The following is a 55,643-nucleotide window of genomic DNA, read 5'->3' on the forward strand; positions in this document are numbered from 1 at the left end:
TCGCGTTCCGCCCAGGGGATGGTCGGTGCCTTGCGGTCGATGGCGTCCAGGGGCAGCAGGGGAAGCTGCGACAGGAGATTGCAGGACAGTGCGAAAGCGAAGCGTTCCCCCGGCAGGTCGGGCGGCGACGGCGATGGAAGCGGTGAACCGCTGGAGAGGGCGGCGTCCAGCGGCGCCAGCGTTCCGGTGACGTCGAGGGTGAGCAGGCGAACGTTGGGGTGGCGCCGCGCCTGACGGCGAACGGAACGGCTGTGCAGCATGTCGATCAACACCACTTCGCCGAATCGCTCGGCAAGGACCGGCAGCGGAACCTCGATCAACAGGCCGGACCCGGCCACCAGGGCCCGCCCGCCCCGCGGCGCCCGCCCAACGGCGTCCTGGACGAAACGGCGGCAGGAGTCGACGTGCGGCGCCCAGGCCTGCCGCTGGCGCCGGTGGCGCGCCCCGAGGGCCACCATTTCTGCCAGATAGCCGTAGCGGCGGGCCAGCGGCGGGCAGGGCGTCGTCAGATACTCGAAGGCTTCTCTCAGCATGGCCCGTCCCGCTCCGCGCGTCTTTTGCCGGTCCGGAGCTTGACCCGAAGGGAACCCCCTTGACCGGAACGGGTGGCAGGGTACCTATGGCGGCATGGTGGAGATCAAGAGGAAAGCGGCCCTGGTCACCGGGGCGGGAAAGCGGATCGGACGCGCCATTGCGCTCGATCTCGCGGCGCGTGGCTGGCGCGTGGGGGTGCATTTCGGGCATTCCCGCAGCGAGGCCGACGCGGTGGTGACGCACATCGTCGGGCAGGGCGGCGTCGCCGTGGCGCTTCAGGCCGACCTGGAGCGTGAACTGGACGTGCAGGCGCTGGTGCCCGAAGCCGGCGAGCGGCTGGGCGCGCTGTCCCTGCTGGTCAACAACGCCTCCTGCTTTGAGCGGGATGAGGTGGGGGATGTGACCCGCGAGTCCTGGGATCGTCACATGGAGGCGAATCTCCGCGCGCCCTTCGTGCTGAGCCAAGCCTTCGCCGCGCAGGTGCCGGGCGACATGGAGGGGTTGATCGTCAACATGATCGACCAGCGGGTGTGGAACCTCACCCCGCACTTCATCTCCTATACCCTGTCGAAGGCTGGATTGTGGACCCTGACCCAGACGCTTGCCATGGCGCTTGCACCGTGCATCCGGGTCAACGCAATCGGGCCGGGACCGACGTTGAAGAATGTGCGGCAGACCGACGAGGAGTTCGCAGCGCAGCGTGACGCGACCCCGCTGAAGCGCGGCCCCTCGCCGGACGAGATCTGCGCGGCCCTGCGCTTTCTCATCGACGCGCCGTCGGTCACCGGCCAGATGGTCGCGCTGGACGGAGGGGAGCATCTGGGATGGGCGCAGCCGTCCCTGGGTTTCGTTCCGACGGAATAGGCGGTTCGGCGCGGCGACGCCATACCGTTCGGCGGCCGGTGCCCGGATCGGTCGGGCACCCCGGCAAGAGGACCGCGCGTTGTACACATCCGGCCTCATCGGCGCAAGGGGCTGTTTGCACGATCCGGAAAATTAGCGTCGCAGCGCCAAACTGCCGTATTGACTCGAAGCGATGTCAGGAAAAACAATAACTTAGCAGAAATGCTCAATTTTTGTGCATAGCTTTCGAATCCCTTGGGGCGCCTTGGTTCCGTTGGGGTAACTCTTGGGTTATCGACACACTTATCCACAGGAGTCGTGGATATCCCGATGAATGACCGCCGATGGGTGTGTCGTTCGTCTTAACCATTCAGGACAGGGGGTGGTTGATCCATTCCCGGAACCCGACGACATTCGAGACATGGACGACACCGCAGACACCCCAACGGACCTCGTCCTCCCGGAGACGGACGGCGCCGACGCTCCCGGCAGCGATGCTCCCGGCACCGATGCTCCGGGCACCGATGCTCCGGAGGCCACGCCGCGCGCGCGCCGGCGCCCCGCCGACCTCGCACGGGGGGCGGAGGTGATCCGCGAGCATTTGAAGACCCTGCCGCAGACGCCCGGCGTCTACCGCATGCTGGCGGGCGACGGGGCCGTACTTTATGTCGGCAAGGCCAAGAACCTGAAGCGGCGGGTGTTCAATTACACCCAGGTCAACCGTCTGCCCGTGCGGCTGCAGCGCATGGTCTCGGAGACGGAGACCATGGAGTTCGTCACGACCCACACCGAGGTCGAGGCGCTGCTCCTCGAATCGAACCTGATCAAGCGGCTGATGCCGCGCTACAACGTGCTTCTGCGGGACGACAAGACCTTCCCGCACATCATGATCACCAAGGACCACGATTATCCGCAGCTGACCAAGCACCGCGGGGCGCGGTCGCGCGACGCCGACTATTTCGGTCCCTTCGCCTCGGCAGGGGCGGTCAACCGGACGATCACGGCGCTCCAGCGCGCCTTCCTGCTGCGCAACTGCGCCGACACGGTGTTCGCCGCGCGCACGCGGCCCTGCCTGCAGTACCAGATCAAGCGCTGCACCGCGCCCTGCGTGGAGCGGGTCAGCCCGGCGGAGTACCAGGCGCAGGTCGATCAGGCGCGCGCCTTCCTGTCGGGCAAGAGCCGGGACATCCAGACGGAGTTCGTCGCGGAGATGAGCAGGGCGGCGGAGAATCTCGACTACGAGACCGCCGCCCGCTACCGCGATCGCATCCGGGCGCTGACCGCGGTGCAGGCGCACCAGGACATCAATGTCGAGGGGGTGGTCGAGGACGCCGACGTGATCGCCGCCTACGCCGAGGGCGGGATGACCTGCGTGCAGGTGTTCTTCTTCCGCGGCGGGCGCAACTACGGCAACCGCGCCTATTTCCCCAGCCACGACAAGAGCGCCGAGACACCGGAGGTGCTGGCCGCCTTCATCGCCCAGTTCTATGAGAACAAGGCGGCCCCCGGCCTCGTCCTGGTCAGCCATGACCTGCCGGAGCAGGAGTTGCTGACCGAGGCCCTGGCGCTGCGCGCCGGCCATCGGGTGGAGCTGGCCGCGCCCAAGCGGGGCGACAAGCGGCGCATCGTCGAGCACGCCCTGACCAACGCGCGCGAGGCCCACGGGCGGCGGCTGGCCGAAAGCTCGTCGCAGGCGCGGCTGCTCGACGGGGTGGCGACGGTCTTCGGGCTGGACGGCCCGCCGCAGCGGATCGAGGTCTACGACAACTCCCACGTCCAGGGCGCCCACGCCATCGGCGCCATGATCGTCGCCGGGCCGGAGGGCTTCATCAAGAACGCCTACCGGAAGTTCAACATCAAGACCGAGGGCGCCGCCGGAGACGACTTCGCGATGATGCGCGAGGTCATGGCCCGCCGCTTCGGCCGGGCGATCAAGGAGGACCCGGAGCGGACGCAGGGCACTTGGCCCGATCTGGTGCTGATCGACGGCGGCATCGGGCAGCTCAACATGGCGCTGGGCGTGCTGGCCGATATGGGGATCGACGACGTGACGCTGGTCGGCATCGCCAAGGGACCGGACCGTGACGCCGGGCGGGAGCGCTTCTTCATGCCGGACCGCGCGCCGTTCCAGCTGGAAATGCGGGACCCGGTGCTCTATTTCCTGCAACGGCTGCGGGACGAGGCGCACCGCTTCGCCATCGGCACCCATCGTGCGAAGCGCACCAAGGCGTTGGGCAAATCGATGATCGACGAGATTCCCGGAATCGGACCCAGCCGCAAGAAGGCCCTCCTTCACCATTTCGGGAGCGCCGTCGCCGTCTCCCGCGCCGGACTGGCGGATTTGGAGTCGGTCGAAGGGATCAGCAAGACGGTGGCGAAAAAGATATACGATCATTTCCATTCAGACGGTTAGAATGACGCCGCCCGCCGCGCGTTTCCCCCAATTCCAGAGTTGCGACCGATGCTGACCAGCCTGCCGAACCTGCTCACCCTGTCGCGCATCGCGGTGATCCCCGTCGTGGTCGGGTTGTTCTACGTGCCGGAGGCGTGGGCCGCCTACACGGCCTGCGCCCTGTTCGCCGCGGCCTGCATCACCGACTGGTTCGACGGCTATCTGGCCCGCGCCTGGGAGCAGGAAAGCGTCATCGGCAAGTTCCTCGATCCGATCGCGGACAAGCTGCTGGTCGCCGCGACGCTGATCATGCTGGTCGCCTTCGCCCGGCTGTCCGGGCTGTCGGTGCTGGCCGCCGTGGTCATCCTGCTGCGCGAGGTGCTGGTGTCCGGCCTGCGCGAGTATCTGGCCGGGCTGAACGTCGGGGTGCCGGTCACTTGGATGGCCAAGTGGAAGACGACGATCCAGATGGTGGCGATCGGCTTTCTGATCGTCGGCGACTATGGCCCGGTCCACCTTCCGGTCACGCTGATCGGCACGCTGGGCCTGTGGGTGGCGGCGATCCTCACCTTCGTCACCGGCTGGGATTACATGCGCGCCGGGCTGAAGCACATGATGGCCCATCAGCCGGCGAAGCCGCAAAAGGGCGCCCCGGGCAATCCGGCCCGCACGCCGGGCTGAGTCGCTTTACCAGCGGTCCGTTCTTTTCCGGGACCTGTTTTCCGGCATCAGTTTTCCGGCACATGGCAGAGCGGGCGGCCATTCCGGTTTGTCCGTTCGCATGCCCGTGTGTTTCTGCTATGTGACCGTGGAACGCCCGCGCGGCGATGGGCGGCAAGGCGGAGGATAGGGGCTTCCATGAAGATGTTCGGCCTGACGGGGTGGAGCGGCAGCGGCAAGACGACGCTGATCGTTCGCCTGATCCCGGCGCTGATCCGGCACGGCCTGACCGTTTCGACCATGAAGCACGCGCACAAGGGCTTCGACATCGATCATCGCGGCAAGGACAGCCACAACCACCGCGAGGCCGGCGCCACGGAGGTTCTGGTCAGCTCGCCCCGCCGCTGGGCGCTGATGCACGAGATCCGGAACGACGAGCCGGAGCTGTCGCTGGCCGAGCTTCTGCCGAAGATGTCGCCGGTCGATCTGCTGCTGATCGAGGGGTTCAAGCGCGAGCCCCACGAAAAGATCGAGGTGTGGCGCGCCTCGGTGGGCAAGCCGCTGATTGCGCTGGACGATCCGAGCATCGTCGCGATCGCCAGCGACGGGCCGGTGCCGGACGCCAAGGTGCCCGTCTTCGACCTGAGCGACGAGGAGGGCATTGCCGCCTTCATCATTGCGCGTTGCGCGCTGGACCGTTGTGGCGCGACGGGGCAGGCTGTCTGAGGCGGCGGCACGCCGGAGCAAGGCGGCCGGGTTGCGGTGTGCGGGGGTGGAGTGGAGCGATGGCTCAGCTTAGCGACGATTGCTTCGCCTTCGGCGGGGAGATGATGGCGGTGGACCGGGCGCTGGAGCTTCTCTCCGGTCGCCTCCACCCCGTCACGGAGACCCGCCGGATCGGTCTTGCCGACGCGCTGGGCCACGCGCTGGCCGAGGACGTCGTCGCCCCGTTCAACGTGCCGCCGCACGATAATTCGGCGGTGGACGGCTACGCGGTGTTCTTCGACGACCTGACGCCCGACGCGGCCACGCTGCTGCCGGTCACGGCGCGCGTCGCCGCCGGCCACGCGCTGGACCGTCCGGGACGGCGCGGCGAGGCGGTGCGAATCTTCACCGGCGCCCCGATGCCCGAGGGCTTCGACACCGTGCTGATGCAGGAGGATTGCACGGCGGGTGAGGGCACGGTCGCCATTCCCCCCGGCATCCGCCGCGGCGCCAACCGCCGCCGCGCCGGCGAGGACATGGCGCGGGGGAGCACCGTCCTGACCGCCGGACGCCGGCTGCGGGCGGAGGACATCGGCCTGCTCGCCTCGCTGGGACGGCGGGAGGTGACGGTGCGCACCGCCCTGCGCGTCGCCGTCTTCTCCACCGGCGACGAGGTGCGGGAGCCGGGCGTGCCGCTGGAGGCCGGCTGCATCTACGACGCCAACCGCTTCGCCCTCATCGCTTCGCTGTGCCAACTCGGCTGCACCGTGACCGATCTGGGCATCCTGCCCGACCGGCTCGACGCCGTTCGCGGCGCCCTGGCCGACGCGGCGGAGACTCACGACGTCCTCATCACCTCCGGCGGCATGTCCACCGGCGAGGAAGACCACGTCAAGGCGGCGGTTGAGGCTCTGGGCGGGCTTCATTTCTGGCGGCTGGCGATCAAGCCGGGGCGTCCGGTGGCCTTGGGCACGGTCAACGCCACGGCCGGGAGCGCGGTCTTCGTCGGCCTGCCGGGCAACCCGGTGGCGGTGATGGTCACCTTCCTGCGCATCGCCCGCCCGATCCTGCTGCGGCTGATGGGGGCGGCGGACGAGGCGCCCGCCTTGTTCCCGCTGCGCGCCGGCTTCACCTACAAGAAGAAGGCGGGGCGACGCGAGTATGTGCGGGCCACGCTCGCCCGCGCCGCCGACGGGGTTTTGACCGCGGTCAAGCACCCGCGCGACGGGGCGGGCATCCTGTCGTCGATGGTCGAGTCCGACGGACTCGTCGAACTGCCGGAAGAGATCACCCGCGTCGAACCGGGGATGATCGTGGAATTCCTGCCTTTCAGTGAGGTTCGGTGATGAAGATCCTCTATTTCGCCTGGCTGCGCACCAAGATCGGCGTGGCGACCGAGACGGTGGACCTGCCGGCGGAGGTCCGCGACGTCGGCGCCCTGGTGGCGTGGCTGAAGACCCGCAGCCCGAAGCACGCCGACGCGCTCGCCAACAGCACGGTGGTCAAGGTGGCGGTGAACCAGGAGCATGTGCCCTACGACCACCCGGTCGGCCCCGGCGACGAGGTGGCCTTGTTCCCGCCGGTGACCGGCGGCTGAGGAAGGACGTGTTGCCGTGACGGTGAAGGTTCAGAGCGAGGATTTCGACGTCGGCGCGGAGCTGGCCGCGATGACCGGCGGCAAGACCGGCATCGGTGGGGTGACCCTGTTCGTCGGGCTGGTCCGCGACATGGCCGGCGGCGAGTCCGTCAGCGCCATGACGCTGGAGCATTATCCCGGCATGACCGAGCGGCAGCTGGAGGCGATCGAGGCGGAGGCGCGGGGGCGCTGGCCGCTCGACGACGCGCTGATCATCCACCGCTACGGGCGGTTGGAGCCGGGCGACCAGATCGTGCTGGTCGCCACCGCCAGCGCCCACCGCGAGGCGGCCTTCGAAAGCTGCCATTTCCTGATCGACTGGCTGAAGACCAAGGCGCCCTTCTGGAAGATGGAAGCCACCCCGGAGGGCGAGCGCTGGGTGGAGGCCAAGCAGTCCGACGACCAGGCGGCGGCCCGCTGGACGAAACCGGCGTGAGGTGAGACGCAGGGCACAGACGGCGCCCTCCTCACGGTGGTTGGATCCGCTCCCGCGCCAAGCTGTGCGCGCGTGCGGAGCGTCCGATCATGCGAACCCGGCTTCTGCTCACCGGACTGGCCCTGTCGTTGGGCGCATTGTTCTCGTGCCCTGTCCATGGGAAGGAGCGGCACACGGCGGAGCGGATTCTGACCGATCCGGTCGGCGGCTGCCGCATCCGCGATTCCGATCCCAGCCGGGGGAAGTCCGTCCGCTGGACCGGCGCCTGCCGCAACGGTTTCGCCCATGGCGCTGGTGTTCTTGAAATGTTCGGTGGGGCGACGCCGGCGGACCAAGCCGAAGTCGCCTGGGGCGAGGCCGATTGGATCGAGGCGGTCTTCGTCGACGGCCGGGCCGAGGGGCCGGGGCGCCGCGGGAGCGCGGACGGGACACTTTTCCAGGGCCGCTTCCGTCACGGCCTCGCCACCGGCATGGGGACGCTGACCCTGCCGAACGGCCATCGCTATGAGGGGGTCTTCAAATTCGGGCGTCCGACCGGGGAGGGGGTGTTCGTGGCCTCCATGGGGTTGCGCTACCGAGCGCGGGTCGACCGCGACGGGCGGGTGTGGCCGGGCGCGCTTCTCGGCGCGAAGCCTCCGGACCCCATCCAGTCGGCCGAGCGGCCGGAACCGAAGAGCCGGGCGGCGCCGGGCAGCCTGGAGGAGTGGCTGCGCACGCCGCCTTGGGATTACCGCGAACCGGTTCCACGCGATGCGAAGCGGCGTTGACCAGCCTTGCGCAGGCGGCGTTTGCCAGAGGGCGCGCGTCGTGGTGACATCGCGGGCTCTCTTCGGATGACGGCGATGAACTGGCAGACTCTCGGATTCTTCTTCGCGACGGCCTTCGTGCTGTCGATGACCCCCGGCCCCAACATGCTGCTGGCGATGAGCCTCGGCCTGCGCTACGGCGTCCGCCGGGCGGCCTGGGGCGGGCTCGGCATGTGCGTGGCGCTGACGACGATGGCCACCCTGTCGGTGCTCGGCCTCGGTGCCCTTCTGGCGGCGTCGGAGCCGGCCTTCCAGGCGGTGAAATGGGCGGGCGTGGCCTATCTGACCTGGCTCGGCATCGCCGCGTGGCGGGCGCCGGTGCCGGACGGCTCGCCGCGCGTCAGCGGTGCTGCGGCGGTGGAGGAGGCTCCGGCCCATCGTCTGTTCCTGCGCGGGCTGCTGGTCGCCTTCAGCAACCCGAAGGCGCTGGTCTTCATGGCCGCGCTGTTTCCGCAATTCATCGACCCGGCGGCCCCGCTGATGCCGCAGCTCGTCGCCCTGGTGGCGATCATGGTGGTGATCGAGTTCGGCTGGATCATGGCCTACGCCACCGGCGGCAACAGCATTGGCGCCCGTCTGACCAGCGGGTCCGCCGCCCGCACGCTCAACCGCCTGACCGGCGGCTTGATGATCGGCGCCGGCGGCCTGCTGGCGCTCGCCCGCCGGCTCTGATCGCCCGCCTTATGATTGCTCAGTCCATCCGGCGGAGGGTCGTCTCCAGACGGCCCTTGCCGGAGCGGTCCAGCCATGTGGCGGACAGGCGCCCGTCCGTCCGCACGCTGTAGCGCAGCACGTTGCGCCCCTTCTCGTCGAAGACCAACTCGCCGTTCTCGATGCGGCCCTTGCGCTGGGCGCGCTCCATCGGCTGGTCGGCCTCCATGCCCGGCCCCAGCACATAGTCGGCGTAGACGGCGTCGCCATCGACCCGGTCCACCGCCAGCGCGATCTCCCGCCCGTTGATGTAGGCGCCGTACCAGACGCCAAGGAAGGAGCGGGCGCCCGTCCCGGCCGGGGAGGAGGTGCCGCTGCCGGTGCGCGGCTCCGGCGCCGCGGCCCGCATCAGCTCGGCGCTCGGCGTGCGGCCCCAGGATTCGTCGCAGGACGGGTCGTCCCGGCGCGGCGGCGCCTCGGCGAAGCGCAGGATGCAGGAGCCGAAGCGCCGGACGAACATGCCGGTTGTCGCGGCGCCGTGGCCGGTCAGCAGCGCCGGCTGATCGACCACGATGTGGTCCAGTCCGCGCGAGGACAGGATGCCGCGCGCCGACTCCCCGCGCCCGCCGGGGTCGAAATCGTCACCGTGGAAGAAGAACAGCATCACCCGCGCGCTGTGGATCCCGCGCAGGATCGGCCAGAGCTGAGCGGCGTTGTCTCGGAAGCTGTCGTAGGAGTCCGAGAAGTTGCCGAAGGCGGCGGGAGCGGTGCCGACGACGGCGTCCACCCGGTCGCTCTGCCCGGCGGCCATCAGCGAGAGGAAGGCGCCGAAGGACTGGCCGGTCAGCACGACCTTGCGGTAGCCGCGGTCCTTCAACTGGTCGGCGTAGCCCGCCAGCGCGCGGGAGCTGTTCGGCAGCGTGTCGCTGACCCGCATGCGGTCGAGCCGGAACACGTCCCACCCGGCGTCCTTCATGGTCTTCATGTAGAGGGGCGTGGGCGCGTTCGAATCCTCCACGTCCACCGACCGCCCGTGGCTCCACACCACCGCGCCGCGGGCCGCCGTCGGGCCGAGCAGGGTGCCGTCGCCATAGGCCGGATTCAGGTGAATCTGGGCCGCCGCCGGCTGCGCCGCCCCGAGCATCGTCAACGCCACCACCAATCCGAGCAGCGCCTGTCCGACTGTCCGCCTCATCCTTCCACGCTCCTGTCTGCGGCGTGGAGAGGGTCCCGGAATATGGTTAACCCAACCTTTCCATCGAACCGCGCGGGGCGTTGTCACGGAGCGTTGTCACAGCCTCCAGGCGCCGGACCAGCACTGCGTCAGAAAGTCCCAAAGATGCAAATGCGAATGACTCGCAATTCTGACGCGGATCATCTAAGGTCGGTTCCGTCACTTCAGTCGGGAGGGGTCGATATGTGCGATTCGGTGGGCGAGGGGAGGCTGTCCCCCTGGACGGTGTCCGATCTGACGACGGCGGAGCGCGCGCTGCTGACCGGCTTCCGGCAGTGGTTCCGTCATGGCACCGCCGGCGGGATGGCCGCCATGCGGGCCAGCTTTGGCGTGGCCGGCGTGCCCTCGTCGGCTCTTCTGCCGCTGTTCGCGCTGCTGGGCACGTTCGCCGTGACCAACGCCGGTCGGCCGGCCTTCCGCTGCCCCACCTGCTCGCGGGTCGGGATGGACGAGATGGCGGTTCTGGATGCGCTGGCCGCCATGCAGGCCGGGGAAGGCGACGTGACGACCCAGGTGTTCGACCGCTGGCTTCCCTTGGTCGCCCTGACCATGGCCGCGGACTCCGCGCGTGAGCTGGCGGACATCCTGGACGGTGCGCGCATCCGTCTGCCGCGGCGCCGCCCGGCCCGGCTCATAGCGCTGGCGGCGGAATGACCGGCGCGAAGCCGGCTCCGGTCTGCCACGCCGCCTGCCGGAGCAGCGGCTTGCGCATGATCCACTGATCGATGGGAACCTGAACCAGCTCGCCGGCCGGGGTGCGGTAGGAATAACGTCCCCGTTCGGTGCCGCGCAACTCGTACCCCAGCCGCTCGTAGAAGGCGAGTACCCCAGGGTTGTCCCGGTCCACGCCCAGCTCCGCCTCCGAATAGCCGTGGTCGAGCGCGGTGCCCTCGGCGGCGGCCATCAGCCGCGTGGCGATTCCCCGATTGCGGAAGGGCTGGAACACCCGCAACGCCCACAGCGTGGCGCGACGCAGATGCCGCTTGCGCTGGAAATCGATGCAGATCTGGCCGGCGGGAAAGCCGTTGACCTCCGCCACCAGAAGCGCGCCGCTTCCGCGTTCCTGGGCGCGGAACGCCGTGGCGAGGATTTCCCGGTGCGGCGTGTGCAGCCCGAACCATTCGAGATCCGGCAGATCGGTCCGGCAGGCCGGGCGAATTGCGACGGGCAGGCTGATGACATCCTGCGACGCGGTGGCGGCGTCCATTCCTCCTCCGGACTTCAAACCATCTGACGGAGTGAACGGGCCGGCGCAGGCAGCGTTCCCCCCGCCCGATGAAAGTCTTAGCGGGCAAAGCCGGTCCACGACGCCTGGAGCAAAGGAAAAATTGTGAAAAATTGCGCGCAAAAACGATCCTCATCGTTGCTATAAACAACCTTTAGGATATGACGATAAGCCTTGTTGACGGATCGGGACGCCTCTTGATAAGTCTCTAAACGTTATAGGGCGCAAAGATGCCCGTGCGGTGACGGCGCGAGACCCTCATGCCGAGGGACGGCGCCCGGAGACAGGGGAGGGCGTGCGATGATCAAAATTGTCAACCTGGGACGCACCGGCCTTTTCGTGGCGATGCAGAATGGTGCCCTGACCACCATTGGCGGTCGCAGTCACTGGCGGTCGCTCGACGACATCCGCTTGGCCGCCACTGCGGCGAAGCTCAAGATCAGCGATACGGTTCTTCGCACCGTTCTCTGACGCGACGCCTGCCTTTTTAAAACAGCGGATCGGGTGTTCCAAACAGCCGGCGGCACTGTCTCAGGCCGCCGGCCGCACATTGTTCCAGTGATCAGCCGGCCCGGACCCGCGCCAGGAAGCGGTCGACCTCGGCCCGCAGATTGTTCGAATGAACGGACAACTCGTTCGTTGCGGAGAGGACGCTGCGCGCCTCCGACCCCGTGTCCGACGCCGAGGAATTGACTCGGACGATGGTCTCGCTGACCTCGCGCGTGCCGATCGAGGCCTGCTGGACGTTGCGGGCGATCTCGGTGGTGGCGGCGCCCTGCTCCTCCATGGCCGAGGCGATGGAGGTCGAAATGTCGTTGATCCGCGCGATGGTTTCCGAGATCGAGCGGATGGCGAGCACCGCGTCCTGGGTCGCTCCCTGGACCGCGCCGATCTGGGAGTTGATCTCCTCCGTCGCTTTTGCGGTCTGGTTGGCGAGGCTCTTCACCTCCGACGCCACGACGGCGAAACCCTTGCCGGCCTCGCCGGCGCGGGCCGCCTCGATGGTCGCGTTCAAGGCGAGGAGGTTGGTCTGGCTGGCGATGTCGTGAATCAGCTTCACCACCTGACCGATGCGGCTGGCGGCGTCGGCCAGTCCCTGCACCGTGGTGTTGGTGCGCTCCGCCTGCGACATGGCCTCTCCGGCGATGGCGGCCGACTGGGTCACCTGATGGCTGATCTCACCGATGGAGGCGGTCAGTTCCTCCGCCGCCGCGGCGACGGTCTGGATGTTGACGGAGGCCTCCTCCGCGGCGGCCGCGACCTGGGTGGACTGCGCGCTGGTTTCCTCGGCGGTGCGGCTCATGTTCTGGGCGGTGCCCTGGAGCTGGTGCGCGGCGGAGGCCACGGCCTGCACCACGCTCTTCACCTCGCGTTCGAACGAGTTGGCGGTGGTCCCCAACTCGCGCGAGATGATCGCGGCGGTGTTCAGGTCGACATAGACCGAGGTCGCCAGATCCATGTCGAGGAAGACCGCCTTGTTGATCGCCTGCATGAGCTGGGCGAGCTTCTCCGGCTTCTTGCGGTAGACTTGATAGGCGAGGTCGATCAGCTTGTTCAGGGTGAAGCAGTAGGCGCCGGTGTACCAGCGCGGCTCCAGGCCGATGCGCTGGTGGGCCTGCCCGATCTTCAGCACCTGCGCCATGTAGGCGTCGTCAAAGGTGCCGGTGAAGACGTTCTTCAGCCAATGCTGCTTCTGCATGTCGCGCGCCCGGCTGACCACCGTCGGATTGGCGAGCAGCGTCGCGACCTGGGGAACGGCGCGCAGGTATTCGTAGAATTCCTCGAGGATCTGGTCGATGCGCTGGGCGAGATAAGGTTGGAAGTCCCGAAGGATGGCCTTCGTGGGTTCGTCGATTCGCAAAAAGGAGATTCGGTCGAGAATGGATTGCGTCTGGGCAGAATGCGACATGGATCGACTTCCCCGCGAAAATAGGACCGCATCAGATTAGCGCAATTTGTTTTTAATGCAAAGTAACTAACCTGCGGGCGGCACTATGGAGGGTTATGATCGGTGTGGAAACCGGCAGAGTTGTCGCAGGCCGGCAAATCATTAAACGCTGATAAAAATAGAAAACCGGCGGAGCCGTTTGGCATCCGCCGGTATGTAGTGGGCCGCCGTGGACTTCGACTGTTCGTCTACATCAGGCAGCCATGTGGGCCGGGGCGCGGCGCAGAGCCTGGGCGGCGCTGAGGACGGCTTTCTGCAGCTTTTCGAAGGCGCGCACCTCGATCTGGCGCACCCGCTCGCGCGACACGCAGAACTGCTGGCTCAGCGACTCCAGGGTCGACGGATCCTCCTTCAGGCGGCGCTCGAACAGGATGCGGCGCTCGCGGTCGTCCAGCCGCTCCAGGGCTTGGCCGACCAGCCGGCGGCGCAGGGCCAGCTCGTCGGCGTCGGCAATCACGCTCTCCTGCGTCGGGCGGTCGTCGGCCAGGAGTTCCAGCCAGTTGGTCTCACCGTCGCTGGACAGGGCGGCGTCGAGCGAGCTGTCGTTGGACGAGAGCCGGCGGTTCATCTCCACCACCTCCTGCTCCGGCACGTCCAGCTCGGTGGCGATGGCGGTGACGGTCGAGGGGGACAGGTCGCCCTGCTCCAGCTCCTGCATCTGGCTCTTCAGGCGGCGCAGGTTGAAGAACAGCTTTTTCTGGGCAGCGGTCGTGCCCATCTTCACCAGCGACCAGCTGTGCAGGATGTATTCCTGGATGGAGGCGCGGATCCACCAGGTGGCGTAAGTCGCGAAACGGAAGCCGCGCTCCGGATCGAACTTCTGCGCGGCCTGCATCAGGCCGACATTGCCTTCGGCGACGAGGTCGGGCAGCGGCAGGCCGTAGCCGCCGAAGCCGCGGGCGATCTTGATGACCAGCCGCAGGTGGCTGCCCACCAGACGTTCCAGCGCATGGCCGTTCCCGCGGTCACGCCAGGCGACGGCGAGCTCGCGCTCTTCGTCGGGGGCCAGGATGGGGAACCGCTTCGACTCCTCGACATAGCGGGTCAGGCTGGCGTTTTCACCAGTCAGGAGTTTCTTGAGCACACCGGCCTCCTCTCTCCAACGCTCCACCGTCCCTTGCCGTGGAACCCTTTCGATGGCCGTTCGCAGACGCCCACCGTTTCGGCATTTTTTTTGTGGGGGATTTGCCGAAATTATCCGGGAACACGTCAATCAGACATTGATACTGTGCCGCCACCTCCAAGTTGGATCAAGCCTTGAAACGGCGGTGCAGCAATATTTTTTGGCCTATGTCCGGACTATTCGGGCCTTATGAATGCCGAAAAGACCGGAAGAACTTTTGGAAGATTGGCGAAAAGATGACGATTTTCGTTTGGAGTTAAGGCAGATGCGGTTCTCTCCGCTTGGTCATCACTCGGCCATACGGCTTTATCCTCTGCATAAGCTCTGGCCATACAGGCTAATGGCGCGCGCTACAGGGCATATGACGTTCTTCAGGGGTGCGCGGTGAAGCGCGGTCCCGCCCCGGCGAGGCCGGTGTTCTCCCAGGTTGCGGACGTGCTATTCCAGGTCCGAACAAGGCGAGAGGCCCCCTCATGCACATCCGCGACAGCCGGACCGACGATCTGCCGCGCATCCACGCGATCTACACCCACCATGTCCTGACCGGCACGGCCAGCTTCGAGGAGGTGCCTCCCGGTCCGGAGGAGCTTGCCCGCCGGCGGGACGACGTGCTGGCCCGGGGCATGCCCTATGTCGTTGCGGAGATGGACGGGCGGGTCATAGGATACGCCTATGCCGGACCTTACCGGCTGCGCACCGCCTACCGCTACAGCGTTGAGGATTCGATTTATCTCGACCCGGACTGCACAGGCCGCGGTGCCGGGCGGGCCTTGCTCGCGGCGGTGATCGACCGCTGCGCGGCGGCGGGGTGCCGCCAGATGCTCGCGGTGATCGGCGACAGCGGCAACGCGGCGTCCATCGGCCTGCACCGGAGTTTGGGTTTCGAATCAGCGGGCCTGCTGAGGTCGGTTGGATTCAAGTTCGGGCGCTGGGTGGACAGCGTCCTGATGCAGCGTCCACTGGGGCACGGGGACACGGTGCTGCCGGACGATCGTTGACGGAACGCTTTAAACAAAAAGGGCGCATCCTGGGGATGCGCCCGCTGTAAATCACCGGATCGGTCGGCCGCCGGGTGAAGGGCAGGGGGTCAGTCCTGCGCGACCCGCTTGCGGCCCAAGCCGAGCTTGGTGGCCATTTCCGACCGGGCCTTGGCGTAGTTCGGGGCAACCATCGGATATTCCGCCGGCAGGCTCCACTTGGCGCGGTAGTCGTCCGGGGACATGTCGTAGACGGTCTTGAGATGCCGCTTCAGCATCTTCAGCTTCTTTCCGTCCTCAAGACAGATGATGTATTCCGGGGTGACCGACTTCTTGATCGGCACCGCGGGGACCAGTTCGGCCTTGGCCGGCGCGGCCTTTTCCTCGCCCAGGCCGTTGAAGGCCGCCTGAACGTTCAGGATCAGCGCCGGCAGGTCGGAGACCGGCACCGTGTTGTTGCCGACATAGGCCGAGACGACCTTGGCGGTCAGGGCCTGCAATTCCGATGCTTCGATGGTCATGGCCGCGTTCAGCTCCGTTCCCCTGTGAGTCGGCCGTTTTGGAACGGCCTTGGATTGGGCGATGTCGATCAGACGTTCACCACGTCGCGCAATTGCTTGGCCGGCTTGAACCGCGGCGCCTTGGACGCGGCGATCTGCACCGCTTCGCCGGTGCGCGGGTTGCGCCCCTCGCGGGCGGCGCGCTCGGCCACCTCGAAAATGCCGAACCCGGCAAGGCGCACCTCCTCGCCGCGGGCGAGCGCCGAGGAAATGCCTTCGAACACCGACTGCACGACCTTCGCCGCATCGGATTTGCGGATGCCGGCGTTGGTCGCGATGGTCTCGATGAGCTCGGCTTGGTTCATGCGGAACTCCTGGCGCCTTTGCGCGTGTGGATTTTCCCGTGTTCTTGGCAGATCGAATCCATCGGCACAAGAGAGATGGACGGGAAAGCAACCCTAAGTGTATCGCCAGTTATGAATTCTTGCCTTCACTGTGGCCTGGATGCATCAAAAAGACCGTCCATCTCGGTTCAACGGTGCGCCATGATCGCCAAAGGAAGGAAGTTCTGCGGCAAAAGTTGATCGACTCGCGGGACGCGGTTCTTGAACGGACAATCGGCAACACCATTTGCGTGGCGTTCGGGTCCGGGCCCCTCTGACGGCTGAGGCGTCAGCCGTGATGTCGGATCCCGCTTGAATTCACTGCAGACGCAGCGCAATCAAGTGGGTCTTGTTATGGATTCCCTTATCGCACCCGTCTTTCTCGAGTTCATGGGAAAGCCGGCGTGGGTCTGGCTGACCTTCGTCGGCCTCGTCCTGGGCCTGCTGGCCTTCGACCTCGGCATCCTCAACCGCCGTGACCGCGAGATCGGCGTGAAGGAAAGCCTCCGCCTCTCCGCCTTCTACATCGCCGTCGCCCTGCTGTTCGGCGGCTGGATCTGGTGGTCGATGGGCGACACCGCGGCGGCGCAGTACTACACGGGCTTCTTCATCGAAAAGAGCCTGTCGCTCGACAACGTCTTCGTCATATCGCTGATCTTCACCTACTTCGCGGTCCCGCGCGCCTACCAGCACCGTGTGCTGTTTTGGGGCATCCTGGGCGTGATCGTGATGCGCGGCCTGATGATCGCCGCCGGGGCCGCGCTTGTCAGCGAGTTCCACTGGGTGCTCTACGTCTTCGGCGCCTTCCTGCTGCTCACCGGCGTGAAGATGCTGTTTGCCGTGGACAAGGAGCCGGACCTCGCCGGCAACCCGGCGCTGCGCTTCCTGAACCGTCACCTGCGGATCACCGACGGCTTCCGCGGCCAGACATTCTTCGTGCGCGAGGCGGGGCCGGACGGGCGGAGCGCGCTGCACGCCACGCCGCTGTTCCTGGCGCTGATGATGGTCGAGTTCGCCGACCTGATCTTTGCGGTGGACAGCGTGCCGGCGATCTTCGCCATCACCACCGACCCTTACATCATCTACACCAGCAACATCTTCGCCATCCTCGGCCTGCGCGCGCTCTACTTCGCGCTGGCGGCGATGGTCCACCGCTTCCGTTACCTGAAATACGCGCTGGCGCTGGTGCTGGTCTTCATCGGGGGCAAGATCTTCTACACCCAGTTCGTCGGCAAGCCGGACCCGCTGATCTCGCTCGGCGTGACGCTGACCCTGATCGCGGGCGGCGTGGTCGTCTCGCTTCTCAAGACGCGCAGCGAGGGGAAGCGGCTGCCGGCGGAGTGATGCCGGTCAAATGGCTCTCAGCCGGTAAAGCCCAGGCGCTTCAGGGCGGCGATGCTCTCCTTCGCGCTGGTGTGCAGGATGAAGTCGCCGCCCGCCTGGGTCCAGGGATCGCGGGCCTTCTCGCGGTCGTCCACCAGAACCGTTCCCGGCCCGCCGTGGCGGTGCTTGTCGCGCGCCATGCAGGTGATGACCCGCACATGGGGACCGAGCATATGGGCGACCCAGCGCCGCTTCTGCTCCGGCGCCCAGGAACCCAGCGGCAGCCCGGTCAGGATGGTCGGGCCGTGGGGTTCGCAGAATCGCCAGAGGTCCTGCGCGTCGTGCATGAACTCCAGCGTGCCGAAGAAGTCCGGGTGGCGCGACAGCTCCCGCCACATGACCTTCATCGGGATCTCCTCCGGACGTTTGCCGGTGACCGCCTTCACGCCGCGGTCGAAGTCGGCCAGAACGCCGTCGAGGTCGAGGAACAGCTTGGGTTTCTGCATCGTCCGCCGTGTCGTGTCCTTTCTGATCCCGCCCCTTCAACGCCGGACGGAGGCGGCGGAAGAATAGCGGCCGCGCGGAACCTTCGCCAGCCGGTCGGGTTGCAACCGAAGGCATAGGCGCCCTGATCCGGCGCGGCAGGGGGATCGGATGACGGTCATAGGCATTTCAGGATCTTACGGCGGCCTGAACCTGGGTGACGAGGCGATCCTCACCTCGGCCATCGAGCAGCTGCGCGCCACGGCGCCGGGGGTTGAGGTGGTCGTCTTTTCCCGCAACGCCGCCCACACCCGCGAGAACCACGCGGTGGACCGCGTCCTTAATCCGCGGGAAGCCATGAAGGACGAAATCACCCCGGAGGTCGAGCGGCTCGACCTGCTTCTCCTCGGCGGCGGCGGTATCCTCTATGACAGCGAGGCGCAGACCTACCTGCGCGAGGTCACCATCGCGCAGAATCTGGGGGTGCCGACCTACACCTTCGCCATCGGCGTCGGCCCGCTGAAGGACCGGGTGGAGCGCGAGGCGGTGCGCGAGGGGCTGGACCGCATGGCCGGCATCACCGTCCGCGAACCGAGCGCCAAGCGGTTGATCGAGGAGATCGGCGTGCAGATTCCGGTGACGGTCACCGCCGATCCGGCGCTGCTGCTGACTCCGGAGCCCTTCACCGAGGAGATGCTGGCGGAGGCCGGCATCCCGCGCGGCCGGCCGCTGGTCGGCCTGTCGGTGCGCGAGCAGGGGGCTGCGGCGCCCGAACTCACCGACGCGGCCTACCACCAGCTCCTGGCCGAGGCGGCGGACTACATCGTGCAGCGCTTCGGCGCCGACGTGGTGTTCGTGCCGATGGAGCGCGCCGACGTGCGCGAGGCCCACCGCGTCATGGGCCGCATGGCGGTGTCGGAGCGCGCCCATCTGCTCCAGTACCGCTACACGCCGCGCCAGATCATCGGGCTGATGGAGCATTTCGAACTGGCCGTGGGGATGCGGCTGCATTTCCTGATCTTCGCCGCGATCACCGGCACGCCGCTGATCGCTCTGCCCTACGCCTCCAAGGTGTCGGATTTCCTGTCTTCGGTGGGGTTGGAGCCGCGGGCGACCGTGTCCCACACCACCGCCGGGACCTTCCTCGCCGACCTCGACCGCTTGTGGGACCACCGCGCGGAGCAGAAGGGACTGCTGCGCGACCGGGTTCCCGTGCTGATGGAGCGCGCCCGCGAGACGGCGCCGCTGGCCCTCCGCACCGTGGCGCCGCGCGCCGAGCATGCGGCCGAGCCTGCGGAATGACGAAAGGAGCCAGTCTTGCCCGTCCTGCCCCGTCCCCCGAATCCTGAGTCCGTCACGCTGCCGCCGCGCCGCGCCATGAAGGCGGCGCGCTGCCACGTCCTTGTCGTCGGCGGCGGCCCGGCCGGCATGGGGGCGGCCATCGGCGCCGCCCAGTCGGGTGCGGAGACGATCCTGGTGGAGCGCTACGGCTTCCTCGGCGGCAACGCCACGGCGGCGCTCGTCATGCCCTGGATGAGCTTCTACACCCAGCGCGGTTCGGTGGCGGTGGTCGACAACACCCGCCTGATGCCGCAGGACCACGGCCCCGGCGAGCCGGTGGTGGGCGGGGCGCTGGCCGTCTTTCTGGGGCGTCTCTACACCAACCAGGGGGCCGTTCCGCCCTCGCCGGACACCGGCTTCACCGTTCCCTTCGATCCGGAAGTGCTCAAGGTCACCGCGCAGCAGATCCTGGACGAGGCCGGGGTGAAGGTGCTGCTGCACGCCTTCGCCTCCACCGTGCTCGGCGAGCCGGGGAAGCCCGACGCGGTGGTTTTCGAGACGAAGTCCGGCCCTTTGGTCATCGAGGCCGACGTGATCGTGGATTGCACCGGCGACGGCGACATCGCGGCGCTGGCCGGCTGCGACTACGAGGTCGGCCGGGAGGAGGACGGGCTGACCCAGCCGATGACGCTGATGTTCCGCATGGTCGGCTTCGACCACGACGCCTTCAGCGGCTATGTGCGGGAGCACCCGACGCAATGGCGCGGCGTGCACGGGCTGTGGGACCTCGTCTCCAAGGCCACCGCCAACGGCGACCTCGATCTGGCGCGCGAGGACATCCTGTTCTTCGCCACCACCCACCCCGGCGAGATCGCCCTGAACTGCACGCGGGTCACCGGCGCGCTGGGCACTGACGTCTTCGACCTGACCCGCGCGGAGTGGGAAAGCCACCGGCAGGCCGCGCAGATCGCCAATTTCCTGCGCAAGTACGCTCCCGGATTCGCCGACGCCTACACCTGCCAGACCGGCACCGGCATCGGCATCCGCGAGACGCGGCGCATCGTCGGCGATTACGCCATGACCGCGGACGACGTGCTGGGCGCAGCGAAGTTCAAGGACGCCATCGCGCGCGGCACCTACCCGGTGGACATCCACAGCCCGACGGGCCGCGGCACGGTATTGAAGCGTGTGCCCTCCGGCGAATGGTACGAGGTGCCGATGCGGGCGCTTCTGCCCAAGGGGATGGAGAAGCTGCTGGTGGCGGGCCGCTGCATCTCCGGCAGCCACGAGGCCCACTCCTCCTACCGGGTCACGCCCACCTGCATGGCGACGGGGCAGGCTGCCGGGGTCTGCGCCTCGATGGCGGCGCGCCGCGGCGAGCGCACCCGCGACATCCCGGTCGGCGCCATCCAGCGCGAGCTGCTGCGCCAGGGCGCCCTGTTGCGCGAGCCGGAGGCGTAAGGCTGCCTAGCGCATCGCGAAGAGCTCCTGGTGGAAGCGTTGCTCCACCGGCAGGCCGTGTGCTGCGAAGTCGTGCCACAGCGCCTGGCCGAAGCCGGTCGGTCCGCAGAACCAGACGCTGGCGTCCCGCCATTCCGGCACCAGGGCACGGATGCGCGCGCCGTCCAGTCGACCGTCGCGGCTGTCCACCAGGACATGGAGGCGAACCCCCGCCGCCGCGGCGTCGGCGGTGAGCTTCGCGATCGCCTCCCGATCGTACTCGCTGGTGGTGTGGAAGAAGTCGATGGATTGCCGCGGCCGTTCAGGGTTCGCCGCCAGGAATTTCATGCGGGCGATGAAGGGTGTGACTCCGATGCCGCCGCCCACCCAGATCTGGTTCGGGCAGGAATCGTCGAAGGTGAAGCAGCCGTAGGGCCCTTCCACGGTCACCATCTGGCCAACCGCCAGCCGTTCCCGCAGCCGCCGGGTGTGGTCGCCCAACTCCTTGACCACGAAGGTGATCCGGCGCTCGGCGTCGTTCCAGGCCGAGGCGATGGTGTAGGGATGGGCGCCCTCCGCGCGGTCCGAGGTGGCGAAGGCGAACTGGCCCGCCTTGTGGCCCGGCCAGCCCTGCGGAACGTCGATGGAGACCTCCAGCGTGCGCACGCCCGGAAAGTAATGGAGGGCGTCGATCGTGCCCGGAACCCGCCGGCCGGCGGCGATCCGGCCGAGCAGCACGACGATGGCGGCCCAGGCGCTGGCCGCGAGCAGAGGCGCCATCACCCAGCCGACGGGCGCGCTCCAGTAGGCGAAGTCGGTCAGCACGACGGCGTGGAAGACCAGCACGAGGTAGGCGATCGCCAGAAGGCGGTGCGTCCTGAAGAACAGCCGGTAGGGGAGGCGTTTGAACAGCGCCAGCGCAATCAGCAGAACGACCGCGTAGAAGGCCCATTCGCCGAGCCATTCGGCGGTGCCGCGCAGGCTGCGGAGCGACTGCTCAAGGGAGCTGTCGGGAAGCGCCCGCGGCCCCCGTTGCGGCCGGGCCAGCCACCCCCAGCCCACCGCCCATTTCGGCCCCTGGGCCCACAGCCAATGGACGACCGCCGCGACGAGGCCGGCGATGCCCAGCCATTTGTGCAGGCGGTACATCTTGTCGAGACCGCCGAACCACGCCTCCGGCCAGCGCGGCCGCAACGCCAGGATCATCGCCACGGCCATGCAGCCGATGGCGATGATTCCGCTGTATTGAACCAGTTGGGCGCGAAGGCTGAAGAAACCGTCCGCCAGAAACACGCCGGGTTCGGCGGCGATCCATAAAATCGTGAGAAGGGCTAAAATCCCCCATAAAGACAGCTTGATTGTTTTCATGGCGACATCCTCCGTGTCGGCCACCGTCAAGGTGTGGATGGAGGGATGTTTGGTGATCGCCTTTCCGGTGACAAGCCGCTTCCGATCATCGCAGCCATTCGAATCTTCGGCCACGGCAACGGCGGGGGAGGGCGGAGAATTCGGTTACTTGCGAATCCAGACCTTGGTTTCCATGAAGCGGTTGGCGAGGAAGCGGTAGGTCTGCTTCTGCAACTGTTCGATGGCGGTGGACTTCTCCACCGGTGTGGTGTCCCAGGCCTGGAGGATTTCTTCCCACTCCAGCAACCGGGCGCGCAGGTCGTCGCGGATCTTCCGGACGAAGGTCACGGTGGTGTCGAAGGCCTTCAACGCGCCGAAGATCTCGCCGGTCTGGGCGTCCGCCTGCTCGAAGATGGCGTCGTAATCCTTCAGCGGCTTGCCCAGCAGTCCCTGCATGCGCGCCACCTCGTTGCACAGGGTGCGGTCGGTCCGATAGATCTGGGTCAGCCGGGTCAGCTTGCCGCTGATGCTGCGGATCGCGTTGAAGCGGTCGCGCAGCGCCTCGATGTAGGACAGCTCCTGGGTCAGGTCCTCGATGCGGTCGGTCAGGTACTGCTCGTAATTGTCCTTCAGGCCAAGCTTCGCCGCGATGTCCTTGAAGGCGGCCTTGACGCGCTGCTTGGTCTGCGGGTCCTCGACGATCTGTTCCAGCTCGTCGGCCTTCACCACGATCATCTCGGTCCCGGAAATCGAGGAGACGAGCTGGACGGTCAGGCGCCCGCGCGCGATGGTCCGGTGCTTCTCCTCCACCGACCAGGAGGCGCGGCCGTCCAGCAGCTCGCCGGGAATCTGCTCGCCGGGGCGGATCTGCTTTACGTAGGCCAAGCCCTTTTCCACCACATCCAGCAGCTTGGCGTCGCGGCTGTCCTCCTTGATGTCGAAGGACTCCATCAGCGTGTTGAAGGGCAGGGCGGCCTTCAGATCGCCCAGCAGGATGTGCAGCACCGGCTGCTTGGACGAGGGGTCGATGCAGAAGAAGGCCCCGGACAGGCTGAAGACCTTGTGCTCGAAATCGAAGTGCGTGTCCCGCATCGGCGCAGCCGGAAAGGAATCAGGCGGCGCGGCATCGGGCGGCGCCGCGACGGGTGGCGCCGCCGTGGCGTCGGCATCCGTGCTTCCGGTTTCGGGATCGGGGAGATCGGACATGGGGTGGGAACCGGAAGCGGCGAATGGGACGGGCAGGTTACAGCAGATCGCGCAGCCGGAACCAGAGCATCGCGAGGACAAGGGCGGGTGTGCGGAATCGCCGCCCGCCGGGGAAGGGCAGGTGGGGCACGCGGGCGAACACGTCGAACCGCTCCGCCGTGCCGCGGATCGCCTCCGCCATCACCCGTCCGGCCATGCCGGCCAGCGCCACCCCATGGCCCGAATAGCCGTGGGCGAAACAGGTGGTCGGCGTCAGGCGCCCGACCTGCGGCATGCGGTTCATGGTGATGGCGACATGGCCGCCCCAGAAGTGATCGACCGCGGCGCCGCGGAGCTGCGGGAACACCGCCAGCATCTTGGACCGCATGGCGATTTTCAGCCCCGGCGCGTCCAGCCCGGAATAGCTGACGCCGCCGCCGAACAGCAGCCGGTGGTCGGCGGAGCGGCGGAAGTAATTCAGCACGAAGTTCATGTCGCTGACCGCCAGATTGGTCGGCAGCAGGGAGGTCGCGGTGGCTTCGCCCAACGGTTCGGTGGCGATCATGTAGGTGGCGACCGGCATCACCACGGCCGACAGGCGCGGCGCCAGCGTCCCCAGATAGGCGTTCCCGGCCAGCACCAGGAAACGCGCTGTCACCCGGCCCTTCGCGGTGGTGGCGACGGGGCGGTCGCCGGTGTCGATGGCGGTGACGCGGCTGTCCTCGAAGAGGCGAACGCCCGCCCGGGCGGCGGCATCGGCGAGGCCCAGCGCGTAGTTCAGCGGGTGCAGATGGCCGCTTCCGTCGTCGGCCAGCCCGCCGACATAGGCGTCGCTGCCCACGACCGCCCGCATGGCCGCGCGGTCGAGCGCGCGGACCTTGGTGTAGCCGTAGCCGTCGCGCATCTCGCGCTCCATGGCCGCCACGTCGTCCAGATGGCGTGGCTTCACCGCCGCGTGGGCGAAGCCCCAGGTGAGATCGCAGGGAATGGCGTGTCTGGCCACCCGCTCCGCCAGCAGCGCCTTGGACTCCTCGCCGAGGTCCCACAGCCGCCGCGCGTCCTCTTTCCCGACCCAGCGCTCGATGGTGCTCATCGACTTGTTGTAGCCGGTGATGATCTGCCCGCCGTTGCGGCCCGACGCCCCCCAGCCGACGCGGTTGGCTTCCAGCAGGACCACGTCGTAGCCCTGCTCGGCCAGTTCCAGCGCGGTCATCAGCCCGGTGTAGCCGCCGCCGACCACGCAGACGTCGCAGGACAGCGAGTTCCTCCAGCGCCGGGTGCTGCGGGTGCGGAGTTGCGGTGTCGGCGTACCACGAGCGGATGTGGGATGAGGTCGGCATGACCGCCGAGTTAGGGGAGAGACCCCCGCCCCGTCAATGATTCCAGCGGTCATATGGGCAGGATCTTTGTTCCCCTCTGGCGCAAGGAGGGGGTGCGGGATCATAGTATGCGGGTCATTCACAGCAGGGAGGGGCTGCCCACCGTCCGGTGCGGTCCATACGTTCATGGGTTTCATGGAAGACTTCATCAAGAAGAACCGCATCACCGAAGTGGAATGCCTCGTGCCCGACATGTCGGGCATCGCGCGCGGCAAGATCGTGCCCGCCGAGAAGTTCCTGCGCATCCTGCGCGACCGCGGTCTGCGGCTGCCCGAGGCGATCTTCGTCCAGACCGTGACCGGGGAGTATCCGGAGGACGATTCGGTCACCTCGGATGAGAATTCCGACATCTACATGATCCCCGACGAGCGGACGATCCGCTTCGTCCCCTGGTACGAAGAGCCGACCGCCCAGGTCATCACCGACTGCGTCTACGCCGACGGCGGCCCGGTGAACTTCTCGCCCCGCCATGTGCTGAAGCGGGTGCTGTCGCTTTACGAGGAGCGCGGCTGGAAGCCGATGGTGGCGCCGGAGCTGGAGTTCTTCCTCGTCCAGGTCAACAAGGACCCCGACTACCCGCTGGTGCCGCCGATCGGGCGCAACGGGCGCGTGGAGAGCGGGCGGCAGGCCTTCGGCATCGACGCGGTGAACGAGTTCGATCCGATCTTCGAGATGGTCTACGACTTCTGCGAGGCGCAGGACATCGACATCGACACCCTGACCCACGAGGCCGGGGCGGCGCAGATCGAGATCAACTTCAACCACGGCGACGCGCTGGAGCTGGCCGACCAGGCCTTCCTGTTCAAGCGGACGGCCCGCGAGGCGGCGCTGCGCCATCAGGTCTACGCGACCTTCATGGCCAAGCCGATGCAGAACGAGCCGGGCAGCGCCATGCACATCCACCAGTCGGTGGTCGACGCGGATTCCGGACGCAACCTGTTCTCCGACGCCAACGGGGCGGACACGCCGCTGTTCATGTCCCACATCGCCGGGCTGCAGAAGTATCTGCCTTACGCGATGCCGCTGCTGGCGCCGAACGTGAACTCCTACCGCCGGCTGGTGCCGAACTCCGACGCGCCGATCAACGTGCATTGGGGCCGCGACAACCGCACCACAGGCCTGCGCGTTCCCGTCTCGCCCGCCGATTCGCGCCGGGTGGAGAACCGGGTGGCCGGCGCGGACGCGAATCCGTACCTCGCCATCGCAGCCTCGCTGGCCTGCGGCTATCTCGGCATGGCCCAGGGGCTGGAGCCGACCGACCCGGTGAAGGGCTCGGCCTACCGGCTGGCCTTCACCCTGCCGCGCCACCAGGGCGATGCCTTGCAGAAGTTCAACGCCTGCAAGCCGCTGAAGGAGGTGCTGGGCGAGAAGTTCTTCGACGCGGTGACCTGCGTGAAGGAGGCGGAGTACGAGGCCTATCACCGGGTGATCAGTTCCTGGGAGCGCGAAAATCTTCTGCTGAACGTTTGAGCATTTTTCCGCCCCCTTCCGCCGTTGCCGCGGAAGGGGGCGTTTGCGTTCCGCAAAACCCGCAAAACCCCCCGCAAACCGTTGACAACCAACCCCCCCGTGGGTGCAATAGCGCTCGCGCCGGGGACGCCGTGCGATGCACGCCGCCCCTCACGTCGAATGGAAAAAAGTCGACCAGTCACGAACTGACGAACGATCCAGAATTCGGGGGCTTTCTGCATGAAACGTTTCGCTCTCAGCGTCATCGGCGCCGTCGCGGCGATCGCCATCGCCGGCCCGGCGCTGGCCCAGGCCAAGAAGCCGGTCAACATCTACATCTGGAACGATTATCTGGGCGAATCGACGCTGGCGGACTTCACGAAGGCCACCGGCTACGACACCAAGGTGGACCTCTACGACAGCCTTGAGCTGCTGGAGCAGAAGGTCCTGGTCGGCAAGTCGGGCTACGACGTGATCGTCCCGACCGCCGAGCCGACCCTGTCGCGCATGATCCAGGCGAAGGTCGTGGCGCCGCTCGACAAGGCGAAGATCCCGAACCTGAAGAACGTCGACCCGAAGGTCCTCAAGCTCCTCGAGAACTCGGACCCCGGCAACAAGTTCGCCGTGCCCTATCTGGGCGGCACGGTCGGCATTGCCATCATCCCGGAGAAGATCAAGGCCGTCGCCCCCGACGTCCCGCTTGACAGCTGGGACCTGATCTTCAAGCCGGAGGTGGCGAAGAAGGTGGCGGCCTGCGGCATCACCGTGATGGATTCGGCCATCGACGTGATCCCGTCGGTGCTGAACTACCTCGGCCTCGATCCGAATTCCGAGAAGAAGGAGGATCTGGACAAGGTCGAGAAGACGCTGCTGGCGGTGCGCCCCTACATCAAGCAGTTCGTCACCGGCCAGAACATCAACATCCTGGCGGGCGGCGACGCCTGCGTCGTCATGGCCTACAACGGCGACGCCATCCAGGGTGCGGCCCGCGCCGAGGAAGCCAAGAACGGCGTGAAGGTCGAATACATCACGCCGAAGGAAGGCGTGCAGGTGTGGTGGGACACGCTGGCCATCCCGGCGGACGCGCCGAACAAGGAGGGCGCGCACGCCTACATCAACTTCATCCTCGACCCGGCGAACATCGCGGCGGTGTCCAACACGGTCAGCTACGCCAACGCCGTCCCGGCCTCGCTGGCCTCGGTTGACGAGGGCGTGAAGACCAACCCGGCCGTCTTCCTGCCGGAGAACAGCAGCCTCAAGCTGTTCGCGCTGAAGTCGATCAAGCAGACCACCGACCGGGCCCGCACCCGCGTCTGGACCAAGGTCAAGACCGGCAAGTAAGCGCGCCGCGAACCGGCACGCACGACACGCGCCCTGGTCGTTTCCCATCGGGAACGGCCGGGGCGTTCCCATGAGAGAGGACGCCGAGAGGACCCGCATGGCCGTCCAGCCGATCCGCAAGCCCACGCGCCTGGAACCCTGGCAGGACCCGGGACAGAAGCCCTATGTGCGAATCGAGAAGGTCACCAAGACCTTCGGCGATTTCGTCGCCGTGGACGAGGTCAGCCTGTCGATCTACCGGGGCGAGTTCTTCGCCCTGCTGGGCGGCTCCGGCTCCGGAAAGACGACCCTGCTGCGCATGCTCGCCGGGTTCGAGACGCCGACCGAGGGCAAGATCTTCATCGACGGCGTCGACATGGCCGGCATCCCGCCCTACGAGCGGCCGGTCAACATGATGTTCCAGTCCTACGCCCTGTTCCCGCACATGTCGGTGGAGCAGAACGTCGCCTTCGGCCTGAAGCAGGATGGCGTTGCCAAGGCCGAGATCAAGGAACGGGTGGGGGCGATCCTCGACCTTGTCCAGCTCGGCCAGTTCGGCAAGCGCAAGCCGCACCAGCTCTCCGGTGGCCAGCGGCAGCGCGTGGCGCTGGCCCGCTCTCTGGTCAAGCGGCCCAAGCTGCTGTTGCTGGACGAACCGCTGGGCGCGCTCGACAAGCGGCTGCGCGAGCGGACCCAGTTCGAGCTGGTCAACATCCAGGAGAAGCTGGGCGTCACCTTCATCGTGGTCACCCACGACCAGGAGGAGGCGATGACCATGTCCTCGCGGATCGCCGTCATGAACCACGGCGTCATCGCCCAGACCGGCACGCCGACCGAGATCTACGAGTACCCGCAATCGCGCTTCGTCGCCGAGTTCATCGGCTCGGTGAACATGTTCGAGGGCAGGGTGGTGGAGGATCAGGCCGACCATGTGCTGATCCGCTCCGAGGACGCCGGCTGCGACCTCTACATCAACCACGCGGTGGCGGTCCCCGCCGGCGCCACGGTGGGCGTCGCCGTCCGCCCGGAGAAGATCGCGCTGAGCAAGGAGCCGCCGGCCAACAGTGACGGGCGCAACGTCACCAGCGGCATCGTGCGCGAGATCGCCTATCTCGGCGACGTGTCGATCTATCTGGTCGAGCTTAAGACGGGCAAGACGGTGCGCGTCACGGCGCCCAACGTGGTGCGGCGCACCGAGATGCCCATCACCTGGGACGATGAGGTGCATCTGAGCTGGCGTCCCTTCGCCGGGGTGGTGCTGACGCAATGATCGACCTTCTGCGCCGGATCGGCCTGTGGGGGCGGGGGATGGTGGTCGCCATCCCCTACCTGTGGCTTCTGCTGTTCTTCCTGGTGCCCTTCCTGATCGTGTTCGGTATCAGCCTGTCGGAGGCGATGCTGGCGCAGCCGCCCTACGCGCCGCTGATCGACTGGCTGGTGGACGAGGATGCGGGCACGACCAAGCTCCAGATCCTGCTGAACCTGTCCAACTACCTGCGGCTGGGCGGGGACGACCTTTACATCCTGGCCTATCTGAACTCGGTGAAGATCGCGCTGGTCACCACCGTCTGCTGCCTGCTGCTCGGCTACCCCATGGCCTACGCCATCGCCAGGGCCGAGCCGGCCAAGCGCGGGCCGCTGATGATGCTGGTCATCCTGCCCTTCTGGACCAGCTTCCTGATCCGCATCTACGCCTGGATCGGCATCCTGAAGGCCAACGGGGTGGTGGACAACCTGCTGCAATGGACCGGCCTGACGACGGAGCCGTTCGAGCTGCTGTACTCGGACTGGGCCGTCTACATCGGCATGACCTACTGTTATCTGCCCTTCATGGTGCTGCCGCTTTACGCGACGCTGGAGAAGCTCGACCCGACGCTGCTGGAGGAGGCGGCGGACCTCGGCTGCCGGCCCTGGAAGGCGTTCCTGACGGTGACTTTGCCGCTGTCTCTGCCGGGCATCATCGCCGGGTCGCTGCTGGTCTTCATCCCCTCGGTCGGCGAGTTCGTGACGCCGGAATTGCTGGGCGGTCCCGACACGCTGATGATCGGCCGCGTGCTGTGGAACGAGTTCTTCGCCAACCGCGACTGGCCCGTCGCCTCGGCGGTGGCCATCGCTCTTCTGCTGTTCCTGGTGGTGCCGATCATGGTCTTCCAGCATGTCCAGGGGCGCCAGGCGGAGGCCGGGCGATGAAGCAGATGGGAAAATTGGCCTGGGCGCTGTGGTTCGGCTACGCCTTCCTCTACGTGCCGATCGCGCTGCTGATCTTCTACTCCTTCAACGAGTCGCGGCTGGTCACGGTGTGGGGCGGTTTCTCCACCAAATGGTACGCGGAGCTTCTGCAGAACGACCAGCTTCTCGGGGCGGCCTGGCTGTCGCTCAAGGTGGCGGCGATGTCGGCCACCGCGTCGGTGGTGCTCGGCACCGTCGCCGGTCTGGCGCTGGCCCGCTTCGGGCGCTTCCGTGGAAGGACGCTGTTCGGCGGCATGATCACCGCGCCGCTGGTCATGCCGGAGGTCATCACCGGCCTGTCGCTTCTGCTGCTGTTCGTGGCGCTGGAGCAGGCCATCGGCTGGCCGGACGGGCGCGGCATGACGACGATCACCATCGCCCACACCACCTTCACCATGGCCTATGTGGCCGTCATCATCCAGTCGCGCCTCGTCAGCCTGGACGAGAGCCTGGAAGAGGCGGCGATGGACCTCGGCGCCCGCCCGGCCAAGGTGTTCTTCGTCATCACGCTGCCGATCATCGCCCCGGCGATCGTGTCGGGCTGGCTGCTCGCCTTCACCCTGTCGCTCGACGACGTGGTGGTCGCCAGCTTCGTGTCGGGTCCGGGCTCCACCACGTTGCCCATGGTCATCTTCTCCAGCGTGAAGTTCGGCATCAGCCCGCAGATCAACGCGCTGGCGACTCTGATGATGGTGGTGGTCGCCACCGGCATTTTCATCGCCAGCCTGGTCATGGCGCGGCAGGAGCGTCAGCGGAAACGGGACGAACAGATGGCGGTGCAGGGGGGCTGAGAAGCCCCCTGTCACCCCCAAACACCGCCTCATAGGGGCTATGCCGTTAGGCCGCAGGCGGCGGGGTGGCCGTTCGCCGCTGCATTTGCTATTGTATTGGCATCTGCAACAGCGAATGAGGTCGTATCGTGCGCGCGCTCTTATGGTTCCCCATGCTTCGTCTTGGTTTTTCGATGCCTTTTTCGGCGCCCAAGCGCCGTTATTCGGATCGTCCGCCCTCCCGCCGCTGAGCGGTCGAGCGCGCTGCCCCTCCGGGCATTCCGATGGCCCCTTTGGTGGCCGTTGCCAAATCCTTCGCTCCGTGGTTAGGGTGACCGTGGTCACGGGTGACGCTGTGGCGACCCGCTCCGGCCACGCACAAGAGCCGGACCGTTCAGGGATTTGGCAGGAGATTCAAAGATGACGACACCGGCGGCGGAAGGCTTCACCATGCCGGGCGAATGGGAACGGCACACCCGCTGCTGGATGGCGTGGCCGTGCCGGCCCGAGACCTGGCCCGAAGGGGCTTTCGACGCCGCCGCTGCCGCCTACACCGACGTCGCCCGCGCCATCAGCCGGTTCGAGCCGCTGACCATGGTCTGCGATCCCGCCGACGTCGCCGACGCTTCCCTGGCCTGCGGGCCGGGCATCGAGATCCTGCCCCTGCCCATCAGCGACTCCTGGGTCCGCGACACCGGGCCCAGCTTCGTCACCGACCGGAAAGGGCAGGTGGCCGGCGTCCATTGGCGCTTCAACGCCTGGGGCGGTAACTATCCGGACAGCGCCAAAGACCAGCAGGTCGGGCGCCTGATGCTGGAGCATCTCGGCCTGCGCCGCTTCGAAGCCCCCCTGGTCATGGAGGGCGGCTCCTTCCATGTGGACGGGGAGGGCACGCTGCTGACGACCGAGCAGTGCCTGCTGAATCCCAACCGCAACCCAAATCTCGGCAAGGCGGAGATTGAGGAGCTTCTGAAGGAGCATCTCGGCATCTCCAGCGTGATCTGGCTGGGCGAGGGCTATCAGGACGACGAGACGGATGGCCACATCGACGAGATCGCCCTGTTCGTGAAGCCCGGCGTCGTGATGGCGATCACCACCGACGATCCCGGCGACGCCAATTTCAAGGCGTTCCAGGACAATCTGGACCGGCTGAAGCGCGCCCGCGACGCCCAGGGGCGCGAGTTGGAGGTCATCCCGGTCCGCCAGCCGGCGCGGCGCGACGAGAATGGCGTTCGGCTGACCCTGTCCTACACGAATCTCTACATCGCCAACGGCGGCATCGTCATGCCGGCCTTCGAGGATCCGGCGGACGACGAGGCCTTCCGCGTTGTGCGCCGCGCCTTCCCGGACCGCGAGGTGGTGCAGGTCCCGGCGCTCGACATCGTGCGCGGCGGCGGCGGAATCCACTGCATCACCCAGCAGCAGCCCGCGGTCTGACGCAGCCCCTTTTTTCCGACCGCGAGAAGGCGAAGGTTGGGGCGGCCTTCGCTTTTTTGAACAAGACACTGCGTCGTTTCGGACCTTGAATCGATCGGAGTGGGGGCGCATCTTTCTGTCATGCAGGTAAATCCGCTCAATATGCCCCCGATGGCAAAGCCGCAGACGCCGATCACACCGGCGATGCAGATGGCTATGTCTCCGGCGGTGCAGGCGGCGCAGCAGACCACGCCCACTGTCCGCACCCAGACGGTCCAGGCGACCCAGGCGGTGGGCAAGATGGACCCGACGCGGGAGACGCGCAACGCGACCCAGTCGGGGCAGGCCATTGATCCGCAGACGGCGGCGGTGCAGGCCCGCACCAACGGCACCGGCTACGGCGGCAAGCAGCGCGGCACGCTCCTCGACGTCAGCGTCTGAGGCGTTTTCACGCGTCCTTTCCCGCTGTTCAATCGGTTCGCTCTCCGCCATTATCGTATGCAGAGCCGAGGCGGTTTTTTCGCGTTGCCGAAGGCTGTTGCCAGGAAGCTGGTTCGGCTGTAACGCGCTGGAGCCGTTCGCGTGATTCATTCCGCCCTGATCAATATGATCGCCGCCGGTCAGACGGATGTCGGCCGTGTCCGGTCGCGCAACGAGGACTCGTTCCACCTCGATCCGGCGCGTGGCTTGGCGGTGATCTGCGACGGCATGGGCGGGCACGCCGGCGGCGACATCGCCAGCCGTACCGCGGTGGAGGTCATCGCTGCGGTCCTTGCGCCCCAGGACCAAGCCGATGGGACCGCCAGCGGTGGCACGCCATCACCGCTGGAGGAAGAGAGGGCGGCGGCCGAGGCCGCAACGACGGTCCGCACCGCGGTGGCGGCCGCCAACCGTCGCATCAACACCCTGAACCGCCAGCGCGGATTCGCCGAAGGGCGCGGCATGGGCACCACGCTGGTGGGGCTCTGGCGGGTGCCGGGAACCGGCCGCATCGTCGTCTTCCATGCTGGAGACAGCCGGCTGTATCGTTTGCGCGACGGCGAACTGCGTCCGCTGACACGCGATCACAGCCTTTATCAGGTCTGGCTCGACAATGGGCGGCGTGGGCAGGCACCTCAAAGGAACATCATCGTCCGCGCGCTCGGCACCGGGGAGCAGGTCGAGCCCGACATCGCCGTCCACGATCTGCGGCCCGACGATCTCTACCTTCTGTGCTCGGATGGGCTCACGGGAATCGTGCCGGAGGGCGTGATCCAGCGGATTCTCACCCAGCAGCCGCCTCCCACCGCCGAAGACGCCTGCGCCCGGCTGATCGACCTCGCCAACGGGGCCGGCGGGCCGGACAACATCACCCTCATCCTCGCCCGTTTCGTCCTTCTTCCGGCCTGAACGACCGTCAGGGCGCCCTGGTTTTCAGGAAGCGCGCGGTGGCCACGGTGGTCGGCGCGGCGGCGTCCAGGGCCTGCTTCAAGGCCGGGAGATAGGAGGACGCCGGCTCGGCCTCGGGCCGCGGCGACGCAAACAGCGGCGAGGGGCTGGCGATCACGACGATCAGTTCGTGACCGTAGGGCGGCCCGATGCTCCAGAATCGCCCTCCGGCGCCGCGTTCTCCCAGGCGGCGGACCGCGCCGGCCTCAACCCGGCCGCTGATTTCCAGTGGATTGGGCAACAAATGGATGACGTCGCCGTCAGAGGTGAAATAATCCACCTGAAGATGCGCCGGAAAATCGGGTGCGGCCACGTCGAACACCAAATCCTGACCGCCATGGAGCGCTATGCCGATTCCGCCTTCGAGGCGGATCGCCACGGGCGCCGCCAAGCCGGCGTTGCTGGTCCGCAGCGCGCCGATCAGGGTCAGGGGTTCGCACAGGGCAGGGGACGCGCGCTCGATGTCCACGGCGGCCCGCTGGCCGGTGACGTAATCCTGGGCGAGCAGCGCGAGACTGTCGGGATCGGTATCGCCGGCGGTCAGGCCGGATATCGCAACCCTCTGGTCCTTGCCGACCGCGACCTCCAGTTCGGCGCACTGGAACTCCGCCAGGGCTGTACGCAACCCCGACAGGTCCGGCACGGCGGGACGCGGCGGATCGACCGGTGTGGGGAGTGTTGGTGCCGCCCCGGCTTCGCTGTCTGCGGGGGTTTCGGTCTCGGCCTCGGCCTGGGTCTCGGCCTGGGTCTCGGAGGCGGTGGTGGCATGGACCGGCCATGCAATGATTCCGATGACGGCGGCGAGCAGTCCCGCGGCCCATCGAAGCCGCCATGTCGTCGTCGCAAACGTCGGCGCGGAGGCGTCGTTCACCGGAACCTGACCGTTGGGTATAAACTGCGGTTTATGTAGCGCGCATTGCGGGCATCGCCAAGGGCGGAGGCGCCCGGACGTCAGGATGACGGCCGATCATATAATCTGTATTATGGAAAATATAAGCCATCGGAAGAGTGCAGGGCACCAATCCGTCTCTTCCGGCGTTCCGGTCGATGCACTATCGTCGCGGCTCGTTCCCGCGTCCATTCTCCGTTCCATCCCGTCGATAAAGGCTGCGCCTTATGCCTCGTTCCTCGTGGCTTTTCGGCCCCATGCTGTCGCTTTGCCTGATCCCCGTTGCCGCCGCGGCCCAAACGCCACCCGATTGCGCCAAGCCGTCCGGTCGAGCCGAGCGCACCATCTGCGCCAGCGCCGATCTGAAGGTCGCCGCCGAGGATTTGACGACGCTGTTGCGTGACACCCTGGGGAACACGCCGGCCGAAGGCCGGGATGCCATCGAGCGTGCGCAGAAGGCCTTTCTGACGGACCGTGACGGCCGCTGCGCCGACACGTCGGCCATTCCGGCCTGCCGGGCCCTGTATGAGGCGCGCGCCACCGATCTGGCTTCCCAGAACTCGGCGGGCCAGAAGACGCTGGCCGCGATCGTCGCGGGCATTCCGAAGGACGCCAAGGCCGCCGCCGCGGCACTGCGGCGCTACAACGGTGCGCCGGCCAAGGCATGGCTGGTCTATCTCTACCAAAGCGGATCTGTGGCGGTGCCCGACAAGGACGCCGCGGTGCGCCGGCTGGTCGATGAAATTCTCAACCAGGATCTTCCAAAAGATCCCTATCTCCTTGAAGAGATGAGAAATCTTGGCGACGTTCCAAGCGCGTCCCTGGGCACGGCGCTGCTCTTCCTGCGCCACGTCCTGTCGACCACGGAAATGGACGCGCCCTGCTTCCTGTTCACTAGGCATGGGCAACCGGCTTTCGAGGCCTTCGGCGCCTTCTGGGGCAACGCGCGCGACGAGACGCCCGGCCTGTGCGCTCCACCGTCGTCGGTGTTCGATCTTCCGGAATGGAAGACGGTGTCCGCCCACATCGATCCGGCCATCGAACCGGCCCTGGTGGAGCGCGGCAGCATCCGTCACGGCTATGAGCGCCAGTTCGAGGTGGACGACCTTCAGGCGTCGTTGGTGCCCAGCACGCTGCTGGAATCGCCGATGTCCGCCGAGGCCAGGAAGATGGCCGAACAGCGCGGAAAGGCCGTGGCCGCCTTCCGGTCCTGGGATGATTTCGAGGTTTGGCCGGAGAAGGACTACCGCGCGGCGCTGCACGCCCTGCCCGCTGCAATCACTGCGACATCAAAGATTTACAGGGAAAAGTTCAAGCTGAACTCGCAGACGGCGGATCAGGCGGCCAAAGCGGCTGCGGACCGCTTCATCGCTGGTCGCCTTGGCCTGATCATGCCGGACGACTGACCGTCGCCCTGCCCTGGCCCGGGAAACCACAACATCAAAGCTCGATGACGAGCCCGTCGTAGGCGGGCTCGACACCGGTGGGCAGCAGCCGGCGGAGCGTGTCGTAGTCCATGGTCTGGTCCATGTGCGTCAGGTAGGCCCGCTTGGGGCGTACCCGCGCAATCCACTCCAGCGTCAGGGCAAGGTGGGCGTGAACCGGATGCGGCGGCTCGATCCGGGCGCAATCGACCACCCACACCTCGACCCCCTCAAGCGCCGCGAAGGCAGCATCATCCAATCTCACAACATCGGTCGAATAAGCAAAGTCATCAAACCGATAGCCGAGAGTCTTCAAGTAGCCGTGGTCTTGCTCGAACGGCACGATCCGGTGGCCGCGCACCGTGAACGGGCCTTCCACCGCGTGGGGCGTCAGCACCGGACGGTAGAAGGGATCGCCGGGGCGCAAGGGGTCGAAGCAGTAGGCAAAGCGCCGCTCTAACTCCGCGAGGTCTTCGGCGCGGCCATAGGCGTCGATGGGTGCGTGCATCGCCCGGCACAGCTCCCGCAGCTCGTCGATGCCGTGGGCGTGGTCGGCGTGCTGGTGGGTCCATAGAACGGCGTCCACCCGCCGCACATCCGCGTTGAGGAGTTGTTGACGCAGGTCCGGCGAGGTGTCGACCAGGACGCTGACAGCGCTCTCCAGACGGCCGCCCTGCCCGGCCTCCGGTCCGATCCCCTGGCCGTGCTCCCACTCCACCAGGATGGATGGGCGCATCCTACGGTTCCGGGGGTTCGCCGGGTCACAAGCGCCCCAGCCGAGACCGATCACGGGGACGCCCCGCGATCCGCCGCAGCCGAGGATCGTGACCCGTTGACCGTTCATGCAACGGCCCGTTCGGCCGAGCCGGCGCGGGGGAAGAGGCGGAAAAAGTTCTCGCTGGAGATCCGGGCCATCTCCGCCGCGTCCATGCCCTTGACCTCGGCGACGCAGGCCGCGGTGTGGGCAACGTAGGCCGGCTCGTTGCGCTTCCCGCGGAACGGAATCGGCGCCAGATAGGGCGCGTCCGTCTCCACCAGAATCCGATCGAGCGGAACGTCCTTCACGATGGCGCGGAGGTCCTCCGACTTCTTGAAGGTGACGATCCCCGACAGGGAAATGTAGAAACCGAAATCCAGTGCTTCTTCAGCGAGTTGCCGGCCGGAGCTGAAGCAGTGCAGCAAGCCGTTGACCGGCTGGTCGGCGGCCTCCTCGCGGACGATCCGCATGGTGTCGTCGTCGGCGTCGCGGGTGTGCACGATCAGCGGCAGGCCGGTCTCCAGACTGGCGCGGATGTGCCGGCGAAAGCACTCCTGCTGAACGTCGCGCGGGCTCTTGTCGTAGAAGTAGTCGAGCCCGGTCTCGCCCAGCCCGATCACCTTCGGATGCTTCGACAGCTCGACGAGGCGTTCGACGGACACCCCGGCGATCTCCTCCGCCGCCTGATGCGGATGGACGCCGAGCGAGCAAAGCACGTCGTCGTAGCGTTCGGCGACCGCCAGGATGCGGTCGAAGCGCGACAGGTAGGTGCAGATGGTCACCATCCGCCCCACCCCCGCCTGCCGGGCGCGATCGACGACCGCGTCCAGCTCCTCGGCGAAATCGGGAAAGTCGAGATGGCAGTGGCTATCGACCAGCATCGTTCGTCAGCTCTTCGCTTCGTCCACATAGCGGGGGAACACGCCCTGCGGCGTGGGCAGCGGCGTGCCGGGGATCAGCGCCCCACCCGCCCCCAGCCGGTCGAACCCGCGGGCGTCGGGCCCCTGCGCCAGCTGGTCCAGGATCTTCGCCGAGGCTTCCGGCATGATCGGCTGGGTCAGGATGGCGAGTTGGCGGATGGTCTCGGCCAGCACGTACAGCACGGTGGCCATGCGCGCGGGATCGGTCTTCTTCAGCGCCCAGGGCGCCTGCTCGTCGACGTAGCGGTTGCCGTCGCCGATCACCGCCCAGATGGCGTCCAGCGCCTTGTGGAAGGCCTGCGCCTGGAACTCCGCCCGGACGATCGGCAGCAGGTTGTGGGCGGCACCGAGCAGGGCGTTGTCGGCCTCGGTGAAGGGGCCCGGCTGCGGCACGGCGGCCCCGCAGTTCTTGCCGATCATCGACAGCGAGCGCTGCACGAGGTTCCCATAGTCGTTGGCGAGGTTGCCGTTGATCCGCTGAACCATCTGCTTGTGCGAGAAGTCGCCGTCGTTGCCGAACGGCACCTCGCGCAGCAGGAAGTAGCGGGTCTGGTCCAGGCCGTAGGTGTTGACCAGCGTCTCCGGCGCGATGACGTTGCCCAGCGACTTCGACATCTTCTGGCCTTCGATGGTCCACCAACCGTGCGCGAAGACGCGCTTGGGCGGGGCCAGCTTGGCGGCCATCAGGAAGGCCGGCCAATAGACGGCGTGGAAGCGCAGGATGTCCTTGCCGACCATGTGCAGGTTGGCTGGCCAGTATTTGGCGTACTCGCCACCCTCGTCCGGGAAGCCGACCGCGGTGATGTAGTTGGCCAGGGCGTCCAGCCAGACATACATGATGTGGTCGGGGTTGCCCGGCACCGGAATGCCCCACTTGAAGGTGGTGCGGCTGACCGACAGGTCCTTCAGCCCCGACTTCACGAAGGCGACGACCTCGTTGCGCTTGCCGGCCGGGGCGATGAAGTCCGGGTTCTGCTCATAGAACTCCAGCAGGCGGTCCTGCCAAGCCGAGAGGCGGAAGAAGTAGGAGGGCTCCTCCACCCATTCGCACTCCGCGCCGGTCGGGGCGATCTTCTTGCCCGACGGCGACGTGGTCAGCTCGTCCTCGCCGTAGAACGCCTCGTCGCGCACCGAGTACCAGCCGGCGTAGCTGCCGAGATAGATCTCACCGGCCGATTCAAGACGGCGCCACAATTCCTGCACCGACGCGAGATGCCGCGGCTCCGTCGTGCGGATGAAGTCGTCGTTGGAGAAGTTCATCAGCGAGACGAGGTCGCGGAAATTCTTCGACACGCGGTCGGTGAATTCCTGCGGCGCGATGCCGGCGTTCATGGCGGACTTCTCCACCTTCTGGCCGTGCTCGTCGGTGCCGGTGAGGAATTTCACGTCATAGCCGTCCAGCCGCATGAAGCGGGCCAGCACGTCGCAGGCGAGCGTGGTGTACGCGTGCCCGATGTGCGGCACGTCGTTCACGTAATAGATCGGAGTCGTCAGGTAGAAGGTCTTCGACCCGGTCATGGCAGAGGCTCTCCCGAGAATGCGCCGGCCCGGCGCGTCGCCGGTCCGGATGGGCGTGGTGTGTCGTCCGTGTTAAGTAGCAGCCGCTTCCAGCGTCGCCAAGGCGTTCAGGACCACCTGTTTGCGGTCGAGATTGGCGGATTCCGCACGGGCGAAATGGCGTTGGACCTTTTCCCACACCTCCACCCAACGTTCAAGGCCGCGGGCGTTGGCCAGACGGGTCATCAGGGCGGCCTCCCCGGCCACCACCTCCGCCGGCCAGGCGCCGCGGGCCAGCGACCGGACGAAGCGGGCCAGCCACCAGACGAGCAGATCGGTGGCCGTCTCGTACAGCCCGTCGTCCTGCTTGCGGGTCAGCTTGTCGCCGAAGGCGTGGGCGGCGGTGATGTCGAGCCGCGGCAGGGTGCCGAGCAGGCCGATCAGCTCGCGGTAAAGGTCCAGCCCACCGGCCTCGGCAAGCCCGATGGCCCGGCCAATGCTGCCCTCCGCCAGCCGGGCGAGCGCCGCGCGGTCTTCGTCGCCGAGGTCCGGACGATGCTGGGCCAACAGGTTGAGGACCGTTTCCTCAGGAAGCGGTTGAAGCGTCAGCTTGCGACAGCGCGAACGGATGGTGGGTAGCATACCACCGGGATTGTCGCTGACCAGAAGCAGCAAGGCGCCCGGCGGCGGCTCTTCCAGAATCTTGAGAATGGCGTTCAAGCCACTGAGATTCATGCGATCCGCGCCGTCGATCACCGCGACGCGCCAACCGCCCTCGGCGGCGGTCTTGCGCAGGAACGGGCCGATCTTGCGCACGTCGTCCACGGCGATGTCGCGCTTCAGCCGGTCGCGCTTCTCGTCGCGTTGGCGCTCCACGGTTAGCAGGTCGGCGTGCCCGCCCGACGCCACCCGGCGGAAGACCGGGGTGTCGGGAGTCAGCGCCAGCGAGGCCGGAGGAGGCGGCGCACCGAACAGGCCGGTGTCCGGCGGCTCGTGCCCCTGGGACAGGACGAAGCGGGCGAAGCGGAAGGCCAGCGTCGCCTTGCCGATCCCCGGCGGACCGCCGATCAACCAGGCGTGCGGCAGGCGGCCGGAGTTCCAGGCGTCGAGCAACAGGCGCTCGGCGTCGTCATGGCCGGTCAGATCGGGATTGCGGCGCGGGGCGAGGGCGTCCTCCTCCGCGACCGGTTCGGGCACGCGGGCGCGGCTCACCTCAGGAGGCTCCCAGCCGGCGGGTCACATGGTCGAGAATGGCCGCCTGCACCGTTTCCACGGGGTGTCCGGCGTCGACGACCGCGCAGCGCTCCGGCTCGCGCGCGGCGATGTCGAGGAAGCCGTCGCGCAGGCGGTGGTGGAAGGCGACGTCCATGCGCTCATAGCGGTCTTCCCCGCCGCGCCGGGCGGCGGCGCGGGCCAGCCCGTCCTCCACCGGCAGGTCGAGGATCAGGGTCAGGTCGGGCCGGAAGTCGCCCAGGGCCGTGGCCTGGAGCGTGGCGACCAGATCGCGCCCCAGCCCCAGCCCGTAGCCCTGATAGGCCATGGTGCTGTCGAAGAAGCGGTCGCAGATGACCCAGTGCCCGGCCTCAAGCGCCGGCCAGACGGTGCGCTCCAGATGGTCGCGGCGGGCGGCGGTGTGCAGCAGCGCCTCGGTCACCGGACCCCAGCGCCCGGTCTCCCCCGACACCAGCAGGCCGCGGATCTCCTCGGCCCCCGGCGAGCCGCCGGGCTCGCGGGTCAGCACGACCCGCTTTCCCCAACCGATCAGCGCGTCGGCGAGCAGGCGGATCTGGGTGGTCTTGCCCGCCCCCTCGCCGCCCTCCAGCGTGATGAACCGCCCGCGCGTCATGGTCTGCTCCCGATGGTGATGAGGCCCGCCGCCTTCCGGATTCCGGTGGCGATGGGCCGGCTTACACCAATCAGCTCGCCCCGAAAATGAGGAACTTCGCCGCCGCCAGGGCGCGGCCGACGAAGCCCAGCTTCTCGACGTCCTGGGCGGCGACCACCGGGAACTCCTTGCCTGGGAAGCCCGGCGCCGACACCACCACCTTGCCGACCACGTCGCCCTTCTTCACCGGCGCGGCGACCGGGGCGTTGCTGACCAGCGACACCTTCATGCCGCTGCGGTCGGCGCGGGCCATGGTGACCTTCATGTCCTCCGGCACGGTGACCGGCACGCTGTCCTGCGCGCCCAGCCAGAGCGGCACCTGATCGACCGTCTCGCCCGCCTTGAACAGGGCGTAGGTGGCGAATTCACGGAAGCCCCATTCGATCAACCGGGCCGATTCGTCGGCGCGGGCCTGCATGCTCGGCAGCCCGTTGACCACCAGGACGAGACGGCGCCCTTCGCGCTCCGCCGAGGCGGTCAGGCCGTAGCCTCCGGCCTCGGTGTGGCCGGTCTTCATGCCGTCCACGTCCATGCCACGGTAGAGCAGCGGGTTGCGGTTGCCCTGGTTGATGCCGTGGTACTTGAACTCCCGGATCGAGTAGTAGTGATAGAACTCCGGGAAATCCTTGATCAGATGCTCGGCCAGGATCGAGAGGTCGCGGGCGGTCATATAGTGGTTCGGGTCGGGCCAGCCCGTCGCGTTGGTCAGGTTGGTGTCCTTCAGCCCCAACTCGCGGGCGCGCTTGTTCATGCGCTCGGCAAAGGCCGATTCGGAGCCGGCGAGACCTTCGGCGAAGACGATGCAGGCGTCGTTGCCCGACTGCACGATCACGCCCTTGATGAGGTCGTCGACCTTGATGTTGTTGTGCAGCTCCACGAACATCTTGGAGCCCTGCATCCGCCACGCGCGCTCCGACACCGGCAACGTGCTCTCCAGCGTGAGCCGGCCTTCCTTGATCGAGTCGAAGACCATGTACATCGTCATGATCTTGCTCATCGAGGACGGCGCCATGCGCTGATCCGGGCTCTTCTCGAACAGAACGGTGTTCGAGGTGATATCGACCAGGATCGCCTGCTTGGCGATGGTTTCGATGCTGGCGGCGTGAGCCACCGGCCCCACCCCCGCCGCGAACAGCGCGACCGCAAGGCCCATGGTGAAACGGGTGCGGGCAACGCGGGTGCGGACGACAGCGACCATGACAACTCCCTTCGAAACGCGGACTGGACAAGACAAGAAACGGAACGAGGCCCGGTGCCGGGCCAAGCTTGGACTGGGCTCGGAGGTGATCAATCAACCACGATTTTGGCGTCGGTAAGGCCGGCTTGGAGGATCTGGCTCAAAACGGCGTCGGCGGACTCCACGCTGGCCAGCGGCCCCACCCGCACCCGCTGCAGACGCTGCCGTCCGGCGACCGTCTGGGTGACCTGCGCCTGCTGGCCGAGCGAGGCCAGACGGGCGCGCACGCGGGTGACGTTGTCCGGACTGCCGAAGGCGCCGACCTGCACGTAGATCTGCTCGTAGGGTTTCACCGGCAGCTCGGCGACCACCGGGGCCGGAACGAAGCGGCCGTCCACCATATCGCCGGCCACCGTCGTGGGTGGCGGCACCGGCGCGCGGGTGACCGCGGCGGGAGTGGCTCGGGCGGCGCCGTTGACCTCCACCGCGCTGCGCGGGGCGGCCTTCGGCGGTGGGCCGTCCAGTTCCGCCAGCATCGGGGCCGGCGTGCCTTGGCGGGCCGCTGCGGCGACCGCGCGGCTCTCCTCCGCCAGAATCTGCACGCGCACCTTGGCCGTGCCGGTGCCTTCGAACCCAAGCAATTGCGCGCCGCGCCGCGACATGTCGATGATTCGCCCGTTGGCGTAGGGGCCGCGGTCGTTGATGCGAACAACCAGCGACCGGCCGTTGTCGAGATTGGTGACGCGCACGAGGCTTGGCATGGGCAAGGTCTTGTGCGCGGCCGTCAGCTCATTTTGGTCGTAAACCTCGCCGTTGGCGGTGACCTTTTGGTGGAATCCCGGACCATACCAGGAGGCTATCCCGGTCTCGCTGTAGGAGTAATCCTCGGCGGGATAATACCAGACGCCATTGACCTGATAGGGCTTGCCGACCTTGTAGACGCCGCTGCGCGGCAGTCCGGACGAGGATGGCGCGGGCGGCGCGGACGCACAGGCGGCGAGCGTCAGCGCTCCTGCGAGCACGACTGCCCCCCTCAGCATATGCGCGCGTCGCATGGTCCCACCCCGCTAAATCTGGTGGCGCCACTCTAGCCGAGTTACCTCGCCGCGCCAACCGCGCAACACCCCTCAGGAGCCCGCCTGTGCTGCAGTGCGGTCATGGGCGGGCCCCGGAAACAGCGCATCGGTCCGCCCCATCAGGCGGTAGGCGACGAGGCCGATCCATTCGCGGATCGGGTCCTGGAGCGCGTCGATCTGCTTGTCGAACTCGAAGCGGACGAAGGGCCGTCCACCGAAGCGCGTGCGGTAATCGACCGGATAGGGAATCACCTCCCAGCCGACCTGCCGGAAAATGCCGACCGACCGCGGCATGTGCATGGCCGAGGTCACGAGGACCCAGGTCTCCCCCGGCTTCGGCTTGACGAGCCGCTGGCTGTACAGGGCGTTTTCCCAGGTGTTCCGGGACTCGTTCTCGTAGGTCACGCTGTCCGGGTCGATTCCGACCTGCCGAAGCGCGCCGCGGACCGCGAGGTCCTCGCGCAGGTCCAGGGCGTCCTGCCCGGCCAGCCGTCCCGAGCCGCCGGTGAACACCGCGTGCGCCTGCGGATAGCGGCGGATCAGTTCGGCGAAACCCAGGATACGCTCCGCCGCGTCATTGACGGACGGCTCGCCGCGGTCACGGGTGATCGGCGGGTTCACCGCCCCGCCCAGCATGATGATGCCGTCCACCCGCTCCGGCAGGTCGGGTCGGGGAAAGCGCTCCTCCAGCGGCAGCGCGACCCAGGAGGCGATCGGCGTGACCATGACGACGACGAAGCCGACGGTGACCGCCACGACCAGCCGCCGCCCCCAATGGGCCAGACGGCGGGTGAACAGCAGCGCCGTCCCGGCGGTGAGGATCAGCACGAGCAGATTGCCCGGCGAGACCAGGAGCCACAGCAGCTTCGACAGCACGAAGGACAACAGCCGACCTCCCCTTTCGATTTCCAGCGGTTTCTAGATACGGGCGTTCACCATGAATGCCCAGGGGGCGACGGCACGGTAACGAATCCGCCATCAATCCGTAACAGCGGCGTCTTCGGCGGCGCGTAAGGTCCGCGGCGCAACCAAGGATTTACCGCATATGCTGTCGAACATTTCCATCGGCACGCGAATCGCGCTGCTGGTCGCCGCGTCCGTGGTCACCTTGGGCCTGCTGGGCGGGACGGTCACCGTCGGCGCCCAGCGCATGTTCGAGGCGACCGCCGAACTGGACCAGTTCCGCGACGCCTACGAGCACACCGCCGCCATCGAGCGCCGGGCCAGCCGTCTGCGCTTCCAGGCGTTGCGCTTCGTGGCCGACCGTGACGAGACGGCGGCCGAGGCCTTCGCGAAGAACGCCGAGGAAGCCTCGCGCCTGCTGGACGATCTCAAGGAACGCGGCGTGGAGCGCCTGCCGCAGGAGGAGCTGGAGCATCTGTCGCAGGGCATCGGCACGCTGAAGGAGCGCTTCTCGTCGGTGGTCGCGCGGGCAAAGGAACTGGGCCTGTCCGACGACAGCGGCCTGCGCGGCGTCCTGCGCGCCTCGGCCCGCGCCATCGAGGACGAGTTGAAGCAGTGGCCGAACGCCGACAAGCTGACCGGCCGCATGGAGTCCATGCGGAAGATGGAGAAGGACTTCATCATCTACAGCGACGAATCGCTGCTGTCCGGCCACCGCAAGGCCTTCAACGAATTCACCTTCTTCCTCGCCGATTCGGGCTTGGACACGGCGACCCAGACCAAGCTGGAGAAGCAGGCCCGCACCTACCGCACCGACCTCGGCCGCTTCGTGGACGCCACCAAGGCGTTCCGGGCCGAGGTCCAGACCTTCAACGACGCCTTCCAGGCCATGGTGCCGCGCTTCGAAGCCCTGCTGGAGTCGGCCAACGCCGGCATGGCCGGGGCGGTGGAGACTCAGAATCGGGTGCGCGGCGAGGTGATCGCCAACGTGCTCCAGGTCGGCTCCGTCCTGCTGGTCGGCTTCGCCGTCATCAGTCTGCTGGTCGCCCGCAGCATCACCCGGCCGCTGCGCCTGATCGAGGGCGTGATGGAGCGGCTGGCCGGCGGCGACCGGACGGCCACCGTACCGGAGACCGGGCGGCGCGACGAGATCGGTGCGATGGCCCGTGCCGTCAGTGTGTTCAAGGAGAATCTTCAGCGCACGCATGAGCTGGAGCAGGAGTCGCGCCGGGCCGAACGGCGGGCGGAGGAAGAGCGCGAAAACGCACTGCGCGCCATCGCCCACGACTTCGATTCGGCCTTCGGAAGGGTGCTCCACACGGTCAGCCACGCCGCCGACCAGATCCGCAACGGCGCGCACATCCTGCGCGACACCGCAGAGAAGATGAAGGAGCAGGCCCTCGACACGTCGGAGAAGGCGGAGCAGACCTCCGAGGTGGTCGGCATCGTCAACAACGTGTCGCGCACCCTCTCCGCCTCCATCGGCGAGATCGGCGGGCGGGTGACCACGTCCAGCACGGCGATCCGCCGCGCCGTGGATCACGCCCGGCAGAGCGACTCGGCGGTGGCGGCGCTGGCCGACAGCTCGCAGCGGATCGGAGAGATCGTCCGGCTGATCAACGACATCGCCGGGCAGACGAACCTGCTGGCCCTGAACGCCACCATCGAAGCCGCCCGCGCCGGAGAGGCCGGCAAGGGCTTCGCCGTCGTCGCGTCGGAGGTCAAGGTGCTGGCCAACCAGACCGCCAAGGCGACCGAAGACATCGCCGGTCAGGTCGGCGCGATCCAGGAGGCCACCGGTTCCGTCGTCGAGGCGATCCGGGCCATTCGGACCACCGTGGAGGAGGTCGCCCACCTGTCGGAGGACGTGTCCGCCGCCGTGCGCGACCAGCTCGAACAGACCGAGGAGATCGTCGGCGCCGTGGGCCGGGCCAACGACAACACCCATGAGGTGACCGAGAGCGTCAGCACCATGGCGATCACCGCCGCGGAGACCGGCAAGTCGGCCATCGAGATGATCTACTCCGCCGCCCAGCTGGCGGACGAACTCCGGCAGCTCGAAGCCGACGCCGACCGCTTCGTGTCCTCCATCAAGATTTGAGTCCTCAGGCAGCCGGAAACTCTTCAGACAAAGAGAAAGGGCAGGAGCCGAAGCCCCTGCCCTTTCTCGCTTTTTGGGGGTCCGGATGACCGGCCTTACGCAGCCAGCATCTCCAGCGCCTTCTGCAGCTTGTCGCGGGCCTGCTCCGCGGTGTCGCGGCGGTCGCGCTGCTCCTCGATCACCTCTTCCGGAGCCTTGGCGACGAACTGCTCGTTCGACAGCTTGGCGTCGATCTTCTTGATCTCGCCGGACAGCTTCTCGATCTCCTTGGTCAGGCGCGCCCGCTCCTTGTCGAGGTCGACGATGCCTTCCAGCGGCAGGATCAGCGTGGCCTCGTCCAGCACCGCCTGGACGGCGCTCTTGGGCACCGGGCCGGACAGCGGCTCGACGCTGGACAGGCGGCCCATGCGCAGGATCAGGTCGCGGTGCGTGTCCAGCCGCTTCAGGCTCTCCGGACCGGCGTCCTTCAGCTTCAGCTCGATCTGCGCCGCCGGCGGCACGTTCATCTCCGACCGCATGGAGCGGACCGAGGAGATCGCCCGCACCACCCAATCCATCTCGTCACGGGCGGCCGGGTCGATCAGTTCCGCGCCATGCTCCGGCCAGCGGGCGGAGATCAGGCGGTTCGCCCGGTCGGTGGACAGCTGCTCCCACAGCTCCTCGGTGATGAAGGGCATCAGCGGGTGGAGCATGTGCAGGATCTCGTCCAGCACCCAGGCGGTGGTCGCCCGCGTCTCGGCGATGGCCGCCTCGTCCGCGCCGTTCAGGATCGGCTTGGTGAACTCCAGGTACCAGTCGCAGAAGGTGCCCCAGGTGAAGGCGTAGGCGGTGTTGGCGGCCTCGTTGAACTTGTAGGCCTCGATGGATTCGCCGACCTTCTTCGCCGCCTCCGCCAGGGCGCCGACGATCCAGCGGTTGACCGTCTGGGTCAGCCCGACCGGCTTGAAGCCGGGGACCGGGGCCACCCCGTTCATCTGGGTGTAGCGCGCGGCGTTCCACAGCTTCGTCGCGAAGTTGCGGTAGCCCTCGACGCGGCTGACCGCCAGCTTGATGTCGCGGCCCTGGGCGGCCATGGCCGTCAGGGTGAAGCGCAGGGCGTCGGTGCCGTATTGGTCGATCAGCTCCAGCGGGTCGATGACGTTGCCCTTGGACTTCGACATCTTCTGGCCCTTCTCGTCGCGGACCAGGGCGTGGATGTAAACCGTCCGGAAAGGCACGTCCTTCATGAAGTGCAGGCCCATCATCATCATCCGGGCGACCCAGAAGAAGATGATGTCGAAGCCCGTCACCAGCACGTCGGTCGGGTAATAGCGCGCCAGCTCCGGAGTCTCGTCCGGCCAGCCCAGCGTGGAGAAGGGCCACAGGGCCGACGAGAACCAAGTGTCCAGAACGTCCTGGTCGCGGGTCAGCGCCACGTCCTCGCCGTAATGGGCCTTGGCCGCGGCGATGGCCGCCGCCTCGGTCTCCTCGACGAAGAAATGGCCGTCCGGGCCGTACCAGGCGGGAATCTGATGGCCCCACCAGATCTGGCGGCTGATGCACCAGGGCTGGATGTTGCGCATCCATTCGAAATAGGTGTTCTCCCACTGCTTGGGAACGAACACGGTCTTGCCGGTCTCCACCGCCTCGATGGCCGGCTTGGCGAGCGTGGCGGCGTCGACGTACCACTGGTCGGTCAGCCAGGGCTCGATGGCGACGCCGGACCGGTCGCCGTGCGGCACCATGTGGGTGTGCGGTTCGATCTTCTCCAGCAGGCCCAGCGCCTCCAGCTCGGCCACGACCTTCTTGCGCGCCTCGTAGCGGTCGAGCCCGCGGTAGGCCTCGGGAACCTCGTCGCCGGTGATGCGGGCGTCGCGGTCCATGATGTTGATGGCCGCGAGGTTGTTGCGCCGCCCGACCTCGAAGTCGTTGAAGTCGTGGGCCGGAGTGATCTTCACGGCACCCGAGCCGGTCTCCGGATCGGCGTACTCGTCGCCGACGATGGGGATCAGGCGGCCGACCAGCGGCAGCACGACGTTCCTGCCGATCAGGTCCTTGTAGCGCTCGTCCTCCGGATGCACGGCGACGCCGGTGTCGCCCAGCATCGTCTCGGGGCGCGTGGTGGCGACCACGATGAAGCGGTCGGCCTCGCCTTCGATCGGGTAGCGGAAGTGCCAGAGGTTGCCCTTGATCTCCTTCTGCTCGACCTCGAGGTCGGAGATGGCGGTGTGCAGCTTGGGGTCCCAGTTGACCAGCCGCTTGTCCTTGTAGATCAGGCCCTGCTTGTGCAGCTCCACGAACACCTTGCGGACGGCGCGGCTCAGCCCCTCGTCCATGGTGAAGCGCTCGCGCGGCCAATCGGGCGAGGCGCCCAGCCGGCGCAGCTGGCGGGTGATGGTGCCGCCCGATTCGGCCTTCCACTCCCACACCTTGTCGATGAAGGCGTCGCGGCCGAAGTCGTGGCGCGTCTTGCCTTCCTTGGCGAGGTTGCGCTCCACGACCATCTGGGTCGCGATGCCGGCGTGGTCGGTGCCTGGCTGCCACAGCGCGTCGCGCCCGCGCATCCGGTTGTAGCGGGTCAGAACGTCCTGGAGCGTGAAGGTCAGCGCGTGGCCCATGTGCAGGCTGCCGGTCACGTTCGGCGGCGGCATCATGATGGTGTAGGGCTTGCCGTTCGACTCGGTTTTCGCCGCGAAGGCGCCCGTCTCTTCCCACAGCCGGTAGTGCTTTTCCTCGACCTCGGCGGGCCGGTACGTCTTTTCCAACATCACCAGGAACTTTCGCTTACGAATTCAAACGGAATGCGTGGCCGGAATGCGTTGGCGGGCGTGACGCCGCTCAGAATTTCTGGGACCGCCGGATCATCCGGTCGATTTCCTGCTGCACCAGCCGTTCGACGATGGTCGGCAGGTTCTCGTCCAGCCACTCCTTCAGCAACGGCTTCAACAGCTCGCGGACGACCTCCTCCACGGTGCGCACGCCGACGGGCATCGGGCCGATCGACAGGTCATCGCCGAGCTGGCGCGCCAGATGCGTGAAATGATGGGACGATTCCTCGGCGACCCGGCGGGAGATCAGCCCGTTGTCGAGGTCCGACTGACGGATGCGCGGCCGCGGCGGGGGCGGCTCATCGTCGTCGAAATCGTCGAAGGCCGGCGCCGGACGCTTCACCGCCGGACGCGGCGGCGGGGGCGGCGGTTCGGGGTCGGGGTCGTGGAAGACCGGCTCCGGGTCGGCCATGCCGCCAAAGGCCGGTTCGTCGCGCCACGGGTCGGGCTCGTCGGGTTCGTTCCGCCCGTCATCCTGCAACATCTGGGTGAGTTCCAGAACGTCGTCGTCATCCTCCTCCATGGGAGGCGGCGGCGGAGGGGGCGGTGGCGGCGGAGGAGGTGGTGGTGGGGGCGGTGGCGGAGGGGGCGCCGCTTCCGCCTTCGCGGGTTCGCCATCCTCCGAGATGATGCGGCGGATGGAGGCGAGGATCTCCTCCATCGACGGTTCTTGCTGGCCTTTATCGCTCATCGTGGCAAACCCGGAGACGTCATCCTGACGCGGACACTAGGGCAGGACTGGGTAAAAAGCCACCAGACAAAAACGGCCCGCCGAAGCGGGCCGTTTCGATCATCCGGGAACGATCACCCAGGATGGGGCATTCAAGTGTGATCACTCGGGAACGCCGGTGCCGATCCACTTGTTGCGCACCTGCTTGTAGTGCGTGTCGGCGTCGTAATACTGGACCGGCAGGTTGAGCTGCCGTGCCGTCAACTGGCCGATGGCGCCGAGAACCGTGAAGGCCTGGACCATCTCGGTCCGCTGGGCGCGGACGAGGTTGACGCGGGCGTTCAGCAGTTCCTGCTCCTGGTTCAGCACGTCGAGCACGGTGCGCGAACCGACCTGGGCCTCCTGCCGCACGCCTTCCAGCGCGATCTCGGCGGCCCGGATCTGGGAGTTGTAGGACTCGATGCTCGCCCGGGCGGCCTGCAGCCCCTGCCACGCGCTGATCGCCGCCTCCACCGCCTGACGGCGGGTGTCGTCGATCTGCAGGCGGGCCTGATTCGCCGTGTGCTTCGCCTCGCGGGTCAGCGCTTCCGGCAGGCCGGCCTGATAGAGCGGGATGGTGATCTGCGCGGTCAGCTGGGCGCCGTCCTGGCGCTTGATGTCGATGCCCGACGAACGGCCCGCGTCGATGGTGCGGGTCGCCTGGGCCGACAGGTTGGCCGACGGGAGCAGGCGGCCGAACTGCTGGTCCACCGCCTCGCGCTGCGCCGCCTCGGTGTAGGTGGCCGACAGCACCGACGGGTTGTTGGAGCGGGCCATCTCGACGACCTCGTCCAGCGTCCCCGGCAGCTTGAACTTCGGCTTGGGCGCCTTCAGCTTGCCGGGCATCGAGCCGACGACGCGCTCGTAGGTCGCGCGCGACGCCTGGAGCGTGCCATCGGCGGAGATGCGGGCGGCGATGGAGGCGGCCAGACGCGATTCGGACTGGCTGACGTCCGTGCGGGTGTATTCGCCGACGCGGAAGCGGTCGCGGGCGGCGTCGAGCTGACGGCGCAGGACCTGCTCGTTGTTCGCCTGAAGCTCCAGCACCGCCTGGTTCTGGACGACGTCCAGATAGGCCGCCGCGGCGTTCAGCAGGATCTGCTGCTCGTTGGCGAGCACGGTGGCGCGCTGCGCCTCGACGGTGCGCTCGGCGCGGCGGACGGCCGGACCTACCGTGGCGTCGTAGAGCGGCTGGGTGGCGGAGACGCCGACGCTCTTGGCGTTGTTCTCGGAACCGGTTTCGCCGCCCTGAAAGGTGCTGTCGGTGGCGTTGCGGGTGATCCCCGCGGTCGCCCGCACCGTCGGCCGGTAGCCGGACAGGGCCTGCGGGACGCCTTCGTCCACGGCACGCTGGCGGGCGCGCTGGGCGGCGAGCGCCGGATTGTTGGAATAGGCCTGCGCTAGCGCGTCTTCGAGGGATTGGGCCGACGCGGTGTCGATGCCCCCGACGAAGGCAACCCCCAGCGTGAGGGCGGTCGCCATCAAATGGCGCGCGAAACGGCTTCGCACAGTCATGTTCAATAGACCTTCATGTTCGGGTCGATTCGGCGCGCCCAGGCATCCACCCCGCCATTCAGATTGGTGGCGCGGGAAAACCCCTGGGAACGCAACCACATGGTCACCTGCGCGCTGCGTCCACCGTGATGGCAGACGACCACGATGTCGCGGTCCCGCGGCAACTCCCCGACGCGGGCGGGCAGCGCCCCCATCGGAATGTGGAGACTGTCGGGAAGGGCGCAGATGGCCACCTCCCCCGGTTCCCGTACGTCAAGCACCAGCGGATCGCCGCCGGAGGTCCGGATGCGGTCGAGGTCTTCGACTTCCATGTCAAACGGCGCCGGCATGCCTTGATTCTCCGCTGCGGGCCGCAGGACGGCGGCCGGTGAAAGGCAAGGTGACAGGCTGGGGGTCGGGTCGACAGGGGCCGAGGCCCCTGGGATCACTCACTCTGGGATCAGAATACGAATTTCGGCTTGGCTTCGAAACCGGGCAGCGGGTGCGTGTGCGCCTCGAACAGCGTGCGGGCCGAGGTGACGCCGCCGCTGCGCTGGAAGAGCTTCACCTCGCCAACCCCACGGTCGCCCATGACGGCGCTCACCAGACGCCCGCCCTCGGCCAGCTGGGCCAGGATGCCGTCCGGCACCTCCGACACCAGGCCTTCGATCACGATCACGTCGTAGGGGGCCTGCTGCGGATAGCCCTCGGCAAGGGGCGCCATGATGATGACGGCGTTGTCGGCACCGACGGCGGTCAGCGCCTCCGTGGCCTGCCCGGCCAGCTCGGCGTCGGACTCGATGCCGACGACGGTCGCGGCGAGGCGGGCCAGCACGGCGGTCGAGTAGCCGGAGCCGCTGCCGATGTCGAGCACGACGTCGGTCGCGTCGATGCCCACTTCCTGGAGCATGCGGGCGAAGACCATCGGCTCCATCAGATAGCGGCCTTTGCCGATGGCGAGATCCTCGTCCACATAGGCAATGCCGCGCGCCGCCTTCGGCACGAACTGTTCACGGGGAATGTCGAGCATGGCGTCGACCAGACGCTGGTCGGTCACCTTGTTCGGTCGGATCTGCCCTTCGACCATGTTGAGGCGGGCGGCGGCGTATTCGGACATGGCGGTCGCTTACAATCTGGTGGACGGAGCGCGGCGCCAAGCCGTGGTGCGCGGCCTCGCTGCCTCGTCGCGTATATATCTTCAAAGTCCCACGAACACAACGCCGCACCGGTTCGGCGGAAAACGCCACAAAGGCGCTTGACCACCCCCGTGAACAGCAGTATACGTCCGCTCCCACGCCGCGGCGCTCCCGCTAGGGGGTGCCGGACACAAGGATGGCGCGGTGGCAGAGTGGTGATGCAGCGGACTGCAAATCCGTGTACGTGGGTTCGATTCCCGCCCGTGCCTCCATCCTTGATGCGGCTGAGACATCAGCGAAATCAAAGCGTTCCAAAAGCATCGCGCCCGAACGGCCCGGTGCTTTTTGCGTTCTCGCAGCGTGGGCGGACCGATCCCCTGCCCCGCCTTGGCGGTCGAATTTTTGCCATCAAAAGACTTGGCAAGCGCCTGAGGGTCCGCTATATCACCGCCCACGCCGGACGATGCGCCTCGCAAAGCCCGGTCAGACTGATCCCGGTTAGCTCAGTCGGTAGAGCAGCGGACTGTTAATCCGCGTGTCGCTGGTTCGAGTCCAGCACCGGGAGCCACTTCGATGAAAAGGCCGAGTCCTCGCGGACTCGGCCTTTTCTCATAGCGGAATTCCGCGCCATGGCTTCCGGCATCATCCGAAGGAATGGGCGTTCCGACCGAAGGCTTGATGCGCCGCCCCGCCTCACGGCGTTACACTGACCTCGCTAACACTACGAGTCGGGATTGCGCCTGTTCATCGGTGGAGGCGACCCATGACGATCTTCCCACTCCTTTCGCGACCACTCACCTCCCAGAACACCTCTTCGCGGCCCAGCGGACGCGACGACAATGGCGGATGGGTCGGCGCGGTGGCGGTCATCGCCCTGTCCATGGCCCTGGCCGTCGCCCTGCTCGGCGTCGATTGGCATCGGATGCTGGTCCGCGGGGAGTCGGTTCTGCCGGAAAACCAGCGGTCCATGGTGGTCGCGCCGATGCCCCGGTGAGCCACCGGCGAACCGCTGCCGAAGCGACGGTGTGATGGTCGAGCGGTCGGACCAGCGCGCCCCGGACCGCCACCGTGCGCCACTTGGCCGGTTCGTCTATCGGGGCTGCGGGTCGTCGTAGATCAGGCGGTTGTCCGCGGCCTCGCCGGCCGGGTCACCGATGTCGCGTTTCCATTCGCCGCACCAGTCGGTCGACAGGGTGATCGGGAAGCGCCCCTCCGTGTCGCGCGGCGTCACCTGCGGCGGAAAGCGGCGGCACAGGCCCTTCGGTCCCCTCTGGCGGATGCCCTGCCCTTCCCAGAACAGGCAGGTGTAGCAATTGTCGATTCGCTTCATCGTGGGGACGCGCTCCTTCCATACAACGGCCGCGTCCCGGCCCGGCGACCCGGCCCGGGAGCGGCGGCAGTGTCGGTCAGCCGCCCCCTCCGCGTCGATGAAGAAATGCGCGGTCCGAGGAGACCGAGCGTCACTCGTGGCGCGGCTTGCCCTTGCGCATGTCGTCGGCGTGCTGCGCGTAGAAGGCCTTGATGTCCGCATCCAGTTCGAGCTTCCGGCGTTCGCCAGACGAACCGGCGGGCTCGTCGGCGAGGCGCTGGAACTCCGCCACCGCCTGCTCAAGTTCGCGTTCGTTGTTGATGGGCATCGGTCCCGTCCTTCGTGGTGTCGTTGCCACGGGTAACGCTGCACGGCCGGCGGAGGTTTCACGGCTCGGACCGGGGACCCCGGTCGAATCGGAGAGGCCCTTGATGGTTGCGCGGCGCCCCTCATGTTTAGTTCGGGGATCGAGCAGTCCGGCGTTCCGCCCGACTCGACTCCGGCACGGGAGGGAAGCATGACGGGTCGCTGGCGCCGCATCCCCTGGACCTTCGTCTTCCCGGCAAGTCTGTTTGCCGCCATTTTCGCGGCGTTTCTTCCCGTCACCATGGCACGGGCGGACCAACTCGACGCGGCGAAGCTGGCGGGTGCCCTGGTCCGCATCTCCGCCACCATCCTTCCCGACAGCCAGAGCGCCCGCTCGCTCGGCACGGAGCGCGAGGGCACCGGCGTCGTCATCGACGGCTCCGGGCTGATCCTGACCATCGGCTACACGATCCTGGAGGCGTCGCAGCTCCAGGTCACCACCGGCGAGGGGCGCGGCTACCCCGCGGAGTTCGTGGCCTACGATCAGGCCAGCGGATTTGGGCTGCTGCGCGCCGGCATGGGCTTCAGCGCCGCGCCGGTCCGGCTTGGCGACTCCGACGCGATCAAGGAAGGGGAGCGCGCCATGGTGCTCACCCGGCAGGGCTCCACCGGGGTGCAGCCGGTGCTGATCGCCGCGAAGCGCGAGTTCGCCGGCTATTGGGAGTATCTGCTGGACGAGGCGATCTTCACCACCCCGCCGATCATGGGCTTCAACGGCGCCGCCCTGATCGACCGCAAGGGCGAACTGGTCGGGATCGGCTCGCTGATCGTGCGCGACGCGGTGCCGGCCCATGGCGGCATTCCCGGCAACATGTTCGTTCCGGTCTCCGCGCTGAAGCCGATCCTGGCCGACCTTCTGGCCTTCGGGCGGCGGCAGGAGCCGGCCCGCCCCTGGCTGGGCGTCACGCTGCGCGAGGAGCAGGGCCGCCTGATGGTCGAGCGGGTCACCCCGCAGAGCCCGGCCGCGACCGTGGGGATCCAGCCGGGCGACATGATCGTCGGGGTGGCCGGCCAGAGGCCGAAGGGGCTGGCGGACTTCTACCGCAAGGTCTGGGGTCTCGGCCCCGCCGGCGTCACCGTTCCGCTGGAGTTGCTGCGCGGTCCCAAGCTGGAGCCGGTCGCCGTTCCCTCCGCCGACCGCTACAGCACGCTGAAGCTGAACCCGACCTTCTGAGAGACTGTTCGGTCACCTCGCCCCGGCTGGGCGGATGCGCTACATCCTTGGACCGTGCCCGCACAGCAAGCCAAGGAGTGCAGCCCGTGGATCATCCGGACATCGAGGTCCTAGAGAAGAAGAGAGCCTACGACGGCTATCTCAAGGTCGACGTCTACCGCCTGCGCCACAAGAGGTTCGACGGGTCCTGGAGCGGCGTCCTGCCGCCGCGCGAGGTCTGCGTGCGCGGCGAGGCGGTGGGCGTCCTGCTCTACGATCCGGAGCGCGACAGCGTGGTCCTGATCGAGCAGTTCCGGGTGGGCTCGGCCTCGGCGGGCGGGCGGGCTTGGCTGACGGAGATCGTCGCCGGCCTGCTGGACGAAGGTGAGACGCCCGAACAGGTGGCGCGGCGCGAGGCCATGGAGGAGGCCGGCTGCGCCGTCCAGGAGATTGAGACGATCTGCGACTATTACCCCAGCCCCGGTGCCTACGACGAGCATGTCACCGTCTTCTGCGGGCGGGTGGACAGCCGGGGCCTCGCCGCAACCGGAGGCTGCGCGGACGAGCACGAGGACATCCGCATCATGGTCGTTCCGGCGGACGAGGCGATCCGGCTGCTCGACGGGAACCAGCTCAACAACTCCATCGCCATCATCGCGCTGGGCTGGTTCGCGCGGAACCGCGACCGGCTGCGTGCCCAGTGGACTGGGAAATAGGAAATACGGGAAAATTTCGTTCAATGCTGCATTTCACAAGCCGACCTTGAATTCCCTGGTGCGCAATCCGATAGTGTTGCCCGGTTCATCATTCGATTCGGGAGACAGTCCGTGGACATCCGCACCGGCTTCATCGGCTCCATCGGCAACACGCCGCTGATTCGGCTGGAAGGGCCGTCGAAGGCCACGGGATGCGAGATTCTGGGCAAGGCGGAGTTCCT

General features: G+C 67.4%; 54 protein-coding genes, 2 tRNA genes and 2 pseudogenes (2 of these 58 cut by a window edge). 31 read left to right on the forward strand and 27 right to left on the reverse strand.

Annotated elements, in window-relative coordinates; all coding sequences use genetic code 11:
• Positions 1 to 533, reverse strand: the 5' portion of a protein-coding gene (locus tag ACWPN5_RS10470; protein WP_492295370.1) for a hypothetical protein. It extends 283 nt beyond the left edge of the window; only the first 533 of its 816 coding nucleotides appear in the window; it begins with the start codon at positions 531 to 533; its stop codon lies beyond the left edge, outside the window.
• Positions 534 to 627: 94 nt separating this feature from the next.
• Between ACWPN5_RS10470 and ACWPN5_RS10475 the strand changes: the two genes are divergently transcribed.
• From ACWPN5_RS10475 to ACWPN5_RS10515, 9 genes are all read left to right on the forward strand, one after another.
• Positions 628 to 1,398, forward strand: coding sequence for an SDR family oxidoreductase (locus tag ACWPN5_RS10475; RefSeq protein ID WP_492295371.1), 771 nt, complete (start codon positions 628 to 630; stop codon positions 1,396 to 1,398).
• 400 nt (positions 1,399 to 1,798) lie between these two features.
• On the forward strand, positions 1,799 to 3,790 hold the full coding sequence (uvrC, locus tag ACWPN5_RS10480) for an excinuclease ABC subunit UvrC (RefSeq protein ID WP_492295372.1): 1,992 nt from the start codon (positions 1,799 to 1,801) through the stop codon (positions 3,788 to 3,790).
• A 48-nt stretch (positions 3,791 to 3,838) separates the two neighbouring features.
• Positions 3,839 to 4,450, forward strand: coding sequence for a CDP-diacylglycerol--glycerol-3-phosphate 3-phosphatidyltransferase (gene pgsA / locus ACWPN5_RS10485; RefSeq protein WP_145686081.1), 612 nt, complete (start codon positions 3,839 to 3,841; stop codon positions 4,448 to 4,450).
• 177 nt (positions 4,451 to 4,627) lie between these two features.
• Positions 4,628 to 5,155 (forward strand): molybdopterin-guanine dinucleotide biosynthesis protein B, encoded by a 528-nt coding sequence (gene mobB, locus ACWPN5_RS10490; protein ID WP_145686083.1) that lies wholly within the window; start codon positions 4,628 to 4,630, stop codon positions 5,153 to 5,155.
• A gap of 59 nt (positions 5,156 to 5,214) precedes the next feature.
• A complete protein-coding gene (locus ACWPN5_RS10495) occupies positions 5,215 to 6,480 on the forward strand; it encodes a molybdopterin molybdotransferase MoeA (protein ID WP_145686085.1) in 1,266 nt (421 codons plus the stop codon).
• The gene (gene moaD / locus ACWPN5_RS10500) at positions 6,480 to 6,731 is read left to right on the forward strand and encodes a molybdopterin converting factor subunit 1 (RefSeq protein WP_038527886.1); all 252 of its coding nucleotides are present in this window, start codon (positions 6,480 to 6,482) and stop codon (positions 6,729 to 6,731) included. The genes ACWPN5_RS10495 and moaD overlap by 1 nt, the downstream gene beginning before the upstream one ends.
• A gap of 16 nt (positions 6,732 to 6,747) precedes the next feature.
• Entirely contained in the window at positions 6,748 to 7,206 is a 459-nt protein-coding gene (gene moaE / locus ACWPN5_RS10505; protein WP_200478403.1) for a molybdopterin synthase catalytic subunit MoaE, read from the forward strand.
• Between the two features lie 89 nt (positions 7,207 to 7,295).
• Positions 7,296 to 7,973, forward strand: a complete 678-nt coding sequence (locus tag ACWPN5_RS10510; RefSeq protein ID WP_492295373.1) for an MORN repeat-containing protein — start codon at positions 7,296 to 7,298, stop codon at positions 7,971 to 7,973.
• Between the two features lie 75 nt (positions 7,974 to 8,048).
• Entirely contained in the window at positions 8,049 to 8,684 is a 636-nt protein-coding gene (locus tag ACWPN5_RS10515; protein ID WP_145686091.1) for a LysE family translocator, read from the forward strand.
• Positions 8,685 to 8,703: 19 nt separating this feature from the next.
• Here the strand turns inward: ACWPN5_RS10515 and ACWPN5_RS10520 are convergent, their stop codons facing one another.
• Entirely contained in the window at positions 8,704 to 9,858 is a 1,155-nt protein-coding gene (locus ACWPN5_RS10520) for an alpha/beta hydrolase family protein (RefSeq protein WP_492295374.1), read from the reverse strand.
• Between the two features lie 222 nt (positions 9,859 to 10,080).
• On the opposite strand from ACWPN5_RS10520, the gene ACWPN5_RS10525 reads away from it, so the two are divergent.
• The gene (locus tag ACWPN5_RS10525) at positions 10,081 to 10,551 is read left to right on the forward strand and encodes a hypothetical protein (RefSeq protein ID WP_247883192.1); all 471 of its coding nucleotides are present in this window, start codon (positions 10,081 to 10,083) and stop codon (positions 10,549 to 10,551) included.
• On the opposite strand, the gene ACWPN5_RS10530 is transcribed toward ACWPN5_RS10525, so the two are convergent.
• Positions 10,529 to 11,104, reverse strand: coding sequence for a GNAT family N-acetyltransferase (locus tag ACWPN5_RS10530; RefSeq protein WP_145686097.1), 576 nt, complete (start codon positions 11,102 to 11,104; stop codon positions 10,529 to 10,531). The two genes, ACWPN5_RS10525 and ACWPN5_RS10530, sit on opposite strands and share 23 nt — an antisense overlap.
• A 318-nt stretch (positions 11,105 to 11,422) precedes the next feature.
• On the opposite strand from ACWPN5_RS10530, the gene ACWPN5_RS10535 reads away from it, so the two are divergent.
• Positions 11,423 to 11,593, forward strand: coding sequence for a hypothetical protein (locus ACWPN5_RS10535; protein ID WP_492295375.1), 171 nt, complete (start codon positions 11,423 to 11,425; stop codon positions 11,591 to 11,593).
• 91 nt (positions 11,594 to 11,684) lie between these two features.
• Here the strand turns inward: ACWPN5_RS10535 and ACWPN5_RS10540 are convergent, their stop codons facing one another.
• Positions 11,685 to 13,031 (reverse strand): protoglobin domain-containing protein, encoded by a 1,347-nt coding sequence (locus ACWPN5_RS10540; protein WP_492295376.1) that lies wholly within the window; start codon positions 13,029 to 13,031, stop codon positions 11,685 to 11,687.
• A gap of 232 nt (positions 13,032 to 13,263) precedes the next feature.
• Positions 13,264 to 14,154 carry an RNA polymerase sigma factor RpoH gene (rpoH, locus tag ACWPN5_RS10545; RefSeq protein ID WP_145686101.1) on the reverse strand — a complete coding sequence of 297 codons (891 nt, stop codon included), beginning with the start codon at positions 14,152 to 14,154 and terminating at the stop codon, positions 13,264 to 13,266.
• Positions 14,155 to 14,666: 512 nt separating this feature from the next.
• Here rpoH and ACWPN5_RS10550 point away from each other — a divergent pair.
• Complete coding sequence (locus ACWPN5_RS10550; protein ID WP_145686106.1) at positions 14,667 to 15,191, forward strand: GNAT family N-acetyltransferase; 525 nt, start codon at positions 14,667 to 14,669, stop codon at positions 15,189 to 15,191.
• 89 nt (positions 15,192 to 15,280) lie between these two features.
• On the opposite strand, the gene ACWPN5_RS10555 is transcribed toward ACWPN5_RS10550, so the two are convergent.
• Positions 15,281 to 15,691, reverse strand: coding sequence for a Ros/MucR family transcriptional regulator (locus tag ACWPN5_RS10555; RefSeq protein WP_145686114.1), 411 nt, complete (start codon positions 15,689 to 15,691; stop codon positions 15,281 to 15,283).
• Between the two features lie 68 nt (positions 15,692 to 15,759).
• Complete coding sequence (locus ACWPN5_RS10560; protein WP_492296378.1) at positions 15,760 to 16,086, reverse strand: HU family DNA-binding protein; 327 nt, start codon at positions 16,084 to 16,086, stop codon at positions 15,760 to 15,762.
• Positions 16,087 to 16,407: 321 nt separating this feature from the next.
• Between ACWPN5_RS10560 and ACWPN5_RS10565 the strand changes: the two genes are divergently transcribed.
• Positions 16,408 to 17,397 (forward strand): TerC family protein, encoded by a 990-nt coding sequence (locus ACWPN5_RS10565; protein WP_200478409.1) that lies wholly within the window; start codon positions 16,408 to 16,410, stop codon positions 17,395 to 17,397.
• Between the two features lie 17 nt (positions 17,398 to 17,414).
• On the opposite strand, the gene ACWPN5_RS10570 is transcribed toward ACWPN5_RS10565, so the two are convergent.
• Positions 17,415 to 17,882 carry an HAD family hydrolase gene (locus ACWPN5_RS10570; RefSeq protein ID WP_145686118.1) on the reverse strand — a complete coding sequence of 156 codons (468 nt, stop codon included), beginning with the start codon at positions 17,880 to 17,882 and terminating at the stop codon, positions 17,415 to 17,417.
• A gap of 148 nt (positions 17,883 to 18,030) precedes the next feature.
• Between ACWPN5_RS10570 and ACWPN5_RS10575 the strand changes: the two genes are divergently transcribed.
• Both ACWPN5_RS10575 and ACWPN5_RS10580 read left to right on the forward strand, forming a co-directional pair.
• On the forward strand, positions 18,031 to 19,161 hold the full coding sequence (locus tag ACWPN5_RS10575; protein WP_145686120.1) for a polysaccharide pyruvyl transferase family protein: 1,131 nt from the start codon (positions 18,031 to 18,033) through the stop codon (positions 19,159 to 19,161).
• A gap of 15 nt (positions 19,162 to 19,176) precedes the next feature.
• Complete coding sequence (locus ACWPN5_RS10580) at positions 19,177 to 20,601, forward strand: FAD-dependent oxidoreductase (RefSeq protein ID WP_247888338.1); 1,425 nt, start codon at positions 19,177 to 19,179, stop codon at positions 20,599 to 20,601.
• Positions 20,602 to 20,607: 6 nt separating this feature from the next.
• Here the strand turns inward: ACWPN5_RS10580 and ACWPN5_RS10585 are convergent, their stop codons facing one another.
• The 3 genes and pseudogenes from ACWPN5_RS10585 to ACWPN5_RS10595 form a co-directional block, all read right to left on the reverse strand.
• Positions 20,608 to 21,873 (reverse strand): ferredoxin reductase family protein, encoded by a 1,266-nt coding sequence (locus tag ACWPN5_RS10585; RefSeq protein WP_492295377.1) that lies wholly within the window; start codon positions 21,871 to 21,873, stop codon positions 20,608 to 20,610.
• A gap of 219 nt (positions 21,874 to 22,092) precedes the next feature.
• Positions 22,093 to 23,133: a hypothetical protein gene (locus ACWPN5_RS10590; RefSeq protein WP_492295378.1), complete on the reverse strand. Its 1,041-nt coding sequence runs from the start codon at positions 23,131 to 23,133 to the stop codon at positions 22,093 to 22,095.
• 37 nt (positions 23,134 to 23,170) lie between these two features.
• Positions 23,171 to 24,452 (reverse strand): annotated as a pseudogene (locus ACWPN5_RS10595) (NAD(P)/FAD-dependent oxidoreductase).
• 165 nt (positions 24,453 to 24,617) lie between these two features.
• On the opposite strand from ACWPN5_RS10595, the gene ACWPN5_RS10600 reads away from it, so the two are divergent.
• From ACWPN5_RS10600 to ACWPN5_RS10635, 8 genes are all read left to right on the forward strand, one after another.
• Positions 24,618 to 25,961 (forward strand): glutamine synthetase family protein, encoded by a 1,344-nt coding sequence (locus tag ACWPN5_RS10600; protein ID WP_145686128.1) that lies wholly within the window; start codon positions 24,618 to 24,620, stop codon positions 25,959 to 25,961.
• A 219-nt stretch (positions 25,962 to 26,180) separates the two neighbouring features.
• A complete protein-coding gene (locus tag ACWPN5_RS10605) occupies positions 26,181 to 27,281 on the forward strand; it encodes an extracellular solute-binding protein (RefSeq protein WP_014240469.1) in 1,101 nt (366 codons plus the stop codon).
• Positions 27,282 to 27,378: 97 nt separating this feature from the next.
• Positions 27,379 to 28,530, forward strand: a complete 1,152-nt coding sequence (locus ACWPN5_RS10610) for an ABC transporter ATP-binding protein (RefSeq protein WP_200478449.1) — start codon at positions 27,379 to 27,381, stop codon at positions 28,528 to 28,530.
• Positions 28,527 to 29,450, forward strand: coding sequence for an ABC transporter permease subunit (locus tag ACWPN5_RS10615; protein WP_492295379.1), 924 nt, complete (start codon positions 28,527 to 28,529; stop codon positions 29,448 to 29,450). Before ACWPN5_RS10610 ends, ACWPN5_RS10615 begins: the two co-directional genes overlap by 4 nt.
• A complete protein-coding gene (locus ACWPN5_RS10620; protein ID WP_137138499.1) occupies positions 29,447 to 30,280 on the forward strand; it encodes an ABC transporter permease subunit in 834 nt (277 codons plus the stop codon). Before ACWPN5_RS10615 ends, ACWPN5_RS10620 begins: the two co-directional genes overlap by 4 nt.
• A gap of 399 nt (positions 30,281 to 30,679) precedes the next feature.
• Positions 30,680 to 31,696, forward strand: coding sequence for an agmatine deiminase family protein (locus ACWPN5_RS10625; RefSeq protein ID WP_492295380.1), 1,017 nt, complete (start codon positions 30,680 to 30,682; stop codon positions 31,694 to 31,696).
• A 189-nt stretch (positions 31,697 to 31,885) separates the two neighbouring features.
• On the forward strand, positions 31,886 to 32,116 hold the full coding sequence (locus ACWPN5_RS10630; RefSeq protein WP_247888340.1) for a hypothetical protein: 231 nt from the start codon (positions 31,886 to 31,888) through the stop codon (positions 32,114 to 32,116).
• 141 nt (positions 32,117 to 32,257) lie between these two features.
• Positions 32,258 to 33,064: a PP2C family protein-serine/threonine phosphatase gene (locus tag ACWPN5_RS10635; protein WP_492295381.1), complete on the forward strand. Its 807-nt coding sequence runs from the start codon at positions 32,258 to 32,260 to the stop codon at positions 33,062 to 33,064.
• A gap of 7 nt (positions 33,065 to 33,071) precedes the next feature.
• Here ACWPN5_RS10635 and ACWPN5_RS10640 read toward each other — a convergent pair whose 3' ends face one another.
• On the reverse strand, positions 33,072 to 33,974 hold the full coding sequence (locus tag ACWPN5_RS10640) for a DUF4384 domain-containing protein (RefSeq protein WP_145686154.1): 903 nt from the start codon (positions 33,972 to 33,974) through the stop codon (positions 33,072 to 33,074).
• 245 nt (positions 33,975 to 34,219) lie between these two features.
• On the opposite strand from ACWPN5_RS10640, the gene ACWPN5_RS10645 reads away from it, so the two are divergent.
• A complete protein-coding gene (locus ACWPN5_RS10645; protein WP_492295382.1) occupies positions 34,220 to 35,398 on the forward strand; it encodes a lysozyme inhibitor LprI family protein in 1,179 nt (392 codons plus the stop codon).
• A gap of 34 nt (positions 35,399 to 35,432) precedes the next feature.
• Here the strand turns inward: ACWPN5_RS10645 and ACWPN5_RS10650 are convergent, their stop codons facing one another.
• The 8 genes from ACWPN5_RS10650 to ACWPN5_RS10685 form a co-directional block, all read right to left on the reverse strand.
• A complete protein-coding gene (locus ACWPN5_RS10650; RefSeq protein WP_200478446.1) occupies positions 35,433 to 36,260 on the reverse strand; it encodes an MBL fold metallo-hydrolase in 828 nt (275 codons plus the stop codon).
• Entirely contained in the window at positions 36,257 to 37,054 is a 798-nt protein-coding gene (locus tag ACWPN5_RS10655) for a TatD family hydrolase (RefSeq protein WP_492295383.1), read from the reverse strand. The genes ACWPN5_RS10650 and ACWPN5_RS10655 overlap by 4 nt, the downstream gene beginning before the upstream one ends.
• Positions 37,055 to 37,060: 6 nt before the next feature.
• Positions 37,061 to 38,611, reverse strand: a complete 1,551-nt coding sequence (gene metG, locus ACWPN5_RS10660) for a methionine--tRNA ligase (RefSeq protein ID WP_145686173.1) — start codon at positions 38,609 to 38,611, stop codon at positions 37,061 to 37,063.
• Between the two features lie 72 nt (positions 38,612 to 38,683).
• Complete coding sequence (locus tag ACWPN5_RS10665) at positions 38,684 to 39,802, reverse strand: DNA polymerase III subunit delta' (protein WP_200478447.1); 1,119 nt, start codon at positions 39,800 to 39,802, stop codon at positions 38,684 to 38,686.
• A 1-nt stretch (position 39,803) separates the two neighbouring features.
• Positions 39,804 to 40,436, reverse strand: coding sequence for a dTMP kinase (gene tmk, locus ACWPN5_RS10670; protein ID WP_145686177.1), 633 nt, complete (start codon positions 40,434 to 40,436; stop codon positions 39,804 to 39,806).
• A gap of 70 nt (positions 40,437 to 40,506) precedes the next feature.
• Positions 40,507 to 41,673 (reverse strand): D-alanyl-D-alanine carboxypeptidase family protein, encoded by a 1,167-nt coding sequence (locus ACWPN5_RS10675; protein WP_145686180.1) that lies wholly within the window; start codon positions 41,671 to 41,673, stop codon positions 40,507 to 40,509.
• An 89-nt stretch (positions 41,674 to 41,762) separates the two neighbouring features.
• Positions 41,763 to 42,674, reverse strand: coding sequence for a septal ring lytic transglycosylase RlpA family protein (locus ACWPN5_RS10680; RefSeq protein WP_247888342.1), 912 nt, complete (start codon positions 42,672 to 42,674; stop codon positions 41,763 to 41,765).
• A 105-nt stretch (positions 42,675 to 42,779) separates the two neighbouring features.
• Positions 42,780 to 43,604: a YdcF family protein gene (locus tag ACWPN5_RS10685; RefSeq protein ID WP_247888369.1), complete on the reverse strand. Its 825-nt coding sequence runs from the start codon at positions 43,602 to 43,604 to the stop codon at positions 42,780 to 42,782.
• Between the two features lie 1,078 nt (positions 43,605 to 44,682).
• Here ACWPN5_RS10685 and ACWPN5_RS10690 point away from each other — a divergent pair.
• Positions 44,683 to 45,732 (forward strand): annotated as a pseudogene (locus ACWPN5_RS10690) (methyl-accepting chemotaxis protein); the annotation flags it as partial.
• Between the two features lie 95 nt (positions 45,733 to 45,827).
• Here the strand turns inward: ACWPN5_RS10690 and ACWPN5_RS10695 are convergent.
• The 5 genes from ACWPN5_RS10695 to ACWPN5_RS10715 form a co-directional block, all read right to left on the reverse strand.
• A complete protein-coding gene (locus ACWPN5_RS10695; protein WP_492295384.1) occupies positions 45,828 to 48,479 on the reverse strand; it encodes a valine--tRNA ligase in 2,652 nt (883 codons plus the stop codon).
• A 70-nt stretch (positions 48,480 to 48,549) separates the two neighbouring features.
• Positions 48,550 to 49,230, reverse strand: coding sequence for a DUF2497 domain-containing protein (locus tag ACWPN5_RS10700; protein WP_145686225.1), 681 nt, complete (start codon positions 49,228 to 49,230; stop codon positions 48,550 to 48,552).
• 141 nt (positions 49,231 to 49,371) lie between these two features.
• Positions 49,372 to 50,730: a TolC family outer membrane protein gene (locus ACWPN5_RS10705; protein ID WP_247888343.1), complete on the reverse strand. Its 1,359-nt coding sequence runs from the start codon at positions 50,728 to 50,730 to the stop codon at positions 49,372 to 49,374.
• Between the two features lie 35 nt (positions 50,731 to 50,765).
• Positions 50,766 to 51,092, reverse strand: coding sequence for a rhodanese-like domain-containing protein (locus ACWPN5_RS10710; RefSeq protein ID WP_094302098.1), 327 nt, complete (start codon positions 51,090 to 51,092; stop codon positions 50,766 to 50,768).
• A 110-nt stretch (positions 51,093 to 51,202) separates the two neighbouring features.
• On the reverse strand, positions 51,203 to 51,859 hold the full coding sequence (locus ACWPN5_RS10715; protein ID WP_145686230.1) for a protein-L-isoaspartate O-methyltransferase family protein: 657 nt from the start codon (positions 51,857 to 51,859) through the stop codon (positions 51,203 to 51,205).
• Between the two features lie 217 nt (positions 51,860 to 52,076).
• Here ACWPN5_RS10715 and ACWPN5_RS10720 point away from each other — a divergent pair.
• From ACWPN5_RS10720 to ACWPN5_RS10730, 3 genes are all read left to right on the forward strand, one after another.
• A tRNA-Cys gene (locus ACWPN5_RS10720) sits at positions 52,077 to 52,150 on the forward strand.
• 220 nt (positions 52,151 to 52,370) lie between these two features.
• Positions 52,371 to 52,446: transfer RNA gene (locus tag ACWPN5_RS10725), tRNA-Asn, on the forward strand.
• A gap of 195 nt (positions 52,447 to 52,641) precedes the next feature.
• Positions 52,642 to 52,872: a hypothetical protein gene (locus ACWPN5_RS10730; protein ID WP_200478670.1), complete on the forward strand. Its 231-nt coding sequence runs from the start codon at positions 52,642 to 52,644 to the stop codon at positions 52,870 to 52,872.
• Between the two features lie 96 nt (positions 52,873 to 52,968).
• On the opposite strand, the gene ACWPN5_RS10735 is transcribed toward ACWPN5_RS10730, so the two are convergent.
• On the reverse strand, positions 52,969 to 53,208 hold the full coding sequence (locus ACWPN5_RS10735) for a hypothetical protein (protein WP_014240444.1): 240 nt from the start codon (positions 53,206 to 53,208) through the stop codon (positions 52,969 to 52,971).
• A 130-nt stretch (positions 53,209 to 53,338) separates the two neighbouring features.
• Positions 53,339 to 53,515 (reverse strand): hypothetical protein, encoded by a 177-nt coding sequence (locus ACWPN5_RS10740; protein WP_186466118.1) that lies wholly within the window; start codon positions 53,513 to 53,515, stop codon positions 53,339 to 53,341.
• Between the two features lie 189 nt (positions 53,516 to 53,704).
• On the opposite strand from ACWPN5_RS10740, the gene ACWPN5_RS10745 reads away from it, so the two are divergent.
• The 3 genes from ACWPN5_RS10745 to ACWPN5_RS10755 form a co-directional block, all read left to right on the forward strand.
• Positions 53,705 to 54,727: a S1C family serine protease gene (locus ACWPN5_RS10745; protein WP_492295385.1), complete on the forward strand. Its 1,023-nt coding sequence runs from the start codon at positions 53,705 to 53,707 to the stop codon at positions 54,725 to 54,727.
• An 86-nt stretch (positions 54,728 to 54,813) separates the two neighbouring features.
• Positions 54,814 to 55,422, forward strand: a complete 609-nt coding sequence (locus tag ACWPN5_RS10750; RefSeq protein WP_492295386.1) for an NUDIX domain-containing protein — start codon at positions 54,814 to 54,816, stop codon at positions 55,420 to 55,422.
• A gap of 111 nt (positions 55,423 to 55,533) precedes the next feature.
• A protein-coding gene (locus ACWPN5_RS10755) for a cysteine synthase A (protein ID WP_145686236.1) crosses the window boundary here: on the forward strand, positions 55,534 to 55,643 show its beginning. 895 nt of this gene lie beyond the right edge of the window; the window shows 110 of its 1,005 coding nt (coding positions 1-110); the start codon lies at positions 55,534 to 55,536; the stop codon falls past the right edge of the window.

The sequence above is a fragment of the Azospirillum sp. UENF 211521 genome (assembly GCF_058780535.1).

Bases quoted from the DNA above. Each gene is read 5' to 3' on its own strand.
- ACWPN5_RS10475 (WP_492295371.1), top strand. From the start codon at position 628: ATGGTGGAGATCAAGAGGAAAGCGGCCCTGGTCACCGGGGCGGGAAAG.
- uvrC (WP_492295372.1), top strand. From the start codon at position 1,799: ATGGACGACACCGCAGACACCCCAACGGACCTCGTCCTCCCGGAGACG.
- pgsA (WP_145686081.1), top strand. From the start codon at position 3,839: ATGCTGACCAGCCTGCCGAACCTGCTCACCCTGTCGCGCATCGCGGTG.
- mobB (WP_145686083.1), top strand. From the start codon at position 4,628: ATGAAGATGTTCGGCCTGACGGGGTGGAGCGGCAGCGGCAAGACGACG.
- ACWPN5_RS10495 (WP_145686085.1), top strand. From the start codon at position 5,215: ATGGCTCAGCTTAGCGACGATTGCTTCGCCTTCGGCGGGGAGATGATG.
- moaD (WP_038527886.1), top strand. From the start codon at position 6,480: ATGAAGATCCTCTATTTCGCCTGGCTGCGCACCAAGATCGGCGTGGCG.
- ACWPN5_RS10510 (WP_492295373.1), top strand. From the start codon at position 7,296: ATGCGAACCCGGCTTCTGCTCACCGGACTGGCCCTGTCGTTGGGCGCA.
- ACWPN5_RS10515 (WP_145686091.1), top strand. From the start codon at position 8,049: ATGAACTGGCAGACTCTCGGATTCTTCTTCGCGACGGCCTTCGTGCTG.
- ACWPN5_RS10520 (WP_492295374.1), bottom strand. From the start codon at position 9,858: ATGAGGCGGACAGTCGGACAGGCGCTGCTCGGATTGGTGGTGGCGTTG.
- ACWPN5_RS10525 (WP_247883192.1), top strand. From the start codon at position 10,081: ATGTGCGATTCGGTGGGCGAGGGGAGGCTGTCCCCCTGGACGGTGTCC.
- ACWPN5_RS10530 (WP_145686097.1), bottom strand. From the start codon at position 11,104: ATGGACGCCGCCACCGCGTCGCAGGATGTCATCAGCCTGCCCGTCGCA.
- ACWPN5_RS10535 (WP_492295375.1), top strand. From the start codon at position 11,423: ATGATCAAAATTGTCAACCTGGGACGCACCGGCCTTTTCGTGGCGATG.
- ACWPN5_RS10540 (WP_492295376.1), bottom strand. From the start codon at position 13,031: ATGTCGCATTCTGCCCAGACGCAATCCATTCTCGACCGAATCTCCTTT.
- ACWPN5_RS10550 (WP_145686106.1), top strand. From the start codon at position 14,667: ATGCACATCCGCGACAGCCGGACCGACGATCTGCCGCGCATCCACGCG.
- ACWPN5_RS10555 (WP_145686114.1), bottom strand. From the start codon at position 15,691: ATGACCATCGAAGCATCGGAATTGCAGGCCCTGACCGCCAAGGTCGTC.
- ACWPN5_RS10565 (WP_200478409.1), top strand. From the start codon at position 16,408: ATGGATTCCCTTATCGCACCCGTCTTTCTCGAGTTCATGGGAAAGCCG.
- ACWPN5_RS10570 (WP_145686118.1), bottom strand. From the start codon at position 17,882: ATGCAGAAACCCAAGCTGTTCCTCGACCTCGACGGCGTTCTGGCCGAC.
- ACWPN5_RS10575 (WP_145686120.1), top strand. From the start codon at position 18,031: ATGACGGTCATAGGCATTTCAGGATCTTACGGCGGCCTGAACCTGGGT.
- ACWPN5_RS10590 (WP_492295378.1), bottom strand. From the start codon at position 23,133: ATGTCCGATCTCCCCGATCCCGAAACCGGAAGCACGGATGCCGACGCC.
- ACWPN5_RS10600 (WP_145686128.1), top strand. From the start codon at position 24,618: ATGGGTTTCATGGAAGACTTCATCAAGAAGAACCGCATCACCGAAGTG.
- ACWPN5_RS10605 (WP_014240469.1), top strand. From the start codon at position 26,181: ATGAAACGTTTCGCTCTCAGCGTCATCGGCGCCGTCGCGGCGATCGCC.
- ACWPN5_RS10610 (WP_200478449.1), top strand. From the start codon at position 27,379: ATGGCCGTCCAGCCGATCCGCAAGCCCACGCGCCTGGAACCCTGGCAG.
- ACWPN5_RS10615 (WP_492295379.1), top strand. From the start codon at position 28,527: ATGATCGACCTTCTGCGCCGGATCGGCCTGTGGGGGCGGGGGATGGTG.
- ACWPN5_RS10620 (WP_137138499.1), top strand. From the start codon at position 29,447: ATGAAGCAGATGGGAAAATTGGCCTGGGCGCTGTGGTTCGGCTACGCC.
- ACWPN5_RS10625 (WP_492295380.1), top strand. From the start codon at position 30,680: ATGACGACACCGGCGGCGGAAGGCTTCACCATGCCGGGCGAATGGGAA.
- ACWPN5_RS10630 (WP_247888340.1), top strand. From the start codon at position 31,886: ATGGCTATGTCTCCGGCGGTGCAGGCGGCGCAGCAGACCACGCCCACT.
- ACWPN5_RS10645 (WP_492295382.1), top strand. From the start codon at position 34,220: ATGCCTCGTTCCTCGTGGCTTTTCGGCCCCATGCTGTCGCTTTGCCTG.
- ACWPN5_RS10650 (WP_200478446.1), bottom strand. From the start codon at position 36,260: ATGAACGGTCAACGGGTCACGATCCTCGGCTGCGGCGGATCGCGGGGC.
- ACWPN5_RS10655 (WP_492295383.1), bottom strand. From the start codon at position 37,054: ATGCTGGTCGATAGCCACTGCCATCTCGACTTTCCCGATTTCGCCGAG.
- metG (WP_145686173.1), bottom strand. From the start codon at position 38,611: ATGACCGGGTCGAAGACCTTCTACCTGACGACTCCGATCTATTACGTG.
- tmk (WP_145686177.1), bottom strand. From the start codon at position 40,436: ATGACGCGCGGGCGGTTCATCACGCTGGAGGGCGGCGAGGGGGCGGGC.
- ACWPN5_RS10675 (WP_145686180.1), bottom strand. From the start codon at position 41,673: ATGGTCGCTGTCGTCCGCACCCGCGTTGCCCGCACCCGTTTCACCATG.
- ACWPN5_RS10695 (WP_492295384.1), bottom strand. From the start codon at position 48,479: ATGTTGGAAAAGACGTACCGGCCCGCCGAGGTCGAGGAAAAGCACTAC.
- ACWPN5_RS10700 (WP_145686225.1), bottom strand. From the start codon at position 49,230: ATGAGCGATAAAGGCCAGCAAGAACCGTCGATGGAGGAGATCCTCGCC.
- ACWPN5_RS10705 (WP_247888343.1), bottom strand. From the start codon at position 50,730: ATGGCGACCGCCCTCACGCTGGGGGTTGCCTTCGTCGGGGGCATCGAC.
- ACWPN5_RS10710 (WP_094302098.1), bottom strand. From the start codon at position 51,092: ATGCCGGCGCCGTTTGACATGGAAGTCGAAGACCTCGACCGCATCCGG.
- ACWPN5_RS10715 (WP_145686230.1), bottom strand. From the start codon at position 51,859: ATGTCCGAATACGCCGCCGCCCGCCTCAACATGGTCGAAGGGCAGATC.
- ACWPN5_RS10730 (WP_200478670.1), top strand. From the start codon at position 52,642: ATGACGATCTTCCCACTCCTTTCGCGACCACTCACCTCCCAGAACACC.
- ACWPN5_RS10735 (WP_014240444.1), bottom strand. From the start codon at position 53,208: ATGAAGCGAATCGACAATTGCTACACCTGCCTGTTCTGGGAAGGGCAG.
- ACWPN5_RS10740 (WP_186466118.1), bottom strand. From the start codon at position 53,515: ATGCCCATCAACAACGAACGCGAACTTGAGCAGGCGGTGGCGGAGTTC.
- ACWPN5_RS10745 (WP_492295385.1), top strand. From the start codon at position 53,705: ATGACGGGTCGCTGGCGCCGCATCCCCTGGACCTTCGTCTTCCCGGCA.